37 protein-coding genes and 7 pseudogenes are annotated in these 41,767 nt (G+C 67.1%); 15 read left to right on the forward strand and 29 right to left on the reverse strand.

The window, feature by feature from the left end:
* Positions 1 to 94 precede the first annotated feature (94 nt).
* Positions 95 to 1,009: an IS982 family transposase gene (locus ACZ4S3_RS38615; protein WP_467943266.1), complete on the forward strand. Its 915-nt coding sequence runs from the start codon at positions 95 to 97 to the stop codon at positions 1,007 to 1,009.
* Positions 1,010 to 1,038: 29 nt separating this feature from the next.
* Here the strand turns inward: ACZ4S3_RS38615 and ACZ4S3_RS38620 are convergent.
* Positions 1,039 to 2,040 (reverse strand): annotated as a pseudogene (locus tag ACZ4S3_RS38620) (IS481 family transposase).
* 215 nt (positions 2,041 to 2,255) lie between these two features.
* Positions 2,256 to 3,119, reverse strand: coding sequence for an NAD(P)-dependent oxidoreductase (locus ACZ4S3_RS38625; protein ID WP_467943268.1), 864 nt, complete (start codon positions 3,117 to 3,119; stop codon positions 2,256 to 2,258).
* A gap of 117 nt (positions 3,120 to 3,236) precedes the next feature.
* Here ACZ4S3_RS38625 and ACZ4S3_RS38630 point away from each other — a divergent pair, with 117 nt between their 5' ends.
* Positions 3,237 to 3,791, forward strand: coding sequence for a CGNR zinc finger domain-containing protein (locus ACZ4S3_RS38630; protein WP_467943269.1), 555 nt, complete (start codon positions 3,237 to 3,239; stop codon positions 3,789 to 3,791).
* A 50-nt stretch (positions 3,792 to 3,841) separates the two neighbouring features.
* Here ACZ4S3_RS38630 and ACZ4S3_RS38635 read toward each other — a convergent pair whose 3' ends face one another.
* The 3 genes from ACZ4S3_RS38635 to ACZ4S3_RS38645 all read right to left on the reverse strand — a co-directional run bounded on the left by ACZ4S3_RS38635 (position 3,842) and on the right by ACZ4S3_RS38645 (position 7,177).
* Positions 3,842 to 4,828 (reverse strand): IS481 family transposase, encoded by a 987-nt coding sequence (locus ACZ4S3_RS38635; protein ID WP_467943270.1) that lies wholly within the window; start codon positions 4,826 to 4,828, stop codon positions 3,842 to 3,844.
* Between the two features lie 90 nt (positions 4,829 to 4,918).
* Positions 4,919 to 6,097, reverse strand: coding sequence for an alpha/beta fold hydrolase (locus ACZ4S3_RS38640; protein WP_467943272.1), 1,179 nt, complete (start codon positions 6,095 to 6,097; stop codon positions 4,919 to 4,921).
* Positions 6,098 to 6,355: 258 nt separating this feature from the next.
* Positions 6,356 to 7,177: a class I SAM-dependent methyltransferase gene (locus ACZ4S3_RS38645; protein ID WP_467943273.1), complete on the reverse strand. Its 822-nt coding sequence runs from the start codon at positions 7,175 to 7,177 to the stop codon at positions 6,356 to 6,358.
* Positions 7,178 to 7,249: 72 nt separating this feature from the next.
* Here ACZ4S3_RS38645 and ACZ4S3_RS38650 point away from each other — a divergent pair, with 72 nt between their 5' ends.
* The gene (locus ACZ4S3_RS38650) at positions 7,250 to 7,858 is read left to right on the forward strand and encodes a TetR/AcrR family transcriptional regulator (protein WP_467943274.1); all 609 of its coding nucleotides are present in this window, start codon (positions 7,250 to 7,252) and stop codon (positions 7,856 to 7,858) included.
* Positions 7,859 to 7,894: 36 nt separating this feature from the next.
* Here the strand turns inward: ACZ4S3_RS38650 and ACZ4S3_RS38655 are convergent.
* Positions 7,895 to 7,981, reverse strand: a pseudogene (locus tag ACZ4S3_RS38655) (site-specific integrase); the annotation flags it as partial.
* Positions 7,982 to 8,216: 235 nt separating this feature from the next.
* On the opposite strand from ACZ4S3_RS38655, the gene ACZ4S3_RS38660 reads away from it, so the two are divergent.
* Positions 8,217 to 9,311 carry a hypothetical protein gene (locus tag ACZ4S3_RS38660; protein ID WP_467943276.1) on the forward strand — a complete coding sequence of 365 codons (1,095 nt, stop codon included), beginning with the start codon at positions 8,217 to 8,219 and terminating at the stop codon, positions 9,309 to 9,311.
* Positions 9,312 to 9,330: 19 nt separating this feature from the next.
* Here the strand turns inward: ACZ4S3_RS38660 and ACZ4S3_RS38665 are convergent.
* Positions 9,331 to 10,325, reverse strand: a pseudogene (locus ACZ4S3_RS38665) (IS5 family transposase).
* A 246-nt stretch (positions 10,326 to 10,571) separates the two neighbouring features.
* Between ACZ4S3_RS38665 and ACZ4S3_RS38670 the strand changes: the two are divergent.
* Positions 10,572 to 11,078, forward strand: a complete 507-nt coding sequence (locus ACZ4S3_RS38670; RefSeq protein WP_467943278.1) for a hypothetical protein — start codon at positions 10,572 to 10,574, stop codon at positions 11,076 to 11,078.
* A 516-nt stretch (positions 11,079 to 11,594) separates the two neighbouring features.
* On the opposite strand, the gene ACZ4S3_RS38675 is transcribed toward ACZ4S3_RS38670, so the two are convergent.
* Positions 11,595 to 11,900 (reverse strand): hypothetical protein, encoded by a 306-nt coding sequence (locus tag ACZ4S3_RS38675; RefSeq protein ID WP_467943279.1) that lies wholly within the window; start codon positions 11,898 to 11,900, stop codon positions 11,595 to 11,597.
* Between the two features lie 53 nt (positions 11,901 to 11,953).
* On the opposite strand from ACZ4S3_RS38675, the gene ACZ4S3_RS38680 reads away from it, so the two are divergent.
* Positions 11,954 to 12,130 carry a hypothetical protein gene (locus ACZ4S3_RS38680; RefSeq protein ID WP_467943318.1) on the forward strand — a complete coding sequence of 59 codons (177 nt, stop codon included), beginning with the start codon at positions 11,954 to 11,956 and terminating at the stop codon, positions 12,128 to 12,130.
* Between the two features lie 144 nt (positions 12,131 to 12,274).
* Here the strand turns inward: ACZ4S3_RS38680 and ACZ4S3_RS38685 are convergent, their stop codons facing one another.
* Positions 12,275 to 13,069, reverse strand: a complete 795-nt coding sequence (locus tag ACZ4S3_RS38685; protein ID WP_467943281.1) for an SDR family NAD(P)-dependent oxidoreductase — start codon at positions 13,067 to 13,069, stop codon at positions 12,275 to 12,277.
* Between the two features lie 654 nt (positions 13,070 to 13,723).
* On the opposite strand from ACZ4S3_RS38685, the gene ACZ4S3_RS38690 reads away from it, so the two are divergent.
* Entirely contained in the window at positions 13,724 to 14,365 is a 642-nt protein-coding gene (locus tag ACZ4S3_RS38690) for a hypothetical protein (RefSeq protein WP_467943282.1), read from the forward strand.
* A 400-nt stretch (positions 14,366 to 14,765) separates the two neighbouring features.
* On the opposite strand, the gene ACZ4S3_RS38695 is transcribed toward ACZ4S3_RS38690, so the two are convergent.
* On the reverse strand, positions 14,766 to 16,985 hold the full coding sequence (locus ACZ4S3_RS38695) for a tetratricopeptide repeat protein (RefSeq protein ID WP_467943284.1): 2,220 nt from the start codon (positions 16,983 to 16,985) through the stop codon (positions 14,766 to 14,768).
* 245 nt (positions 16,986 to 17,230) lie between these two features.
* Positions 17,231 to 17,704 carry a hypothetical protein gene (locus ACZ4S3_RS38700; RefSeq protein WP_467943286.1) on the reverse strand — a complete coding sequence of 158 codons (474 nt, stop codon included), beginning with the start codon at positions 17,702 to 17,704 and terminating at the stop codon, positions 17,231 to 17,233.
* Between the two features lie 705 nt (positions 17,705 to 18,409).
* Here ACZ4S3_RS38700 and ACZ4S3_RS38705 point away from each other — a divergent pair.
* Positions 18,410 to 19,003 (forward strand): annotated as a pseudogene (locus ACZ4S3_RS38705) (transposase); the annotation flags it as partial.
* Positions 19,004 to 19,034: 31 nt separating this feature from the next.
* Here the strand turns inward: ACZ4S3_RS38705 and ACZ4S3_RS38710 are convergent.
* Both ACZ4S3_RS38710 and ACZ4S3_RS38715 read right to left on the reverse strand, forming a co-directional pair.
* Positions 19,035 to 20,096 carry a hypothetical protein gene (locus ACZ4S3_RS38710; RefSeq protein WP_467943287.1) on the reverse strand — a complete coding sequence of 354 codons (1,062 nt, stop codon included), beginning with the start codon at positions 20,094 to 20,096 and terminating at the stop codon, positions 19,035 to 19,037.
* A 359-nt stretch (positions 20,097 to 20,455) separates the two neighbouring features.
* Complete coding sequence (locus ACZ4S3_RS38715; RefSeq protein WP_467943288.1) at positions 20,456 to 20,926, reverse strand: ATP-binding protein; 471 nt, start codon at positions 20,924 to 20,926, stop codon at positions 20,456 to 20,458.
* Positions 20,927 to 21,206: 280 nt separating this feature from the next.
* On the opposite strand from ACZ4S3_RS38715, the gene ACZ4S3_RS38720 reads away from it, so the two are divergent.
* Both ACZ4S3_RS38720 and ACZ4S3_RS38725 read left to right on the forward strand, forming a co-directional pair.
* The gene (locus ACZ4S3_RS38720) at positions 21,207 to 21,443 is read left to right on the forward strand and encodes a DUF397 domain-containing protein (protein WP_467943289.1); all 237 of its coding nucleotides are present in this window, start codon (positions 21,207 to 21,209) and stop codon (positions 21,441 to 21,443) included.
* An 88-nt stretch (positions 21,444 to 21,531) separates the two neighbouring features.
* On the forward strand, positions 21,532 to 22,446 hold the full coding sequence (locus ACZ4S3_RS38725; RefSeq protein WP_467943291.1) for a helix-turn-helix domain-containing protein: 915 nt from the start codon (positions 21,532 to 21,534) through the stop codon (positions 22,444 to 22,446).
* A gap of 41 nt (positions 22,447 to 22,487) precedes the next feature.
* Here ACZ4S3_RS38725 and ACZ4S3_RS38730 read toward each other — a convergent pair whose 3' ends face one another.
* Positions 22,488 to 23,300: an SAM-dependent methyltransferase gene (locus ACZ4S3_RS38730; protein WP_467943292.1), complete on the reverse strand. Its 813-nt coding sequence runs from the start codon at positions 23,298 to 23,300 to the stop codon at positions 22,488 to 22,490.
* Positions 23,301 to 23,600: 300 nt separating this feature from the next.
* Positions 23,601 to 24,152 (reverse strand): AAA family ATPase, encoded by a 552-nt coding sequence (locus ACZ4S3_RS38735; protein ID WP_467943293.1) that lies wholly within the window; start codon positions 24,150 to 24,152, stop codon positions 23,601 to 23,603.
* Between the two features lie 22 nt (positions 24,153 to 24,174).
* Between ACZ4S3_RS38735 and ACZ4S3_RS38740 the strand changes: the two genes are divergently transcribed.
* The 3 genes from ACZ4S3_RS38740 to ACZ4S3_RS38750 are packed head-to-tail and all read left to right on the forward strand — an operon-like array spanning position 24,175 to position 25,969.
* Positions 24,175 to 24,540, forward strand: a complete 366-nt coding sequence (locus tag ACZ4S3_RS38740) for a WXG100 family type VII secretion target (protein ID WP_467943295.1) — start codon at positions 24,175 to 24,177, stop codon at positions 24,538 to 24,540.
* Positions 24,537 to 25,706: a WXG100-like domain-containing protein gene (locus ACZ4S3_RS38745; protein ID WP_467943296.1), complete on the forward strand. Its 1,170-nt coding sequence runs from the start codon at positions 24,537 to 24,539 to the stop codon at positions 25,704 to 25,706. The genes ACZ4S3_RS38740 and ACZ4S3_RS38745 overlap by 4 nt, the downstream gene beginning before the upstream one ends.
* A complete protein-coding gene (locus tag ACZ4S3_RS38750) occupies positions 25,706 to 25,969 on the forward strand; it encodes a YrhB domain-containing protein (protein WP_467943298.1) in 264 nt (87 codons plus the stop codon). Before ACZ4S3_RS38745 ends, ACZ4S3_RS38750 begins: the two co-directional genes overlap by 1 nt.
* Positions 25,970 to 26,022: 53 nt before the next feature.
* On the opposite strand, the pseudogene ACZ4S3_RS38755 reads toward ACZ4S3_RS38750, so the two are convergent.
* The 5 genes and pseudogenes from ACZ4S3_RS38755 to ACZ4S3_RS38775 form a co-directional block, all read right to left on the reverse strand.
* Positions 26,023 to 26,193 (reverse strand): annotated as a pseudogene (locus ACZ4S3_RS38755) (Lsr2 family DNA-binding protein); the annotation flags it as partial.
* Positions 26,194 to 26,216: 23 nt separating this feature from the next.
* On the reverse strand, positions 26,217 to 27,044 hold the full coding sequence (locus ACZ4S3_RS38760) for a hypothetical protein (protein ID WP_467943299.1): 828 nt from the start codon (positions 27,042 to 27,044) through the stop codon (positions 26,217 to 26,219).
* Positions 27,016 to 27,930 (reverse strand): aldo/keto reductase, encoded by a 915-nt coding sequence (locus tag ACZ4S3_RS38765; RefSeq protein ID WP_467943301.1) that lies wholly within the window; start codon positions 27,928 to 27,930, stop codon positions 27,016 to 27,018. The genes ACZ4S3_RS38760 and ACZ4S3_RS38765 overlap by 29 nt, the downstream gene beginning before the upstream one ends.
* Positions 27,927 to 28,127, reverse strand: coding sequence for a hypothetical protein (locus ACZ4S3_RS38770; protein WP_467943302.1), 201 nt, complete (start codon positions 28,125 to 28,127; stop codon positions 27,927 to 27,929). Before ACZ4S3_RS38770 ends, ACZ4S3_RS38765 begins: the two co-directional genes overlap by 4 nt.
* 252 nt (positions 28,128 to 28,379) lie before the next feature.
* On the reverse strand, positions 28,380 to 29,063 hold the full coding sequence (locus ACZ4S3_RS38775) for a GNAT family N-acetyltransferase (RefSeq protein WP_467943303.1): 684 nt from the start codon (positions 29,061 to 29,063) through the stop codon (positions 28,380 to 28,382).
* A gap of 179 nt (positions 29,064 to 29,242) precedes the next feature.
* On the opposite strand from ACZ4S3_RS38775, the gene ACZ4S3_RS38780 reads away from it, so the two are divergent.
* Complete coding sequence (locus tag ACZ4S3_RS38780; protein WP_467943305.1) at positions 29,243 to 30,478, forward strand: Ig-like domain-containing protein; 1,236 nt, start codon at positions 29,243 to 29,245, stop codon at positions 30,476 to 30,478.
* 714 nt (positions 30,479 to 31,192) lie between these two features.
* Here ACZ4S3_RS38780 and ACZ4S3_RS38785 read toward each other — a convergent pair.
* From ACZ4S3_RS38785 to ACZ4S3_RS38805, 5 genes and pseudogenes are all read right to left on the reverse strand, one after another.
* A pseudogene (locus tag ACZ4S3_RS38785) lies at positions 31,193 to 31,385 on the reverse strand (site-specific integrase); the annotation flags it as partial.
* 6 nt (positions 31,386 to 31,391) lie between these two features.
* On the reverse strand, positions 31,392 to 35,417 hold the full coding sequence (locus tag ACZ4S3_RS38790) for an nSTAND1 domain-containing NTPase (protein WP_467943306.1): 4,026 nt from the start codon (positions 35,415 to 35,417) through the stop codon (positions 31,392 to 31,394).
* Positions 35,418 to 35,421: 4 nt separating this feature from the next.
* Positions 35,422 to 35,886 (reverse strand): CU044_2847 family protein, encoded by a 465-nt coding sequence (locus ACZ4S3_RS38795; RefSeq protein ID WP_467943308.1) that lies wholly within the window; start codon positions 35,884 to 35,886, stop codon positions 35,422 to 35,424.
* Between the two features lie 945 nt (positions 35,887 to 36,831).
* A pseudogene (locus ACZ4S3_RS38800) lies at positions 36,832 to 37,005 on the reverse strand (IS701 family transposase); the annotation flags it as partial.
* A 78-nt stretch (positions 37,006 to 37,083) separates the two neighbouring features.
* Positions 37,084 to 37,554 carry an Lrp/AsnC family transcriptional regulator gene (locus ACZ4S3_RS38805; protein ID WP_467943309.1) on the reverse strand — a complete coding sequence of 157 codons (471 nt, stop codon included), beginning with the start codon at positions 37,552 to 37,554 and terminating at the stop codon, positions 37,084 to 37,086.
* 42 nt (positions 37,555 to 37,596) lie between these two features.
* Here ACZ4S3_RS38805 and ACZ4S3_RS38810 point away from each other — a divergent pair, with 42 nt between their 5' ends.
* Positions 37,597 to 38,874: a trans-sulfuration enzyme family protein gene (locus tag ACZ4S3_RS38810; protein WP_467943311.1), complete on the forward strand. Its 1,278-nt coding sequence runs from the start codon at positions 37,597 to 37,599 to the stop codon at positions 38,872 to 38,874.
* 131 nt (positions 38,875 to 39,005) lie between these two features.
* Here the strand turns inward: ACZ4S3_RS38810 and ACZ4S3_RS38815 are convergent, their stop codons facing one another.
* From ACZ4S3_RS38815 to ACZ4S3_RS38830, 4 genes are all read right to left on the reverse strand, one after another.
* On the reverse strand, positions 39,006 to 39,497 hold the full coding sequence (locus ACZ4S3_RS38815) for a hypothetical protein (protein WP_467943312.1): 492 nt from the start codon (positions 39,495 to 39,497) through the stop codon (positions 39,006 to 39,008).
* An 860-nt stretch (positions 39,498 to 40,357) separates the two neighbouring features.
* Positions 40,358 to 40,606: an amidohydrolase family protein gene (locus ACZ4S3_RS38820; protein WP_467943317.1), complete on the reverse strand. Its 249-nt coding sequence runs from the start codon at positions 40,604 to 40,606 to the stop codon at positions 40,358 to 40,360.
* A 128-nt stretch (positions 40,607 to 40,734) separates the two neighbouring features.
* The gene (locus tag ACZ4S3_RS38825; protein WP_467943314.1) at positions 40,735 to 40,899 is read right to left on the reverse strand and encodes a hypothetical protein; all 165 of its coding nucleotides are present in this window, start codon (positions 40,897 to 40,899) and stop codon (positions 40,735 to 40,737) included.
* A 463-nt stretch (positions 40,900 to 41,362) separates the two neighbouring features.
* Positions 41,363 to 41,767: helicase associated domain-containing protein (locus tag ACZ4S3_RS38830; protein WP_467943315.1), on the reverse strand; the 405-nt coding region annotated here is incomplete at its 5' end.

The following is a 41,767-nucleotide window of genomic DNA, read 5'->3' on the forward strand; positions in this document are numbered from 1 at the left end:
CCGCATAGTCACCGCAGTGGGCACCACCCCGGATCCCTGAATGAGTCCAAGTGATCGCCTGCGGACAGGAGACGAGGGCGTCCAACGTCGATGTGTGACTAACGACCTGGACACCCTCGCAACGGCACTCTATGCCCGGATTGACGACGAGTTGAAGGCTTCACCGTGGCCGGCGCCGTGGCAGCCTCCCATCGGAATCACGCCCACGCTCAGTGACGCCGAGCTGATCACGCTCGCGGTCATGTCGGCGCTGCTCGGATACACCTCCGAGCGGCGCTGGCTTCGCCGCGTCGGGCGGGACTTCGGCCACCTGTTTCCCTACGTGCCCCAGCAGTCCGGCTACAGAACGCGGCTGCGCGCCGCGTTCTCACTGCTCACCAGCATGATCCGGATCGTGGCCCGCGATACCTCGCTGTGGAGCGACGATGTGTGGCTGGTCGACTCCACACCGGTCGGTTGCGGTTGCTCCCGCGAGACGGCCAAACGCTCGGACCTAGCAGGCTGGGCCCAGTACGGCTACTGCGCATCACACTCGCGATACTTCTGGGGGCTGCGTCTGCACCTGGTGTGCACACTCGGCGGACTGCCGGTCCTGTTCGCTCTCACCGGGGCCAAGGCGGACGAGCGCGAAACGCTGCGCGACACGGTCGATACCGCGCCAGACGTCCTCGCCGATCACCCCGGGCAGACGATCATCGGGGACAAGAACTACTTCGGCCGCGAGTTCGAGCACGGCCTTGCCGAGCGTCACCTGAAGTTGCTGCGGCCGGCCCGCAAGGGGGAAGCCGAGCCGGCCGGGTCACACCTGTTCAAACCGCTGCGGCAGGTCATCGAGTCGATCAATCAGACCTTCAAGGGGCAGCTCAACCTGGAACGACACGGCGGCAAGAGCCCGGAAGGGGTGTCAGCCCGGGTCTTGTGCCGGATCCTCGCACTCACAGCGGCGATCTGGCACAACGACCAAACTGGACAGCCCATCAAGCGATCACTCACTGCCTACGATCACTGACTGCAACGACACCCCCTGGACTCATTCATCTAGGTGTACGAGGCCAGGACGTTGGTGACGCCGCCCCGTAGTCGTGCGGCGGGTGGCCGGTTCCCGATGGCGGTATGAGGACGGTGGTAGTTGTAGTGGATGTTCCAGACGTGGAGCGCGTCGGAACGTTGATCCTCTGACAGCCAGGTCCGGGCATAGAGGAATTCTTCTGCGAGGATCCGGTTGTAGCGCTCGGCCTTCCCGTTGTGGCGGGGCGTATACGGCGTGATTCGCTGGTGCCTGGCCTCGTGCAGGGCACGTGCGAAGGCGTCGGCGCGGTAGCAGGCTCCGTTGTCGGTGACGATCCGCTCGATCCGGGTGATGCCGTGGGCAGTGAACCAAGCGCGGGCACGGTGAAGGAAGGCGATGGCGGTCACCGCTTTCTCATCAGGCAGGGCTTCGGTGTAGGCGAGTCGGCTGAATCCGTCAACGGCTGAGTGGAGGTAGACGTAGCCGCCGCGTTCGGTCTTCTTCTTGCTCCGAGCGATTGCTCGGGCGTGGTCGCTGTCGCGTCCGTGGGCCCGCCAGCCTCCGCCGTCGGGAATGCGGCCGGCCTTTTTCACATCGACGTGGACCATGTGGCCCGGTCGGCGGGCGGCGATCTGTTGGGGTTCCCGGTTCGAGTCTCCGTTGGGGTCGATGAAGCGACGCCGATTCAGCCCGAGCTCGGCAAGATGCCGGCTGACCGTGCGTCGACTGATCGTGGTGCCGGCTTGGGACAGCTCGAACGCGATCCGCGCAGCGGACCACTTGTGTGTGCGCCGGAGTCCCTCTATCTGTGCCACCACATCGTCAGGTGTTGCAGTCGGCTGGTGATGCGGCGTCGAGGAGCGGTCGAGGAGGCCGAGGTCCCCGTGATGGCGATATCGGTTGACCTACTTCGAGGCGCATGCGCGAGAGATATCCATCTCGGCGGCAACGTGCGCGATCGGGCGGGTCTTGCATCGTTCGACGAGGCGACGTCGGCCTTCGACTGTCAGAGGTGCATTGGCATGCGACATGGGGGAGCTCTTCTTGGGGTCCGGGCTCGGTGATGACGGGCAGCAGCGATGTCGGCCCGGGGCCGGACCCGAGTTGATCTGCCAGGCGCCCGTTGACCTGTGACAGGGGACGAGGAGCCCACCTGCGAAAAGCATCAGCGGCACCGAGAGAACGCGAAGAACCGTCTCCTGGTGTGATCGCCAAAGCCGCGGTCACGGCCGTTGGCCGTCGGTGGTCACCGCGGCTGCTGTTCCGCGATGACCGCCCAGTCGTCCGCCCCGCGACCGTCGGCGATGGCCTCATCGAAGACAGCACGCAATAGTTGACCGATCGGGAGCGGAATGCCTTGGTCGGTCGCTGCATCGAGCGCGAGGTGGAGGTCCTTGCGGCCCAGGACTGTGGTGAATCCGGCTGGCTGGTAGCGCCGTTCGGCAATCATCGACCCGTAGCTGGTGTAGACGGCTCCGGGGAAGAGCGTTGAAGTCAGCAGCTCGACCAACTGCCCGGAGCCGACACCGGCGCCTTCCGCGACGCTGACGGCCTCGCCCAGCGACTGGATGGCGCAGGCGATCAGGTAGTTCCCGAGGATCTTCACGATGTTGGCCTGCTCCGGACGGTCGCCGACTTGCCAGGTCCGCGAGCCGATCACGTCGAAGAACGGCTGCACACGGTCGAGCAGCGCATGCTCACCGGCCGCAATGACGTTGAGTGCTCCGGCTTCGGCAACCGGAACACGGCCGAAGACCGGTGCCGCGACATATCCGACACCATGCTCGGCGTGCGCTGCGCTGGCCCGGCGAGCCAGGCCGGTACTCACCGTGGCGAGGTTGACGTGCACAGTCCCGCCCGGGGTCTGAGCGAGGACACCGGAGTCGATGAACGTCTCGGCGACGGCCCGGTCGTCAGACAGGACCGAGAAGACCACTGTCGAGCGCATGGCCTCTGCGACCGAGGCGGCACGACGGGCACCCTCTGCGACCAGTTCGTCCGCGGGCCCGCCGGAGCGGTTCCACACCACGACGTCGTGGCCGGCCTTCAAGAGATTGCGTGCGATGGGCCTCCCCATGGCTCCCAGACCGATGACCGCGATGCTGCTCACGCTGAGCACCCCTTCCCTTGAACCGTCTAAAGAGGTTCAAGGATGCCATGGAGTTACGATCGCAACGAACCGTCTGAAGCGGTTCGACGCGTGTTGTCGCTCACTGCGGAGGATGGAATGACCGAGGACGCACATCGTGTGTTCCGGATGGACAACGAGGTCCTGGCGTTCCGGTTCACCGCCACCGTCAGCGATCGCGCCAGCCTGGCGCCGAGAGAACGGCTGGCCGACCCCGCACGACTGAAGATGTGGCTCGGGGCGACGGGGCTCGGCGTTACAGACGTGTCGCCGACCGATCTGGAGGGCGCCGTCGAACTGCGCGAGGCGATCTACCGAATCGGGTCGGCGATCACCGCAGGTGAACAGCCGGAATCCAAGGATGTCCACACCCTCAACACGACTGCTGCCGCTGGGCACGCGAAGGCTGCGCTGGAACACGAACGCGCAGGATGGCACCTGACGGAGACGACCCCTGTCAGTGACGCCCTCGGGGTCCTGGCCACGGATGCCATCCGCATCCTCGGGGGCCCCGACCGCGGCCGCATTAAGAACTGCGAAGGCCCTGGATGCGGGGGGCTGTTTCTCGACACCAGCCGCGCCGGCAACCGCCGCTGGTGCTCCATGAACACCTGCGGCAACAAGGTCAAGAAGTCACGAATCGCTGCGCGCTGACCTAGCGGATCCGCGATCGGGCCCGTCAACAACGTCATGTCCCGCAACATCTAGGTGTACTGACTGGAGACGTTGATCAATCGTGAGAAGGGCGGCTGGTTGCCGCAGGCGGTATGCGGCCGGTGCTGGTTGTACTGGTGCAGCCACGCGTCGAGGGTGTCGCGGCGCTCAGCCTCAGACTGGTAACAGCGGGCATAGGCCCAGCCATCGGCCATGGTCCGGTGAAAGCGCTCCACCTTGCCGTTGGTTTGCGGACGATAGGGACGCGTGAACTTCGGTCGGATCGACAGCACCTCGCACGTGTTCCGCCACAGGTGCGATCGGTAGGCGCTGCCGTTGTCCGACAGCACCCGCTCGATCGTGATGCCACGCTCAGCGAACCAGTCGACGGCGCGACGCAGCACCCTCGCGGCGGCGGCAGCGGTCTCGTCATCGTGGACTTCCGCATACGCCACGCGGGAGTGGTCGTCGATGACGGTGTGAACGTAGGCGTAGCCAAGCTTCGGGCCGCCGTACCGATTCCGCGGTTTGTCGGGGGTGCCGGCCCTGTTGCGGCCGCCTTGCTTGCGGCCGACGTAGCGCCAGCCCCCGCCGTCGGGGATGTTCCCGAGTTTCTTCACGTCAACATGCACCAACGAGCCGGGGTGCGCGTGCTCATAGCGGCGGACCAACTCCCCCGTCGCCCGGTCGAGGTACGACAGTCGGTTCAGCCGAGCGGTGGTGAGGATGCGGTGTACCGTCGACGGTGCGATGCCCAGTCGGGCGGCGAGTTGAACGGGCCCTTCCCGCAATCGAATCCGCAGGCTCACGCAGTGCCTTGTCACCGGCTTGCTCGTCCTGTGCGGCGACGTTCTCGGGCGGGACGACCGGTCGCGCATTGACTCGCCGGCGAGCCAGCGGTCGACCCATCGCTTCACGGTCGGCCAGGAGACCTTGAACCGGGCGGCGACCTCGCTGATCGACCACCCGTCCTCGACGACGAGAAGGGCCACCTTGAGTCTGTGGCGCGGGGTCAAGGCAGTGTTCGGGTGCGACATAGTAGTAGCCCTCCTGGACCAGGGCGGCCCAGGAGGGCCGAGTGCTCGTTCGAATGCAGGGCGACCGAACGGTCGTGTGGGGACGTGTGCTTAGAGGTCGAGCAGCGGCACGAGAGCGCGAGCGAACTCTGCCGGGGCCGCGCTTGCGCCCACGTGGTTGCCAGGCATATCGATCAAGGGCTGACGCAGCAGAGCGGCCAGGGCGTAGGCCGCCCTACGCGCCATCTGGTGATGGCTCAGCGAGCCGGCGCACACGGTCAGCCGGGCTCGACGTAGGACCTCGATGTCGGGCTCGTAGAAGACGCTGGGGCCGGCCATCTGGCCAAGGAAGTAGCGGTTCTTGTCGAGTTCTTCAGTCGGTAGCTCCGGCAACGCGATATGCGTGGGAGGCACCTGATCCGGGCCTGTGTGGTGGGCGGCGCCGCTCAGGTCGAAGAACTCCTGCACGGCTCGCTGAGGATCAGTTGGCGCGACAGCGAACGCCGACGCAGCGCGGTCGGCGAGGGTGGCATCGTCCAGGAGAGTAATCAGGGGCGGCTCGTGCAGCACGGCCGATCCAACGAGCTCGGGATGCAGCTTGGCCAGTTCGAGAAGGGTCACAGCCCCGCCGCTCGTACCGACGAAGATTGCCGGCGCGCCGGTGAACATGTCGACCAGCGCGGCAAGGTCTTCAGCGAGGACTTCAGGCGTTGGCGCAGCCATTCCGCGGGTCATGCGACTGGCCCCGATGCCGCGAGGATCATGGGTGACGACGGTGAACTGCCCCGCTAGCTCGTCCGAGAGAGCTGCGAACCCAGCTCGCCCTGCCGGCGCGCCCACGAGGAAGAGCAGTGGCCCCCTCCCCTGGACGCTGTAGGCGATTGTCGTGTCGGGTCGCTCAAGAACGTCCATCGAGTCGGTTGCTTGATCGGTGTAGTCCGCGATCTTGCGGGTGATCACCTCGAGGGCACGGTCCAGCGCCTCACGGCGATCCTCGACGCGACGGCGATGCGCGGTGAGCAGCTCCAGCCGCAACCGCGACGGGTCGGTGACCTTGGTGTCGGCGCCGGTGAACTGCGCGATGTCGGCCAGGGGCATTCCTGTTTCGCGCAAGTGAACCAGCATGCGGATCAAGTCGACATCGGCAGCGACGTACTGACGGCGCCCAGTAGCGTCACGCCGAGGGGCAGGCAAGATCCCCTGTCTCTCGAAGTACCGCAGTGTGTCGGGTTCAAGACCGGTATGCGCGGCGACCTCTCCGATGCCGAACTGCTCTTCTTGCTCACTCATGGTGCAAGCCTCGGACCTGGACCTCGGTTCAGGTCAAGCGAGGATCTCCGAACTGCGACCTGAGTGCGAGCTCAACCAACCTCTCCGGTCAGTACAACTAGTCGTACTGACACCGCCAAACCCACACCCACATCAACATGCTCGGCCGGTACTCCTTCCAGCTCCCCGAGCTGCCCGGGGGCCTGCGCCCGCTGCGTGATCCGGGCGTGTCCGAGGACGAGTAACGTGCGCGGGCCCGCGCGACCGTGCGGCAGCGGATCAAGCGGTGCCGGCGCGTACGGCGGTGGTCGCCAGAGTGGTGTAGTGCATCGTGAAGCGGCCACCCAGAGCGTCGATAGCATGGCCGACCGCGCCCAGTATCTCGGCCAGCTGATCGGGACGAAGTCGGGTGAGGCTGCCGGTAGTGGGGAGCAGGTCCAGCCATTGGTCACGCGTGTAGGACTGCTCCCAGTCGAATCGCCACAGTTCCGGTTCGTTGAACTGCTCGGTCTCGCGGATCTTGTCGGCGATCTTCGCGTACCCCGCTTGGTACGTCTCCAGCGAACGTCGCGCTGGCTGATTGCTGAACGGGGAGTCGGGCGCCACCCGACGGTAAGCGGCCGCGAACGACTCGGCCACCTCGGCAGGCGGCTCGAATGCGTGCCCGAAGATCGCCAGGCGCCCGTTCGGACGCAGCACCTGGGCCGCCTTCACGGCGCCGGCGACCGGGTCCACCCAGTGCCACGACTGGGCGGCGATCAATGCGTCGAACACTCGGCCAACCGGCTCCCAGGCTTCGAAGGTCGCCATCTCGACCTGCAGGCCGCGGGCTTGCGCGAGGTCGGCCATCCGTGCATCCGGCTCGATGCCGAGCACGGCGCAACCGGCGGCCTGGAACTGACGGGCCGCGATGCCCGTGCCGCAGCCTACGTCGAGCACGTCAGGCCCCGGGCTCCCGGCGACGATACGCGCCACCAGGCCATCGGGGTAGCCCGGTCGGGCCTGGTCGTAGCGTTGCGCATGCGTGCCGAAAGACTCGGCCGTCTGCCGAGCCTGATGCGACTGTGCCGGTTCGGGTTGCTCTCGCGGTAAAGTGGGCATGCGTTCACTTTAGTGGGCGAGCGCCCATATGCCAACGGATGCCAGGAGCCTGGCGCACGAGAGGATCTGTCAGTGCCGACCGGGGTACACCTTCGTGACGCGCGGCAGCAGCTGTTCGACGCCGCCGAACGCGTGCTGCTGCGGGATGGCCCGAACGGGCTGACCAGCCGAGCCGTCACCGACGAGGCAGCCTGCGCCAAAGGCGTCCTGCACCGGCACTTCACCGACTTCGACGCTTTCCTCACCGAGCTCGTGCTCGACCGGGCCGCACAGCTCGAAACGCAAGCGCATACGCTGCGCGAGACCGTCGGCACCGGCACCGTGGCCGATAACCTCACCGGCGCGCTGACCACCCTGTTCGGACCGGTCCCCCTGGCGATCATCCCGCTCATCACTTTCCGGGACGAGTTGCGCGCGCGGCTGCGGCAAGCCAGGCCCGGAGGCGGCATTGCGATCCTCGCCCAGGTCACGACCGCGGTCTCCGCTTACCTGGCCGACGAGCGCGCAATGGGCCGCATCTCGGCCGACGCCGACATCGACTCACTCACCCTCTCCTTGGTCGGAGGCGGGCATCTCCTGTTCGCAGACCGCGACCCCGACCCGCCGACTACGGCAACCGTCAACAAGCTGGTGACCACGGTGCTCGCCGGCGTCGTGCAACGGCGGCCAAGCTGCCCCTGACTTGCAGCCCGCAACGGTCCGCGCCGAGAAGGGGCCTCAACGTCGGCTGTCGCCGGACGCAAGCAGGCTGGTAAGCCCGGCGATCGCCTCAGGGGAGGGCTTGAAGCAGCGGCGGACGTTCTCCTTGATTCTGGCAGGGACCGCGATGCCCTCCCGGATGGCCATCATGTAGCGGTTCGCAACGTGGTATCCACCGGTGTAGCCGAGGGCGGTCAGAACCCTTCAGTTGGCCAGTTGAGAATGGGTGGTGCGCCCGCACCGTCCGCCCAGCCGGCCTCGCAGTCAGCGCTCTGTGTGATGATGCGGACGCGTCCCAGGGGGAGTGGGCCGCGGTCTACTGATTGCCAGGGGGTTGGGGATGGGTGCGGGTACGGAGCCAGACGGTTCGTCCAGGTCCGACGAGGAGTGGGAGAGGTTTCTGCGCGAGTCGGTGGCGGGTGCCGCCGACTCGCCCAAGGAGCCGTCGGCGCGGGCCCGCGACGTGGCAAAGCGGCTGCGCGCGGAGCCCGGCCGTGGCCTGGAGGGCTGGCGCAGCTACACGCCCGCGCAGCCCAAGCGGCGCACGGGCTGGTACGTGGTCGGGCTGCTGGCCTCGCTGGTGCTGCTGGTGGTGGCGCTCGCGCCGGGGCGGATAGTGGACCTGTTCGCCGGTGCTGACTCCCCGCCGCTGGCGGCCGAGACCGCCCGCCCGGCCCAGGCACCCCCGGCTGAGGCGGCTCAACGCCCCACCATGGACGAGCCGTTCCGCGGTTCGCCGGCGGCGAGCTGGGCGAGCGGAGCGGCGGGGATCACCGTGCCGAATGCCGGGGCGGTCGGCTGGATGAGCGCGGCCGAGGTCGAGCGGGCCCTCGCCCGCAGCCGGGACTTCCTCGTCGCGTCCGGCCTGGACCGCGGGGTGCTGCAGGGCGAGCGCCCCGAGAAGGCGATTGCACTGATCAACCCGCACCAGAAGGACGTCCAAGACCTTCTGAAAACCGCTTTCCAAACCCCGAGCGAGAAGAACGACCCCCTCCTCCTCTTCAGCCGCTTCCAGCCCTCCCGCACCCACCTGGTCGGCGACCTCGTGAAGACCCGGGGCCGGCTCACCTACCGGGAGGGCGAGCGCGGCGCGCTCGAGGTGACCGCCGACGTCACCTTCGTCTACCCGGTCACCCGCGCGGAAGCGGGCGGCGACGACGAAGTCGTGCGCACGATCGTCCGGCGCGAGCTGATCCTGAGCTGGGACGACCCTGACAAGGTGATCACCGAGCCGGGCACGTTCTCGATAGTCTCGTACAAGTACGACATGACCAACGGCGGCTGCGGCGCCCCCACGGGCTACTTCACCCCGCCCTTCGGCACGGACCGCCGGGCAGACGAGGCCGGCACGGAGGTCGACCCGTACGACCGCAGCGCGCCGGTCGGGCGGGGCGAGTCCCCTGGGGACGAGTGCGGGAGGGCGACGCGGTCCTAGGGCGCGTATCGAGTTGTGATCAGTGGGTGGTCCGGGTGAGGTCTTTGATCCAGATCATCGAGGCGCGCAGGTGGAGGCCGGCGAGGTAGCTGTCTGGGGTCTTGTCGTATCGGGTGGCGATGCCTCGCCAGGCCTTGAGCTTGTTGATCAGGCGCTCGACGGTGTTCCTCTCCTTGTAGAGGTCGGCGTCGTGGCTGACGGGCCGACCGCCCCTGGAGCCCTTCTTCTTTCGGTTGGCGGCTTGGTCCTTCTTGTCGGGGATGACTGCCTTGATGTGGCGTTTGCACAGGTGGGCCCGGTTGCCGCGGGACGAGTAGGCCTTGTCCCCGGCGACCGCGTCCGGCCGGGTGCGGGGGCGGCCGACGGGCCCGCGGACCCGTACCTTGTTGAGCACGGGGATGAACTGCGGACTGTCCGCGGCCTGGCCGGCGGTCAGGACGAATGCCGGCGGGCGGCACTTGCGGTCGGCGGCGAGGTGGACCTTGCTGGTCTGCCCGCCCCTGGAGCGTCCCAGGAGGGCGGCCTTCAGCCGGAGTCTGCGTCGGCGCCGGGTGCGTCGTCGCTCCTCCCGCTCGGGATCTGCTTCGGCTTCCTGCCCGTTTCGTTCCTCGGAGCCGCCCCTTTTGACCTGGCCTTCTCCTCCTCGGCCGCGGCCTTCTCCAGGGCGGTGAGGACGTCCTGGTCCAGGTGCATCCCGGCGGCGTCGTGGTGAGCGCGCGCGGTGGTGGAGTCGATGCTGACCAGGGACAGATCCACCTCACCCCGCTTCGCCGCTTCCGCGATCAGGCCCTCCAGCAGGGCCGCGAAGACACCGGCGTCACGCCACTGCCGGAAGCGGTTGTGGACGGTCGGCCAGGCACCGAACTCCTGCGGCATCTCCCGCCACTGTCCGCCGGTCCTGAACCGCCAGATCACACCCTCGAACTGCTGCCGCAGCCGCTCGGGATACGGGCCGTACTCACCGATCGGCAGGTACGGCCCGATGAACTCCCATTCCTCGTCCGTCAGTTGCACTCGCGTTACGCAAGAAGATCTACCGGTTCAGGCCCGTCGCGAGGGCGATTCCCGCAGATCGAGCACGACCCGATACGCACCCTTGCTGCGGACGCCTCGGGCCCCGCGCGCGGCACGCACCTTTCCTTGGCCCCGCCGCGGTGTCCTCCATGATCGGGTCCGTCGATATTCCGGCCCGCGAACGCCGGTGCGATGCCACGATGAAGGCACCGCGCCCGCGGCTGCGACCATCCAGAGGGGGCCGTCATGTTCCACAGCTCCGCCCACCCGGGCCGTCCCGACGATCGCATCTGGCTGGAGACACTCCGGGCGTTCAGCCGCCCGGTGGCCGTCCTCGTACGGCCCCAGCCCGGATGGCGCCGCCTGGTAAGCCAGGGGTCCGTCGACGGCTTCCTCCAGCGGCTCGACCTCGGATATTACGAGGAGCACACCATGCTGGTGCAGGTCACCACCCAGCGGCGCCTGCCTGAGCACGTCCGCGTGTTCTCAACGCTGAAGCCCGATGCGCTCCTGGGTGAGTTCCTCTTCAACTCTTCGCCTGACGGACCGATCTGGCTGCCCAACGTACTCACCACCGGAACAGGCCAGCTCGTCGTCGACGGAACGGAGGTCAATGCGCAGGCAGTCACGTACGGCGACTACACCGCCACCCTCGCCGCGATCGGAGATGAGACCGTTGCGGTCGTCAGCACCGCCGCCCTCCACGATCAGGCTGTCCACCTGACCTTCGACACCTCTGCCGTCCCCGCCTGACGAGGAGCACCGGCCGTGTGGGCATCCCACACGGCCGCGTCACGGAAGAAGATCTACCGGTTCAGGCCCCGCCGCGAGGGCGATTCCCGCAGATTGATCACGACTCGATACGCACCCTAGCGGGCGTTACTCGGTGGCGGCCACCCCAACCCCGAGGGCGATGAACATCCAGCCGCCGATCCGCTCCCAGCGCGGCGCCAGGCCGGTCGCCCGAGTACCGCGCGCAGCCGGGCGGCGACGTGCACGAGCGCCAGCCAGTAGACGACGCCGATCGCGACATCGCGGGACAGATTCCGGGCAGCCAAGTGGTGATCGATCCTGATGACGGTCCTTTTGAGCGGTTGCCTGTCTTGCCGCATCCTGAGACGTCTTGTCAAAGCAGCACGTCTGCGGCTGTCCGCGGTGGAGATCTCGGCGCCCGCCACTAATCCGGCGGCGGGCACTGCACTGCTCTCCCCCGCCCGCACGCTCAACTAGCCAGCTAGGGTGCCCAGTCCGGGCGGGCGGCGGGTGGTGTCAGGCGATGAAGCCGTGGAGGGTCGGCAGCGGAGCGGCCGTCCCAATCGGGCCCATGTAGACGACGGCCTCCTCGAACTGGTAGTAGGAGAGACTTTCATGGCGTGGGCCGATGACGAGCAGGTTGTCCCCGCAACGCCAAGCGGCGTGGCACCAGTCGCCGTCTCCCATGGCCAGGGTGCCGCCTTCGGTCGTGATGTCGCGCTCCGGTGGACCGAGCTGTTGGGTGAACGCGGCGACAGCCACGTCGATGTACGTGTCGAACACCTCACGTCCGGCGTTGGCGTGGCTGGACCAGTCAGGCAACCTTCCCCAGAGATCGCCCCAGTCCTCGCCGTCAACCCAGTAGAAGTGGGCGAATGACAGGGCAAGGGTGTCCCCGAGGTAGCGCCCTGCCCGGCCTCCACACTCTCGTCGCAGGCATCGACCGCGACCGCGACGCCGTCATCGCCGGACTCACCCTTCCCTGGAACTCCGGCGTGGTCGAAGGGCACGTAAACCGGATCAAGATGCTCAAGCGCCAGATGTTCGGCTGAGCTGGCTTCCAACTCCTCCGGAAACGCGTCCTGTTGTCGTTAGGCCTACCGCCGATTGCCCGACCTCTGTCCTGCATCAAGTCCCCGATCGGCGCGGCAGCCTCGCGTCCACGGAGGTCAGCGAACGTGGTCCCAAGGAAGCTGTTACGGCACCAAGGCGATGCCTCCGTCGACGCGCAGGTCGATCCCGTTGATGTAGCCAGCCAGCGGACTGGCCAAAAACGTAACGACTGCCGCAATGTCCTCCGCAGTGCCCAGCCGCCCGGCCGGGTTCGGCGCGTACTCGGCTACGACCAGCGGCTCCAGCTGCGCCCACTGCCCCGACCAGCCCCGCGCAGCCGCCCCATCCTCGAACATCTGCCGCATTCCGTCGGTGACAATCACCCCAGGGCTCACGGTATTCGCCGTGATACCCGATCCGGCCAGATGCCGGGCCAAGCTGGTGGTCATGTTGACCACCGCGGCCTTCGCCGCCGAGTACTCAACCATGTTCGGCAACGGAGTCGTCGCGGCCCGGCTGCCCACATTGACAACCCGACCCCATCCGCGCTCACGCATCTGAGGCACCAGGGCTCGGATCATCCGCACTGCCGATACGACGTTGCCGTTCACTGCCTCCAACCATGCGGCCGGCCCCGCAGTCTCCCAGTCATGCTCCACAAACGGACCGGCGTTGTTGACCAGCACCTCCACACCCCACTCACGAGCCCGCTGGGCCACCTGGCCGGCGGCATCGTCATCAGTGAGGTCACCCAGCACGACGTCCACCACTCCGCCAGCGGCGCTAAGCTCCGCTGCCACCTCGTCGGCACGCACCGGGTCGCGGCCATGCACCAAAACGGCACACCCTTCATCGGCCAGTCGCCGGGCCACCGCCGCACCGATGCCCCCACTGCTCGCCGTGACCAACGCGCGCCGCCCCGCAAGATTAAGATCCATGGTCCGGCAGGCTAGACCACGCCTATGACATTCCCGCCGAACAGACGAGTTCCCGCAAGACGCCGCCAAGATCAACAGTCACAGAGCGTAGACACACCACAGAAGTTGATCCAGAACCGAAACTCGTGAACATCACCAGGCCGTCGATCTGGGCGCCTCCCAAACCCATGAACAACTGACTTAATACTCGTGAACAAAGCCAGCAGGGTCTTCAGGGCCTTCGTCTGTCATGGCAGGACGATATCCGCGCCGTACACGTGTTTTATCACCGGGCCGTCCGCGCCCTGCACTACCTCCCACACCTGCCGGCACTCTGGCGGCAGCGTGGCCTGGCCCATGCCCCGCTCGTGGTGCGGCGGCAGCCTGTTCCCGGAACCGGCGCAGCACCTTCTCGGCCCCGCAAGCTCCTCACGCACGCGCCTCATCAAGTAGTGCGGTCAACTGCTCGACCAGCACGTCCAGTTTGGCCCGCCGAGCCTTGATCTTCTCCAGCACGCCTGCCCCCAATTCGCTCCGCGCCGCTCGTTCGGGACGGATCGTAGGAACTCGGCGACGAGAAGCACACGAGAACACAGAAATCCGGACGGCCTCAGGTGACCTGTGCCACGCTGATGGAACTGTTGGAACTGGTGGGATCGCATGGGGGAGTTAGGCGTGTCTGAGGAACCGACAGAGCCAGTGCAGCGACTGCACACCGAGAACTCCTTGTCCGACTGTTCGCACGTGGACGGTCCGGTTGTCCAAGCGGGCGTCATCCATGGTGGCGTCACCATCCACCATGCCAACGAGTCGCGAGAACTCGAGATCCCCTTCATGGCGACCGGTTCAAGCATCCGGACGGCCAATGACGTCTATTGGTGGGCAGACGAACCAGCCGACCCCGAAACGTGGGCAGGCACGTGGACTCCAGAAGCTGGGGCCAGGGTGCTCGTGGAAGGGCTTGCTGCACAGGCCGTGGTGCTCAGGGGAATGCGTCCTGTAGTGCTCTCCCGTAAAGTTCCGCGCCCTGCGGAACATTGGGGCGTGATCATGAGCATCCTGGAGACGCGGGGGTTCACCACCGACCTGGACGTCGATCACCCGGTTCTCCGGCCCCTGGACGGCCCGGACTTCCCGTTCACTGTCACCAGCAGTGACCCTGAACTATTCGAGGTCTACCCCGCCGCCTCGGCCTTCGAGATCGAGTGGCACCTTGAATTGGAGTGGTCGAGTGCCGGCCGTCACGGGACGCTCACTGTTGACGCCGGCGGCCGCCCGTTCCACTTCGTGCCGCGTCCCCGGGCGCCCGTGCAGTGAGCGTTGTTCAAGCTGAAGTTGCTGGTCAATGAGGCTGGCGTGAGGCGGCTGGTCGGCGCTCGTGCTGACCAACACCGCGATCGCCAGGTGGCAAATGGTCTCCGCCGCAGACACCCGCCAGCCACCAGCACGAGCACCGGACCGTAACCTCACACCAGGCCCGTGACCAGCAACTTCAGCTTGAACAACGCTCATAGAGGGCTCTGAAGCAGTTTGCATTCCCCGCCGGTAGGCGGGCAGGGGGATGAGTAGACCGGGACGGCAACTCGAAAAACGTCGGTAGTGCGCCGCTCAACGTTTGCCGGCACAGGACAGCGCGCAGTAACGGGCAGGGAGTCTGCTGAGCCAGTAAGCGTGCATGTGCTGTTCAGCTGTGAGTACGGACTTCCCCGATGGCCTGTTATTTTCGCTGGTGGGTGAGTTCGTCCCGGGTCGTGAGGGTGTCGGGGTGGTGCGGCCCCAGGATCCGTTCTTGATCTGCCAGCAGTCCGGTGAGTTCCCTGACGGCATCGGCCGCGTTCCCGGTCTCGCCCCAGAAGCGGGCGAGGTAGCTGCGGGTCTTGAGTGTTGTGGGGTGGTCCGGGCCGAGGACCTGCTGCATCTTGTCCAGCAGGTCTGTGAATGCCTCGGTAACTGTGGCGGGATCTTCTGTGCGGGCTTGCCACCGGATGAGGTCGCTGCATGTGAGCAGTGTCCTGGGGTGTTCCGCGCCCAGTACCCGCTTCCGGTCCGCCAGCAGCGCGGTGAGAGTGGTCACAGCTCCAGCCACATCTCCGGCTTCGCCCTGGAAGTTGGCGAGGTTACTTCGGGTGATCTGTGCGTGGTGGTGTACGGGACCAAGTACTCGCTCCATGTCGGGCAGCAGCTGGGCGAGTGCTCTGACGGCGCGGGCGGCGTCTCCGCTCGCCTTGCTCTCCCAGAAGGCAAGGTCGTGGCGGGTCAGCAGCGTGGTGGGATGTTCCGAGCCGAGCCTTTCCTGGAGGCGGGGAAGGAGTTCCGCGAGCGCGTTCGTCCCGGCCGCGAAGTCGCCGTTTCGGGCCTGGCAGTGTGCGAGGTCGTGGCGGGTTATGAGCGTGTCAGGGTGATCCCTTCCCAGCAGCCTTTGCTGGTCTGTCAGGAGAAGCGCGAAGGTCGTGACCGCGCCGGCGGCATCCCCGGCATAACGCTGCCAGTGGCCGAAGTCGCTGCGGGTTCTCAGGGTGTCGGGATGGTCCGGTCCCAGTAGCTGTTGCTGGTGCGGTAGAAGGTTGGTGAGTGTGGCCACTGCATTGGTTGGGTCTCCCGCTTCTCCCTGCCACCAGGCGAGGTTACGACGGGCGTCAAGGGTGTGGGGATTGTCGGGGCCGAGGCGGGTTCGCGAGGTGACAACGAGGCGGCGGATGTAGTCGCGAGCAGCGGTGACCTGTCCGGTTTCGCCGAGGCTCTGTCCGGTACGGAGGAGCAGGGGGTGGGCGCCGGGCCGCCACAGCGCGTCCTCCGCGAGGCTGCGAAGGGTCTCGGAGTTGGCACGGAGCACTTGAGCAAGCGCGGTGTCGCGTTCCACTTTGGGCCATACAGCTATCAGGGCGTCAGCGGCAGCCCGGGCGCAGGACTCGATGTGACCGACCGGGAGGTTGTCGCGGACGGCGCGTTGGATGAGCTGGTGGACGCGGATGGCCCGGTGAGGGCTCTTGGGGGTGTGGTCTATCAGGTTGAGCCGATGAAGGGTGCGCAGCGTGCTGGTGGCTTCCTCGGCTGATGTGGTCTGGAGCGGTTCGCGGACGTGGCCGCACGGCGGTTTGGCGGCACGCTGGTCGGCGAGGTAGGCGAGGGCCGGCGGGCTCGTCAGGACACGGGCGGGGATGCCGTTGGCGTTGAGCATCGCGGCCAGCTGGAGCATGGGGCGGGCCAAGTTCCGTGGTCGTGTCCGGTTGGCCTGGTCCAGGGACAGCGACCAGGCGGCGGACACCGTGACGGCCTGGTCGTCGGGCAGCCCGGACGGGTCGGGCAGCAAGGTGTTGAGGGTGGTGTTCCGGTCGGCCAACCGAGTGCGGTAAGTCGCACAGTCCAGGTCAGCGTCGATGAGGTAGGCGGCGGCCTGGGACAGGGCCAGCGGCAGGCATCCCAAGTCCATGGCAAGAGAGGCGAGTTGCTCGGGGGCCTCGTGGCGGCCGTGGACGGCCAGTGTGTCGCTGAGATAGGCAGCCGCTTCGGCTGGAGTGAACAGGCCGACCTCCACGAGGCTGCGTTCGGGGCCGGTCAAAGCCGCATCCCGACGGCGGGTGGTGACCAGAGTCCGGCCGCTGGGGCTGCTCGGCGGCCACAGACCACGCAGGTGGCCGGGGTCGGAGACGTCGTCCAGGACCACCAGCCACCGACAGCCGGTGCTGCCGTCCGAGGGCGGTCTCGGATGGAGCCAGACCAGGAATGCGGACGCTGCCCGTTCGGGGTCAGACAACGGCCCGCCGAGCGTCTCTTCCACCGCCTGGGCGTAGGCCGCGATGACGGCCTCCCGACTGGAGGCGGTGACCCACACCAGCAGGTCCACCTCCCCGGCCTGCCAAGCAGAACGGGCGTGGTGGGCGGCCAGCTGGGTCTTGCCGACCCCGCCGACACCGGATAGGACCTGGCACCGCCCCACAGTTCCGCCGCCGATCGCGGCGGCCAGGGGCTCAGCGAGGTCGGCGCGGTGCCGGAAACAGTCGGCTTGCCGTGGCAGAACACCCGTCTGGTGTGGCCACGGCACTGATGCGCGCTGTGGGGCGGCACAGACGACCTGCTCGGCGAAGCCGACAGCCACACTGTCACGGCCAGCGGCATGGATCCTCAAACCTTCCGTCAGCAAGGCATGTGCGGCAAGAGGTGGGCTGGAAGCAGCCGATCCGTTCAGCCCTGGGACGGACCGGGTTGCCAAGGGGTGCCGACACGCACCTCCCCATTGATCACTCCAGCTGCGATCGCTCCACCCTCGGCATGGATGTCGACCTTGCCCCCGGCAGCGAAACCGCCCGCCGAGGCCGAGGCCGCGGTCGGAGGTGTCGCATCAGCCAGCAGCGCCCTCAACTCGGTGCCCACCAGCTCACGTTCTTCCGCGGTCGAGCTCTCCAACAACGTCTCGAAGCGGGTCCGCCAGGAGATTTCCTCGATGATCTGCACCCGTTCGTCCGTGTCCTGTCCCACCGCCCGCACGACGACAGCGGTCCGATCCAAGCGCTCCAACTCAGCCTGTTCGCGCTGGGGGTCCCCCCGGCCGAGCAGTCGCGCAACCCGCTGGCGGAAACCCGTCCACAGGTCCGTGCCTGCGGCCTGCACCACTGCGGCGCCGCCCGCCGCAGCCAACGCCATTAACTCCTCCGTCACCGTTTCCTCCGCCCTCTCCGGCCAAGCATTCCGCAGACGTAACGCCCACCCGGACACACTCAGCGTCTTCTCATAAGCACGCTCCGCAATACATATCGGTTCCGTCTTGCGCCAGCAATGGAGCGATCCGCCCAATCAGCCGTGTCGGGAAGCTGTCCCGCCTCCAGGATCGTCGCCGACGGTAGACGAACAGCGGCATGTTGGTGCCGAAGCTGCACTGCGTGTGTGGGGCGCGCAGCCACTGGGCGGTTTCGCGTGGCGAGCCGGCGGTGCGCAGGTCGGCGTAGTAGTCGCCGGGGACGGCGTCCGCGAGCCGCGCTTCGACGGACCGGGCCCCGTGCCCGATCCGAGCCCGGAGCGACAGACCCTGCAGGTCGTCGCGCGGCGGGCGGGGAAGGAGCCATTGTCGAAGAGCAGGGTCAGCCCGTAGTCGCCGTCGCTGTAGCGCTCTCGGAGTCTGCTGCTGAGCGCGGGCACAGTCCGCACGTCCCGTAGGGCGTCGCCCAGTGGTTCGAGGCCCTCGTGTGGGAGCGCCCGGTGTCAGCGTGGCGAGTCGCTGCGTTCGCTGGAATCACGCGGCGGAGCAATGCTCATTACCTGTGGATCAGCTCGGGAGGACGCACGCGAAGGGCGTACCTTCGCGAGTGATCGATTGACTGGTATCGAGTAGGCCCGCGTTGCCGTGCGGGTCGGGAAGGCACGCCCTTCCCGGACAGGGCCTTCGCGTGCGACGAGTTCGGCCCGCTCGGGATCAGGCCCACCGCCGGCTCCGGCTGGGCCGCACGCAAACGCCCCGACCGGCTGCCGGCCACCTACCACCGCACCCACGGCGTGCGGTACTTCCACGGCTGCTACTCGGTCGGCGACGACCGCCTGCGGGGCGTCAACCACCGCAGAAAGGGGGCCGCCAACACGCTGGCCGCGCTGAAGTCGGTCCGCGCCGCCCGGCCCGACCGCGCCCTTGTCTACGTGATCTTGGACAACCTGTCCGCCCACAAGGGCACCGACATCCGCCGCTGGGCCAAGAAGAACAAGGTCGAGTTGTGCTTCAGCCCGACCTACGCCTCGTGGGCGAACCCCATCGAGGCCCACTTCGGACCACTGAGGCAGTTCACCATCGCCAACTCCAACCACCCCAACCACACCGTGCAGACCCGGGCGTTGCACGCCTACCTGAGGTGGCGCAACGGCAACGCCCGCCACCGCGACGTCCTGGCCGCCGAACGCAAGGAACGTGCCCGCATCCGAAGCGAGAAAGGCATCCGCTGGGGCGGACGCCCCCTCAAAACGGCCGCTTGATCCGACACGGCGGATCTATGCGGCAACAGTGCTAGCCCTTGATGTAGATGAGGGCGGTACGTTGTGCCCCGACCAGGAGGAGACAGGAATCTCCCTCGCTGTCCAGGACCGATTCGAGGGGAAAGTTCTTGGCGTAGGCGAGGACAGGTGAGATTCCGGATGCCCCAGTGGTCTCGGTGACGATCGTTTCGAGGAGCTCGCGGGCGAGCCAGGAGACGAGCTCATCGCCGGGGATCTCAGGCGTCGTGGAGTCGAATTCCCAGATCAGGGTCTGAGCCCGGGCCACAGCGACCATGTTCTGCTCGGACTGTGTCAGCGCGGCTTTCAAGGACGCGGCGTCCAGTGCCCAGAGGACGTCGTCGGTTTCGTCGTCGCCCTCCTCCGCGATCAGCCAGTGGCCATCTCCGGCCCAGCCCGCACGGAAGGCGGCGTCAGGGTCGGCGACGTTCAGGTCGATGTCATGGGTTCCGAAGGTCACCTCGAAGGTCACCGCGTCGGTGTTGTTGATCCGGAGGAATTCGCTGAGCAGTGTTGTAACGCAGGTGATTCGGTATTCCGCCCCATCGTTGGAGGCGGAGGCAACGGGCATGGGGGCCAGTGCCAGACGCGTTGTCGTCTCGCCGGAACGCACCAGCAGGTGGAGCTCATCGTCCAGCGCGAGACCGCTCGGCTCGGCGGCCACCATGATCCGCAGCAGGTCCGTGCCGCCTGCCGCCAGGCAGCCCGCTAGATATCCGGCAAGCGCCCGGCCTCGCCGGTCCAGGTCGTCGAGTCCCGACTCCAATGCTTCGACGAGGAACGCGAACGCCTGCTCCGCGCCGTCGTCCGGCAGGCCCCATGAGGCGTGCAGGGCGCTGTCAGATGTCTCGTCCGGGTCTTCGATGTCAAACCGCTCGACAGCCACCGGATAGCGCCGCCCGTCGAGGTCGGCGAACGTCAACGGGAACATCCCGTAGTCCGACACCTTGGCCAGGGAGGGAACGGCGGTCCACTCTTCCTCGTAGGACGCCGGAGCTTCGCCACCGACGACCGCCAGGCGCCACCGCGGCAGCCACAGTGCAAACAGGTGCTCTATGGCTTCGATCGGGTCCATGTGGCGACGCTCCGCCTCCGTCAATGTCCGTCCTTCAAGTCCACGCTTGTGATCGCAGCAGAGCCTACAGGGGGCGGCCGTAGCCGCTAGCGGTTGCCACGAACGCGAGGGCAGCGGCCTCGATGTCACGGACCCGGACGAGTGTGTCACCGAACCCCGTGAACGTATGTGGTCACAGCAATAGCTGGCCATCCGTCCTCGGCGCGGTGCCTTTGGGGTCCGCGCCGGGCGTGTGATCGCTGGAGGTCCGGATGGTCTGCACACCCTCCGGCTCGACCTCGATGACCTCTGGGACTGATGGTGAGGCTCGCAGTCGACCGACGCGGCGGGCTAATTCTGCTTGCGCCGCTGTGCGCGGGTCAGTGGCGGTCCGTGGAGCGCACGTTGGCTTTGGCGATGGGCGGTGTTAGCTGGATGCGGGCCCAGACTGATTTGCCTGCGGTGTCGGCGAGGGTGCAGCCCCAGGCCTGGCTGAGGGCTTCGGCGATGAGCAGTCCCCGGTGGTTTTCGGCTGAGGGTGGGGGAGTGGTCAGGGCGGGGAGTTGACGGCTGGGGTCTGTGACGACACAGAGCAGGGCTTGGGGTCGGCGGGCCAGGGCGAGCCAGACGGGCCCGTCGTTGCGGTGTGCGTGCCGCATGGCGTTGGCGACGAGTTCGGAGACGACTTGGACGGTGTCGTCGAGGATCGCTGCGAGGCGCCATCTGCGTAACAGGTGTGCGGTGAACGCTCGTGCGTCGTGGAGGCAGTTGGTGGTCTCGGGCAGGCGGTGGACGTAGAACTCCGCTGTGGCCAGGCCGAGTTGTGTTGCCAGGTCTGTGCTCGCAGTCACGGGCGTCCCGCGGAACTCCACCGGTGTCAGGTGCTCCGCGCTGCTGTCGTGGTCCGGGGGAGGGGAGGGGCGGCGGGCTGGGAATGACGTCAACTTTCGTCCCTCGTGAACGCGTGACCGGCTGGCGGGAATGCGAACTCGCAGCCGCCACTATTCCTACTCAGCCCTCGTTGCTGCAAGTGCAGATGAAATTTCAGCGCGCACTGACGCCGCCGGATGGGTATCGCAAGCGACTGCCGAGTCCGTCCGGCGCGGTCGGGTGCTTGAGGAAGGGAGCGAGATGCAGCAGCTCGAGTACGGTGTCGGAGCCCAGACGATCACCGACGCCGCCTGGCGCAAGGGGCAGCGGAGCAACCCGAACGGGCACTGCGTAGAGGTGGCGAAATTGGCCGACGGTGGCATGGCGGTACGAAATTCACGGCACCCGGCCGGTCCGGCGCTGATTTACACCCTGGATGAGGCGAAGGCTTTCATCCAGAGCGCCAAAGACGGCGATTTCGATTTCCTGCTGAACTAACCATCCAGTAGGGGCTGCCCTTATCCGACGAGCGGCCGCGGCGCTGCCATACTTATACCTCGACAAAGAAGTTTAAGGAGCTTCAGATATGGCCGCCGTACCGCTCGCACCGTCAATCCGGGATCTGCCCGGGCGCCCGGAGTGGGGCCCGGTGGTCCACCGCCGGGCCCTGGGGGAACACCTGCGTCTTTGCAGGGAGTTCGCGGACGTCTCACGCAGCGCGGCAGCTCATCACATCCGGGTCTCCAACCCGCCCTACGGAAGGATGGAGAAGGGCGAGGCACCGCTGCGCGAGCGCGACGTGCTGGATCTGGCCGGCGGCCTGTTCGGCATTACTCATCCGGATGAGCTCAAGGCCCACTCGGTGTTCGTGGCCGAAGCAGCGAAGACGGACCCCTGGCAGGACCACAAGGACACCATCTCAGCGTGGTTCAGGCCCCTGCTGTCCATGGAGCCGGCTGCCGAACTCATCCACACCTATGAGCCGCACCTGGTCCCCGGATGGCTGCAGACCAAGGAATACGCACGCGTGGTGACCCGGGCCGGGAACCCCACGGCACCCGCCGCCTGGATCGAACAGCGCGCTGAACTGCGCGCGGAGCGGCTGAAGATGTTCTTCCGTGCGCACAGGCCGCCGCACCTCCTGGCCGTGATGGACGAATCGGTCCTCAACCGCGTCGTCGGCAACCCGGGCGTCATGTACCGCCAGATCGCACACCTGGTGGACCTGCTGGAGCAGCTGCCGTATGAACTTAACCTGCAGATCGCTCCCCTGAGCATGGGCGCCATGGGCGCCATCGGCCACCCGGTCGTCCACCTGCGCTTCCGTGAACACCTGCTGCCGGACGCGGTGTACCTGGAGCAGAGCGAGACCGCGGACTACAGCGAATCGCCGAAGAAGATCGAGCAGTACAAGGGCGTCCTGCACAACCTGTCCATGCTGGCCAACAGCGTGGACGACACAAAGGCGCTGCTGGTTGAAGCGCTCAAGCACTACCGCTGACCATCAGCCCGCGCCCGCGCCCGCGCCCGCGCCGCGCGCTGTCAGCGCACCACCTTGCCGAGCCCCCCGTACTCCTCCCACTCGAAGCTGGCCTGCGGATGCTGGTTGAGGCCGGCAGGCCGCCATGTAGAGACCTCGACGAGCCCCGGCTCCTCGATACGCAGGTGGTCGAAGAATCCCCGCACATCGCGCCGCTGCCGGACCCGCCCCCACTTGCCCCGCGTCTGTTCGGTCATGAAGTCGCTGACAGCGTCACGAATGAGCGCATCGTCACTGACGAGCTGACAGATGACCATGAAACTTCCCGTAGGAAGGCGCTCCGCCACACGCCGCACCAGCTCCCGTGGACTGTCCTGATCGGGAATGCAGTGCAGGACCGAGACAAACAAAGCAGCGACAGGTTCATTGAGCTGGACCATCTCGTCAACTGCAGCGCTCGCGAAAATCCGGTCAGTCTCCCGCATGTCGGCGCTCAGCACACTGGTGAAGGCATCGCGCTGTAACAGCGCCCGCCCAAGAGAACCGACGATGGGGTCGTTATCGATGTAGACGACCCGGCTGGCCGGGTCGACCCGCTGGGCGATCTCGTGGACATTGTCACGCGTGGGCAGACCCGACCCGTGGTCGAGAAAGTGCCGGACCCCGTACTGTGCAGCCAGCGTGTGGACGACGCGGCGCAAAAACGCCCGGTTGTTCAGCGCCAGGCTCTTCATGCTCGGCACCTGCAGCAACAGCGCCTCGCACGCCGCACGGTCAGAGGGGAAATTGTCCCTGCCGTCCAACAGGTAGTCATACATCCGGGCGACGCTGGGTGTACTGATGTCCAGTGCGCCAAACTGGGCATGGTCCGACACCGTGGCTCCCCTGAAAGACGCACTCCAGAAGCGTCCATGCTAGAGGTACCCCGACCACCCTGCAGTACCTCGTCAGAATGAGACGACGCCCGCCCGGTTGCCGCGCCACCGGCGCTACCTGCCGGCGTCACGCCGGCCTTGAGGCCTCCGGAAGCGGCAGCTGTTGGGGATCTCTGAAAATCCCAAGAAACGCTCAGGCTCCTCGCTTGCTTCGGTCTTGAACGAGTCGCCGGTCCGTCCGGCGTGAGCTTCGGTCCGTCGGCCTGCCAAGTCGGTTTCGCGAGTTGGTCCGTGTGGCAGTCAGCGCATCAAGGCTCGGTGGCGAGCCTCGCGGATGACCTGATCGGCGGTTTGATCAGGAGTGAGGGACGCGGTGTCGAACCACCAGCCGACATCACCGAGTTCGCGCTTCATGCCGGCGTCGAGACTTTCATAGCCATCGAAGTCGAACCGCTCGTGTGGGTCCCTGATCGTGTTGCGGTACCGGCACACCTCAATGCCCGGCACGAGGACGACGAACAAGACCTGCCGAGCCGGGAGGAGGCTTACGAAGAAGTCCAACTGCCTGCGGTCGGGGATCACCCAGTCGATCACAGGCGTGAAACCTGCGTCGGAGACGTTGTTCGCCAGCATGCACAGGTTGCGGTTGCACAGGTCCACTTGCCGCGCTGCTTCGTCGGCCGGCTCGCCAAGGGCCCCAACGCGACCGCCGACAATCAGCCTGCTGATCTGGTCACTGTCGAGCCGCGCGGAGCGTGGCAGCCGCTCGGCGATCAGCCGGGTCACCGTCGACTTCCCCGCCCCGGGCATCCCCGTCACGATCAGACAGCTCGACCTCTCAGCAGCGATCACGTCCGGAAGCCTGTCAAGGTGAGTGCTGGCCGGCAACCGCATTTCCAGGTGCGGGCGTCGGCAAGTTGGACGGCTCAAGGCGAGGAATCAAGGCGAGCGGGTCTGGGGCACGAGTGAGCAGGTGGTATCCGTCGCCTTGGCGAAAGCGACTGAGAAGTTGAAGCACTCACTCGACGGGTCCGGGGAGCCGTGGGGGGATGACGAACAGGGGCAGAAGTTCAAGCATGCCTACAGCCCGCATCGCCATGAAATCGAGCGTGCTGCCCATGCTTTGGTGAAGGGTCTGGAAAGCATTCACAAGGCCATGAGGGACATGGCTGATAACCATGAGGAAGCGGATCACTCCAACACCTCAGGATTTAAGCGCCATGATGGCGGTGCGCATTGAGTGCAGGAGGCAAGGCCAAGGAGATCGTCCAGGACCTCACCGGCATGTGGTGGCCGGAGGGTGACGAGGGTGAGCTCCGGGAGGCCGCGCGGGCCTGGCGGAGCTTTGCTGAAGACGTAAAGGACATCACCTCGACGACTCATAAGTCGGCGCAGGATATTATCGACAATAATAAGGGTCAGTCGATCGAGGCTTTCGCGTCCTTCTGGCGCAAGTACCACGGCGGCGGTAAGGGGTACTTGGACGACGTTGCCGATGCGGCGCGGGACATGGCCAAGGCGCTGGACAGGTTCGCGGACCAGATCGCCGAGGCGAAGAAGAAGCTCGAGCATGAGCTGGAGATCGCCGGGGCCGTCATAGTGGTGGGAACAGCCCTTGCAGTGTTCTCGGGTGGCATCACTGAAGCCGCCGCTGGCGCGGCAACGGCGGAACTTCTTGCAGCATCTAGTGCGGCCGGCCTTGCTGTCTCCACTACGGTTGCCGAGATCGCAGGAACTGCTCTGGCGACTGCTGCTGTTGGTGGTATGGAATCGATCACCGTTGATGTCGTGGTCGCTCAAGGGGGGCGGAACCTCCTCGGCGAACAGCAGGGCATCAACGTCAAGGAGGCTAGTGACGCCGCGTGGGGCGGGATGCTCTTCGGTGGAGCCCTCGGGGCAGGTACCGGTGCTGCCAGGCGTCTAGCCATGTCAAGGTCGCTTCCCACGGACCGCATTGGCAATATGCGGTGGGGCGAAGGTGGTGAGGGCGTTACCCTCTTGGGCAATAAGTTCAAAACGCCCCGGACGGACGACCTGAAGGAACTGATCAACCCTACCGGCGGTGGGTGCAATTGCCGAGCATGCGTCCTCGCGGTAGATCGCACAATGGACGGCTATCCCGCTTCTGCGCTCGGTCATAACCTTGTTCGGCGCGGCCCTGTCAGCCAGCTGGAGGCTTACTTCCCCGGGCGGAAATTCCGCGCGAGGGGTTTTTCGAATATCATCAAGGACATTAAGGGTGCAGGAGACGGGGCGCGTGGCATCATCTGGGGTATAGATAAAGATGGCGGTCACGTGTTCAATGTAATTAACCGCGGCGGCGACGTTCTGCTTGTGGACGGTCAGTCAGGGCGCGCCGTTGGTGCACATACATACGATTCATACAGGTTCATGAGGACGAAGTGATGCTCGACAGCTCTGCAGCACTCAAGATTGCCCAAGACCTTCTAGCCAAGGAAACCGAGCCCGAAGATCCGGAGCTGGCTATCGACTACTCTCGTGTCAGGGAAAAGGACGGCTTCTTGATCGTCCCATTCAACTCTCCGGAGTACCTAGAGAGTCGCGACCCAGACGACATGCTCCTTGGTTGTTGGCCAATTCTGGTGAACATGGAGACCGGTGAGTCTCGTCTCGGGACAGTAGAAGACCGGCCCTTTTTCAAGGACTAGACCTAAATTCCCCTACGCCGAGGCCCCATCAAGGGGCCCTCGGCGTTTTCTGTCTACTTGCCGGACTTCTCATAACCTTCACGAATTGGAGCAGGTACCCGCCCGCGTTCGTTGACCTCATAGCCGTTCACCTTCGCCCATGCCCTGATCGCAGCAGTGTCCGCACCGCCTGCGGCCGCGTTCCGCGACTTACGGGACCTTCCGGTCTTACGGCCAGCCATTCTGTCGGGCCGATTGCGCTGGGCTACTACCGCGCGATGGACGTTACGAGGGCGCGCAGCGGTCCGATTAGTTCGGGGTGGTCGCCGCGGGATGCGGATTGGAGGAGGTCGGCTGCGACGACGAGGAGTGCGGTGTGGCCGGCGGGGGTGTCCAGGATGGGGAATTCGTTGCGGATGCGGTCGCCGGTCTGTGGCGTGAGCAGGGAGTAGGCATACAGCAAAGCTGGGTCGTAGCCCACCGGTGCCTGCCCGAAGCCTTCGAAATCCAGCAACGTTGGTCCGCTGGTGGTGAGGTTGGCGAAGTGGCAGTCGCCGTGAGCGGTGGCCCATTCGATATCGGCAGGGGCGGGGACGCCCGCGTGCTGGGGGAGTGCGCGGTCGATCCACTGCCGCCGTACCGCAACTCGCTCGGTGGGGGTGGCGGCGATGGTCTCCAGGTCGGTGTGCAGGGACTTCCACCATGTCTCCGGCAGCTCCAGCTCACCAGTCAGTACGGGCTCGGGTGCGCAGGTGGGGGAGTCGGTGAAGGCGGTGAGTTCGGCGCGGTAGGCGATGCCATCGCGCTCTGCTCCGTCGTGGATGCCGTACAGGGCCGGCCTGCGCACCTTGGGGAAGGCGGTTGCGGCGTCCTTGGTGCCCTCCCACAGCTTCCCGTTCGCATGCTCGGCCGGGGCGGAGATCAGCCGAAGCCAGCATGCTCCATGGTCAGGATGGAGTGCTTTCTGTCCGAGGGTGCGTCCCTGGTACCCCCACAGCCGCCGTCCCTCCACCGTGACGCCAAGCTCGGCGCTCGCCTCCTGCTGCGCGGTGAGTGTGCGGTGTTCGTCAGCTGGGGTGGTGGGGGGCGAGTACATCGCACACCTTCCGCAGGGTCCGGGGCGGGATAGCCGCCTGGTCGAGGGCGGCTCGAGCGGCCTCCCAGTGTGCCGGAGACGACGCAGACAGCAGAACCTTCGTCACCCCTGGGCATGAGGCGACCGCCAGCAGGCACGCATGGGCGATGGACAGCCCGGGGCGCAGCAGCGCGGCGAGTTCTTCGGTGGCCGCAGCCACCAGTTCGCCGCCGTGCAGCGGCGCGGAGGCGAAGACCTCCCAGCCCCGTCCGGCCGCCGCGTCAATCGGCCCGCGGCCCTCGAGAGCCTGCTGTAACCCGTCGGCCTGGACGAGACTGACCAAGAGCTGGACGGCCTTCAGGTGGTGCTCGGGGGTGCCGGCGGCCTCAGTGGCCAGGCGGTCCAGGTCCCCGACGGACAGCAGCCCGTCGGTGAAGCCGGACCAGGTGGCGATGCCGTAGGTGTTCAGGTGCCCGGCTGCCGCCGCTTCCTCGAGGGCGATGAAAGCCTCGCGCAGCACGATGGGCAGCGTCGCGCGATCGTTGCTGTGCTCGGGGTTGTGGAGGAAGACGGTGTCAAGACAGTCGCGGCCGAGCGTTGCCCTATTGCGCTCCACCTGCCAGCGCACGTAGCCGGCGGAGAGGCTGTGCCCGCGCTCGGCGGCCTCAGCGGGCAGGGCACCGGCGGCCACTGCGGCAGCCGCGCCTGGAACCGTGAATCCCACCTTCGTCGACACCCGAAGTCCCGGGTGTTCGGCGAGGACGGGAGCGAGCAGCCGCTGGGCGCGGCCGGCCAGATAGTTGGGGGCGGTGTCCACCCAAGCGGTGCCAGGGACGGCTGCCGCCCGGTGAGCGACAGCGGCCACCTCTCGCAGCCGGTAAGTGCCCAGCGCCAGAGCCGCCGTCACGATCGACCTGCTCGTACCGTGGCGGCCTGGGCAGCCACCAGCTCCCCGGCGACCGCGGCAGCGTCGGCGACCGTGAGATCCGCGGCCGCCGCCAGTTCGGCCAGTGAGATCCAGCCCCCGCCCAGCAGTCGTTGCAGCAGAGGTTCGACGGCTGGGTCGAACTCCACCTCCTGGCCCGCCGCGGCGAATCGGACCACCGTGCCTTCACTTCCCGCCGCAGACGTCAGGCGTGCTCGTCCCGTCGTCAGCCGCACACACAGATCCCGCCCGGCCCGTACGACAGCGCGCTTCGCCTTCCTGCGGATGGCCTCTGACAGGGGCAGCCGTGATTGGCGGCCAACCGGAATACAGCCGGAACAGGCAATCGCAGTAAATCCGGGCATCTTCGCTCGGCGGGATCCGCAGGAGTACGCCGAGCGTAATGGTGGATCGGCCGGCGTGAGCCAGTCCTACCGGTTGGAGGGAACCACCGGACCCCGGGCGATCAGGACGTCGGCTTCGTGGTGCCAGCCGAGGGAGGAGTAGAGGCGCTGGCCTTCCTCACTGGCGATGAGAAGACCGGTACGGGCGCCCTGGGCCACGGCGGCCGCCGCCAGAGCGCTCATCATGGCGCGGCCCAGGCCGCGTCGGCGGTGCGCCGGGTCCGTCTCGATGCGATCAGCAATCGCATCGGCGCCGACCACGGCGATGGCGCCGCGCGCCGCCACCTCTCCGGAGGGGCCATGGAGGGAGACGACCGTGACTGGTCCCTCCGTGCGGACCTCGCGTTCGTACGGCGCGGCAGGCGCGTGCTGCGAGTGCTCGGTCAGATCGGTCGTCATGAACCACTCGGACCGGTGGACCAACTCGAGTCCGGCAGCGCTGACGACGGCTTCGACGGCACCTGGGCGCAGCGTAGGCACCGTGAGCCAGGTGATCTGCTGCGCGGCGGCGACGGATGCCGCCAGCCGTGCCAAGGACTCCGGCTCCTCATCCGCACGCAGCGCGAACACCTCGACCTCACGGCCGGGTTGGTCGCACTTGGACCGCAGGCCGTCCCCAGCGGACTCGACCGGCTCTGCCTCGGGCAGGGAGCGAGCTACGGTCCAGCCGTTCAGCCAACGTCGTATCAGCTCTGATTCGATCTTCGTCATCCGGCGATTAGAACATGACCGCAACCGGTGAACGGGCGAACAACCATCCCCCGTCGTCCGCCGCCGCCGAGCGACGCCGCCCTCCATTGCCGGTCAGTCTGAAACTGGCATGGATGGCAGTGGGTAAGAGAAGCGTCCTCTTCTCGGTCATCACTCTGCGTATTCACTAGCCGAGAAATGTGCCCCAACAACAGGCCCGTATCTCCTCCAAAGACCTGGTCGGCCAGGACGGCGGTCAGAGCAACGGACCGCTGGGCTCCGGCCTGGCCGGTGGCGGCGCTGCCCAGACCGCGGCCGGTCACGGCAACCCCAACACCCTGAACGGCGGCCCCGGCACCCCGGGCATCGACCTCGACCCGATCACCAGCGAGCCCAACCCCGGCAGCGGCGGCACCGGCGGCAACGGCGGTGCGGGCGGCCCCGGCGGTGGCGGTGGCGGTGGCGGCTGGCACGGCGGTGGCGGCGGCTCCGGCGGCGGCAACCCGGGCTACTTCCCGGGTGCGGGCGGTGGCGGCGGCAGCAGCTACGCGGAGCCGTCGGCGACCACCGTCTCGCTCCTCCAGGGCGTTCACCGCGGCAACGGCAAGGCGATCGTCACGTTCCGGTACGGGACCTCGGTCGCGCTCAGCGCGGACACCGCCACCCCGCTGTTCGGCCGCGCCGTCAGCGTGACCGCCACCGTGGCCTCGGCCAACCCGGGCGCGGGCACCCCGAGCGGGTCGGTCACCTTCTCGGACGGGAGGACCACGCTGGCGACCGTGCCACTGAACAACGGCCAGGCGACGTTCACCACCGGCAAGTTCCAGCCGGGCGACCACCCCATCACCGCCACCTACAGCGGCGACCCGGTGTTCACGGCGAGCGCCACGGACGCGCCCACCGACGCCACCGTCGGCTTCAGCCAGCCGTGCATCACGGACCACGACGGCCCGCTGACCGTGGCCGCCGACCAGTCGCTGTGCATCGCCCCCGGCGGTACGCAGAACGGCCCGGTGGAGGTGCAGCCCGGCGGAGCGCTGGCGATATCGGGTGCGGAGATCAACGGCCCGGTGACCTCGGACGGCGCCCTCGCCGTCACCATCTGCCACTCGACCCTCGACGCATCGGTAACCCTCACGGACATCAGCGGCTTCGTGCTGCTGGGCGACGGCGAGGGGACGGACTGCGCGGGCAACGCCTTCAAGGCCCCGCTGACCCTGGACCGCAACACCGGCGGCCTTGAGGTGTCGTCCAACACCATGTCGGCGCCGGTGAGGATCGACGACAACAGTGGCAGCGGCCTGCTGCCTGAGGACCGCGACCCGGAGTTCGAGGACAACCAGGTCGCGGCGCCGCTGCGCTGCGCCGGCAACGCACCCACCCTGCAGCAGTCGGGCAACACCATGAACGGGCCGCACACGGGCCAGTGCAAATAAGCTGAGCCTAGGCCCTGTTCGCCGACCACATCACGGTCATCGACGCCGCCCTCGCCCAGATCCCCGACGCCCACCGCCATGGAGCCGCGATCCTCATCCGCACCGACAGCGCGGGCGGCGCGAAGGCCTTCCTGACCCACGTGCGCGGCCTGCGACAGCGCGGCATCCGGAGCACCTTGTCCTCGCCGTGCGCCTGGCCCACCTGGCCCGGAACTCCGTGATCAACGGCCATGAGCTGTCCGCCCGGTGCGGGGCCGGCACCTGGCCAGGACCAGCCGCAGCCTGCGGGCCAAGGCCGTCCCCTCCGACGCCGACATCCGCGCCTGGGCCACCGCTTGCGCGGGGTGGTGAATGCCTCAACGGATCGTATGTCGCCTGCCCTGATGTGGTGTTGACTCGCCGTCCGGGGGGCCGTGAAATGTTCGCAGCAGTGCGCGAAATGGCTGCTCATGGCGACCATGAATGTCCCTCAGGCGAGTCGAGAAACTGCGGTACAGGACATCCTGTTCGTGAGTTCCTTTCACGGGGTGGGTCTTGCTCGCGGCAAGGAGAACCCCACCGAAGAGGCTCTTCGGTGGGGCTTCTGACGTGTCTGACGGCAGTAATTGACGGCCACATCAGCGGACGGGTGCGGTGCAAAGGGGGGCGTCGCCGTCGTCGGGCTCGCCGGTGATCTCGACAGGGTTACGGAGGGCGTTGCCAAGAAGGCCGATGGCGTCGCGCTTCCTCGGCGGTGAGGGGTTCGAAGCGGCGGGGCCGGCATGTGCCGGTGCGGACGTTTGCGGGCGACGTTGCGCGGGATCTCTTCCTCGCGCACGGCGTGCTCCAGAGCGGACTTGAGCACGCAGTGGACGTAGCCCAGGGTCAGCGGCGAGAGCCGTCTTGAGCAGCGCTTTCCGGCAGCGCAGTTGCTTCAGCTGATGGGGCAAACACGGTCGACTGAATGGCCCGGCAGGTACGCCGCCCATTCCTGTGGTGTGAGGTCGCGGTTGACGGTCTGGCAGATTTTCCTTACTGCTGCAGTGGGCTGGAGGAGGGTGGCGTCCCACAGGCGCACGGTCTTGTCGAAGCTGCCGGTGGCGAGGGTGCGTCCGTCGGGGCTGAAGGCCACCGAGACCACCGCATCGGTGTGTCCTTTGAGGGTGGTGCGGGTCGTGCCGGTGGCGACATCCCACAGGCGCACGGTCTTGTCGAAGCTGCCGGTGGCGAGGGTGCGTCCGCTGGGGCTGAACGCCACCGGCCACACCGGTCCGGTGTGGCCGGTCATGGTGGCGCGGGTCTTGCCGGTGGCGACGTTCCACAGGCGCACGGTGCTGTCGACGCTGCCGGTGGCGAGGGTGTGTCCGTCGGGGCTGAACGCCACCGATCGTACCGGTCTGGTGTGGCCGGTCATGGTGGCGCGGCTGTTGCCGGTGGCGACATCCCAGAGGCGCACGGTGTTGTCGAAGCTGGCGGTGGCGAGGGTGTGTCCGTCGGGGCTGAAGGCCACCGAGGCCACCGGTTTGGTGTGGCCTTTGAGGGTGGTGCGGGTCTTGCCGGTGGTGACGTTCCACAGGCGCACGGTCTTGTCGAAGCTGGCGGTGGCGAGGGTGTGTCCGTCGGGGCTGAAGGCCACCGAGGCCACCGGTCCGGTGTGTCCTTTGAGGGTGGTGCGGGTCGTGCCGGTGGCGACATCCCACAGGCGCACGGTCTTGTCGAAGCTGCCGGTGGCGAGGGTGCGTCCGCTGGGGCTGAACGCCACCGACCACACCCATCCGGTGTGGCCGGTCATGGTGGCGCGGGTCTTGCCGGTGGTGACGTTCCACAGGCGCACGGTCTTGTCGTCGCCGGCGGTGGCGAGGGTGTGTCCGTCGGGACTGAACGCCGCCGAGGCCACGGGTCCGGTGTGGCCGGTCATGGTGGCGCGGGTCTTGCCGGTGGCGACGTTCCACAGGCGCACGGTGCTGTCGTCGCTGGCGGTGGCGAGGGTGTGTCCGTCGGGGCTGAACGCCGCCGAGTTCACGGGTCCGGTGTGGCCGGTCATGGTGGCGCGGGTATTGCCGGTGGCGACGTTCCACAGGCGTGCGGTGTTGTCGTCGCTGGCGGTGGCGAGGGTGTGTCCGTCGGGGCTGAAGGCCACCGAGTTCACCGGTTTGGTGTGGCCTTTGAGGGTGGTGCGGGTCTTGCCGGTGGTGACGTTCCACAGGCGTGCGGTGTTGTCGTCGCTGGCGGTGGCGAGGGTGTGTCCGTCGGGGCTGAAGGCCACCGAGGCCACGGGTCCGGTGTGGCCTTTGAGGGTGGTGCGGGTCTTGCCGGTGGTGACGTTCCACAGGCGCACGGTGTTGTCGGCGCCGACGGTGGCGAGGGTGTGTCCGTCGGGGCTGAACGCCGCCGAGAGCACCCCCTCGGTGTGGAGGGTGGTGCGGGTCTTGCCGGTGGTGACGTTCCACAGGCGCACGGTGTTGTCGTCGCTGGCGGTGGCGAGGGTGTGTCCGTCGGGGCTGAACGCCGCCGAGAGCACCCATCCGGTGTGGCCTTTGAGGATGGTGCGGGTCGTGCCGGTGGCGACATCCCACAGGCGCACGGTGCTGTCGACGCTGCCGGTGGCGAGGGTGCGTCCGTCGGGGCTGAAGGCCACCGAGTCCACCCATCCGGTGTGGCCGGTCATGCGCCGCTGTAGCGGGAGGGCGGCGGCGTATTCCAGGCTTTCGATGGACTCGGGAGTGGGACTGGTGCGGTAGGCCTGGACGGCCAGGAGAGAGGCGAGGTCGGGATTTGCGCTGACGAGTGTGCTGGACTGGGTGGCGAGCTGACGGGACAGGGCTGCCTGTCGTTCGCTGACGGCTGTCCGCCATTGCCAGAGGGCTCCTCCCACGGCGACGAGTGCGAGGCCGAGTAAGGCGGCCAGGATCGTATTGAGGCGTCTGCTGCGCCGGATAACGGCCTGTTGGCGTTGCTTGCTGGTGGTCAGGAAGGCGGCAATGTCGCCCGGAAGACGGCGTTGCCGTGACCATTCGAGGCCTTCTGCAAGTGCTGTTCCGCCGAGCAGGTCTCCAGGGTCGGTCCCTTCGGCCCAGCGGGCGCTCTGTTCGCTTGTACGTTCGAGCCATTCGTGGAATCGGTGATCTTGACTGACCCACTCGCGCAGTGTGCCCCAGTCATGGATGAGCGCGTCATGGATCAGTTCGGCTACCGGCGGTGCGGGAGGGGCATCGGGGAGGCCGGAGGTGCGGGGTGTGTGAGTGGTGATGATGCGATGACGAGTGAGGGCGGCGAGGACGTCATCGATGGCCTTGTCGCTGTCAGGAGCGCCGTCGGGGTCGGTGGCCAGGTCGCGCAGTTCTTGCAGGGAGACCTGCTTACGGATGGCGGGAATGTGGTGGCGAGGGTTGGCGGGTCGAACCAGGGAGGTCAGGATGCGCTGTGCGATGGGCCGGTGATCGGGCGGTAGCTGGTTGAGGGCGGTGTCGCACCAAGTGGTCAGACTGCCAGTGACTCCGCCGATGCGCCGGTAGGCGTCGTGGGTGAGGTAACCGTCGTGGCGCCTTCGCCACAGCTGGCTGAGCGTTAGCTCGAGCAGAGGCAGCACGGTGACCGGTGCTCGGCGGGCTGTGGTGCCCTCGGGGGTGGTAGCCAGAACGTCGGTGATGATTTGTTCGGGCAGCCCGGGCTCGAAGTGCGCGCCTGCGTTCAGGGCGGGCAGGGTGATGATGTCGTGCAGGTCGTGCTGGCTCAGGGTGCCCGGGATGTTGAGGAGTCCCGGCATCGCGACTTCCAGCAGTTTGGGGGCCAGGGCTGCCTGCTGGGGATAGAAGTCGTCGCGCATGATCAGGATCACGTAGAGCTCGGCGTGTGACTTGACCGCGGTGGTGATCTCGTTGGTGGCGGCCAGGCGGCGTTCCAGCTCTCGGCCAGTGGAGGGCTGGGTAAGGAGCTCTTCGAACTGGTCGATGATCAGTACCACGCGCTGATGGGTGGGTTCGGCTGCGAGTTTGCGGGTGACGGCTGTGGCGATCCCATCGCTGCCGGCCCCGGGCAGTCCGGCGCGCTCGACTTCGGCCAACAGGTCCTGCCTCGGCCGGGTGAGCACGGGCAACCAGCTATCACTGCCCGGTAGCTCGCCTGCAGCCAGCGCAGGTAGGACACCGGCCTGGATCAAGGATGATTTGCCTGAGCCAGATGGCCCGAGCAGTAGCGTTACCCGCTGCTGCTGGGCCAGGTTCGCCAGCACCTGCCGCACTGCGTCTTCCCGGCCCTCGAACCACTGGGCCTGTTCTGCAGTGAACGGCTCCAGTCCCCGGTATGGGCACACGGCGTGCTCGGTCAGTTCGGGCCAGATCTCCCGCAGTACCTGCGTAGGAGTGACATAGGCGATGCCCTGCCCCCTTTCGTGCTCGTCGGGGGAGGTGATCTCGGTGAGCATGCCGATGACCAACCCGGTCACCTCGTCGATGACCGGGCCGCCGCTGAAGCCGGTGGTCAGGTCGTTGGCGGCGGTCAACTGCAGATGCGTACCCCTGCTTTCGGTGGCCGGCAGGAGATGGCCGGCCACACCGAAGCCGAAGTGTCCGCCTGGTGGGGCCTGGGCGGGGAACCCGAACGAGCGCACCTGGTGGCCTCGGCAGCCTGCCGCGGAGCCCAACGGCAACGCCTTCATACCCGCTGAGGAACCGCTCAGACGCACGATGGCCACGTCTTCGTCCTCGGGGTCACGCCACGACTCGTCCAGGACGAGTCCCTCAACCTGGCGCGTACCGTCCATGTGCGGGAAAACCAGCTGCACCCTCTCGCCTGGTCCGATTCCGGCGGCGCGTACGACATGCGCACAGGTGGCCAGGATGCCCTCGGCGACGAGGAAGCCGGCCCCGGCCACCTGATCATCCGGTCCTAGGATCTGGGCCACGGCGGGGAGGAGTCCCGAGGTGGGGTCACCGTCCGGATCCTGGCCTGTGATGTCCATCGGATCATCCTGAGTACTCGTCTGCGCCGGGATGGCCGGGACTGTTCTTCCGCCACGTCATGGTTACCTTCAAGTGACCGTTGGCACTGCTCTTGGTGATCACGGCACCGGCCTCGACTGCGAGGTCGACTCCGAACTCGACCGTGATCCCGTCAGGGCCTGCCTTGCGCAGTTGGTCGAGTGTGGCGCTTGCGGCCACAGTGACTGAACCCAAAGCCTCTCGCAGACTCCCCGGCAGGTCATGAATGGCATCGCTGACGCGGCCCGCCTTCACCGGCCCTGCCAATGCCGCCGGGGCCTCGACCAGGATGGAGCCTCCGTCTGCCAACGGAATCCGAGCCAGATGCGCCAAGGCTCCTCCTTCGCTTAGCGTGCTCGCCGAGGGTGTTGACCAGGGGGTGTCGCCGGTGCCGTCGATGCTCAGGACATGCAAGGCCAGGGTCTCGGCGTTGAGTGCGCCAAAATGCACCGGCGCCGCCTGTCGCGATCATCATCGACTTCGGTGCATGCCGCATCCGCGGGAGACCGTACGAATGACTCCGTTCGGTCTGCGCTCCGCCGGGGGCGCGACAGCCATCCCTCACTTCGATGAGGTGAGCCGTCCATGCCCGCACCGAGCGGTCTCGCAGGCCTGCGGTGTTCTGGTTGAAACGCCTCGCAGGGCAGGCCTGGCCTACGCGTTGTCGTCAACACTCGCACAGTGGCGAAAGCCCTGGACAGTGTGCGGCCCACAGGGTGCGGCTGGATGCCGACCCTGTGGGCCGCACACACGCACACCGGCCGGTAGTCCTGCGCGCCCGGACGACGCCTGAGCCTGGACAAAAGCCCAGGTCAGACTCCTCTTCTCGCGCCCCTTAGAAGAACGCGAGCTTCTGCGCCGAGTAGCTCACCAGAAGGTTCTTCGTCTGCTGGTGGTACAGCGCTAGCAGCAGCTCGCTGACCTGCGAATATGGCAGCCGTGGGGACCTTGCCGGGACCGCTGGCCCGGGAATGGTCCGGATCTTGACTGATGCAGACCTTGGGGCTGCGGCTCTGTTGGATTGGCCGTAGCCGCCCGCTCCGAGCTGACGGTCCCACCTGGCACAGGTTGTCGGAAGCGTCTTGTGCCGTCCAGGTGGTCTAGATCAGGAGCGTTTTCGCAGGTCAGGTCCTTGTGGTCCAGGTGCGTCGACGCTGTTGGTGATAGGCGTGTGATAGCAGGTGAGAGCTGAGGAACCCCCGTCGGCTGGCTCCGGCGGGGGTTTCTGTGCGTTCGGGGGTGGGTCTGGTGCGTGGTGTTCGACGCGGTCTTGCTGTGCTCCGGCTCGCCGTTCTCGATGGCGCAGGGAGGGCAGCGGTGACGATACGGGCGCCGGTGGCCGAAGTGCACCAGAGGGCGGAGGACGTTACGTGGCAGACGAGGGCCGTGCCCTTTATCCGTTTCTGCTTTCCCTGTGTCGAGTTCGGCGGCGCGGGTGACGGTGAGGAAGGCGTGGGCGGCCATCGTGAGCGTGATGTGGCGGTGCCGGCCCTGGTAGCGGCGGACCTGGTAGTGGTCGAGGCCGCATTCGCCCTTGGCGCTCTGGAAGCCTTCCTCGATGACCCAGCGGGGGCATACACATCAGGCCCCGGGGTTCCCGGGGGCCTGATGGTCGAAGGTGGTCGTGGGGGCGGGAGCGCTGTCGGGTCAGGGCGGCAGCAGCGGGCCGCAGTCCCACTGCTGGAAGATCAACCGGGTCTCGACGCGCGCCACTTCGGGCCGTGAGGTGAACCCGTCGAGGACCAGCCGCTGAAGATCCGACATGTCCGCGACCGCGACATGGACGAGATAGTCGTCGGGCCCGGTCAGATGGAAGACCGTAATGGACTCCGGCAGCGCCCGGATCCGCTCCACGAACGGCCCCACCAACTCCCGCCGATGCGGCCTGACCTGCACGGACAGCAGTGCCTCCAGGCCCCGGCCCAGCTTCGCCGGGTCCAGCCGCAGCTGATGGCCGAGAATCACTCCCGAGCGCCGCAGCCTGGTCACCCGGTCCAGACAGGTCGAAGGCGCGACACCGACCTGCGCGGCGAGATCGCGGTACGTCATCCGTGCGTCGTTCTGCAGCAGCTGTAGCAGATGGAGATCCACCGGATCCAGTACGACAGAATCGGTCATATATCGAACGTAACACGGGGTCCGGCACTCTGACCCCGCTCGATGTTCAGACTCCTGACCATGGACTCCGGCAGCTTTGACGTATATGACGTACCGGCCGACCCGCAGGGAACCGGCCATGCTCCCGACGGCACCGGTCGTCGTGTCCCGGGCGTGCCCGCACCCCGGGCGCTCGCCACCGAGGCGGTGCACGCCGGGCGGGACGACCTCGCACGGCAGGGGGTGCACGTCCCGCCGATCGACCTGTCCACGACCTACCCCTCGTACGACAGCCGGGGCGAGGCCGCCCGGATAGACGCCTTCGCGGCCGACGGCGCCGAACCGAAGGGCCCGCCCGTCTACGGCCGCCTCGGCAACCCGACCGTCGCCCGCTTCGAGACCGCCCTCGCGCGTCTTGAGGGCACCGAGAGCGCGGTCGCGTTCGCCACCGGGATGGCCGCGCTGAGCGCCGTGCTGCTCGTACGCAACGCGATGGGCCTGCGCCATGTCGTCGCCGTACGACCGCTGTACGGATGCAGCGATCACCTGCTCACCGCAGGGCTGCTGGGCTCCGAGGTGACCTGGGTCGACCCGGCGGGCATCGCGGACGCGCTGCGCCCCGACACCGGCCTGGTGATGGTCGAGAGCCCGGCCAACCCGACCCTCGCCGAACTCGATCTGAGAGCCGTCGCGCACGCCTGCGGTTCCGTCCCGCTGCTCGCCGACAACACCTTCGCCACCCCCGTGCTGCAACGCCCCGTCGAGCAGGGAGCCCGTCTCGTCCTGCACAGCGCCACCAAGTACCTGGGCGGCCACGGAGACGTCATGGGCGGCGTGGTGGCCTGCGACGAGGAGTTCGCCGGGCGGCTGCGCCAGGTGCGGTTCGCCACGGGCGGAGTGCTGCATCCGCTCGCGGGCTATCTGCTGCTCCGTGGTCTGTCGACGCTGCCCGTACGGGTCCGAGCCGCGTCCTCGAACGCGGCGGAGCTGGCCGGCCGGCTCGCCGTCGACCCGCGCGTCACCCGCGTCCACTACCCGCGCATCGGAGGCGCCATGGTCGCCTTCGAGGTAGCCGGTGACCCCCACGACGTCATCGCGGGCGTCCGACTGATCACCCCGGCCGTGAGCCTCGGCAGCGTCGACACCCTCATCCAGCACCCCGCGTCTATCAGCCACCGCATCGTGGACGCCGACGACCGCCGCGGCGCGGGAGTCAGCGACCGGCTGCTGCGGCTCTCGGTGGGGTTGGAGGACTTGGAGGACCTGTGGGACGACCTCGACCGGGCGTTGGGGACAGCGCCGGAGCCGGTCCTCCGGGAAGCGGCGGTCGCGAACACGTAGAACCGCAGACGACGACCGGGCCCGTCGTCGTCCTGTGCGGTCGGGACACCTGTGACAGCCCGTCACCGGGCCGCAAGAAGTGGATCAGAGCCGAACGAACTGACCGTTGACAGCCGTCATTCGTGCCGGCCTCAGCCTCCGACGTCCTTCCCCTCAACCGTCTGCTTGATCCGATCAATCTGAAGCCTCGCGAAATCGTCGTAGGGCTCACCTTCGGGAAGGCCCTTACTCGCCACGCGGACCAGGGTCCCGCCGAGGCGCATAAAGATCTCGGTGTTCCGCCCGGCGAACGCGTCGGTCTCGTCCGTGTCCGCCGAGACCTTCAGCGGTTTCGCCCCGGCGCCAGCACTACGGTGCTCCTTTGCCGCCAGGCCCTTCATGGCGGCCTTCGCGTCGTTCGGCGTCTGGAAGGCATAGATGGTGAAGACGACCTGCCCTTCACCCCCCTGCGTGATGTGCGACGAGCCCAGGGCTACGAAGCCACCGCACTTCGTCCCCGTGTCGGCCTGACAGGTCTTGAGGGACATGGCTGGCTTGTCGATGTCGACGCCGAATCCCTCCCAGCCTTGAGGGGCGCTGCCCGTGTCCACCAGGGCACTGCGCACCTGGTCCCACGTGAGCACGACGGGTGGCTTCGACTGTTCGCCGCCAGCCCCAGCCCCAGCCCCAGCCCCGCTACCGGTGCTCCCACTGCTGGCGCCGCCGTTGCCTCCGCACGCCGTGAGCGCCGCCGCCAGCGCGGCTCCCACCGCAATCCCCCGTGCCACTCTGAACACCGTCAACTCCTTCGCTGACCAGATCATTTGGCATGCACCCAACCGCATGGACGTGTCGACTGCCAAATCTCCCGACGGGGAAAGCGAGCGTGACCGGGGTCTCGGGGGTGGCTCTCTTCCAGGTTGTCGGTCACCGGGACACGCCATGCGATGTCATGGCCGACGGCCAGGCTTAGAGGACGCCTGGTTCATGTGGTTCGTGGGTGTTTGCGGTTTATACGTCCCGCCAGTCTGGGTGGGCGCCGGTTGCGTGTTTGGTGAGGGTGGAGATCGCTGCGAGGCGGATCATCCTCCACCACGACCTCCTCGACCACCACAGATGCCAGATGGCTGAAGACCGTCGAGAACACGCTGCACTCACACGAACGACCATCCTTCCACGCGCCTGTGACAACTCGTCACCGGGCCACAAGAAGTAGATCAGAGCCATACGGAATGCCCGTGTACGGTCATGTGGGTGTGGGTGCCGGCCAAGTGGGACGTGTGCTTTCGCCGCTGGCGAGAAGTACCGTCGCACCCGCTTCCTCCAGCCGTAGATCGTGATCTTCATGTCTGATTCGCGGCTTGTCGACGTTAATGGCTGGCCTGAGCGCAGGCGTGGTGGCGGCGTCGCCAGGTGGATCAATCGAGCCGGTGGGCCACGTCATGCACGGGCTGGGCCATGAGCATGGTGAACAGGCTCTGGATCTCGTAGCAGGTGAGCGGGATCAGCCCTGGAATACCTTTCCGGCTCGGATCACGGCCTGGATGTCGAGCAGAGCCTCCAGGTGCTGCATCGGATTGCCGGCTACCGCGATGAGGTCGGCGTCGTAGCCGATGGCGACCCTTCCTTTGCGATCGGCCAGCCCGCATGCCTGTGCGGCAAGGGAGGTGGCCGAAGCCAAGGCTTCGGTGCTGGTGAGGCCGAGAGCAAGTGGTTGGCGGCTTCTCCACGGTTGCCGGCGCAGCCACCGCAGTGGTGACGCTGATCAGCCGCGGAATGCTGCGGGAGCTCGGCAGTAGCAGTTGAGGCCGCCGTGAGCTGGCTGATGCCAGCACACGGCGGCCTCAAGAGCGATGCCATAGGCGAAGGGGACGGGTGCGGTCAGTTGGCCATGGCGACGACGGCGATGAAGAAAACCATGGGGACCAGCACGACCGCACCCGCGATGGCCGCCACGATGAGGACGGTCTTCATCACCGTCTCCGCAGTCCGGTGGTCGCGGGCGGGTTGCACAGCAGCTGGGGGACCGTCTTCGAATTCACTCACGGAGTCATCCTGCTGGTCTCGGTGTTGGCCGGCCATCCGTAGAAGTACTCACCCCGGTCATGACTGGCGAAGGCTGCGGCGCACTCCCAGCCCGGAGGCGCGCCGCAGCCTCTTTGGGAGCTGGAGAAGCCTGTCGCCCGGCTGCTCGTTGTACCAGGTATGACAACGTACGACACGGCTCCGCGACCTGCCCCAAAGGCAGATGCGCCATCCCGTTCACAGTTCGCTTCGACCCGAGCGAGTCCCTGGGGATCGACCGGTGGATCCTGGAGCTGCGGACCCAGACCGGGATCCGTTGGGACAAGGCCGAAGTGGTGCGGGAACTGCTGCGCATGGCCCGCACGCCCGACAGCGTCCTGCGCGACGCGTTGACTAGCCGCGCCCAAAGAGCCAGCGCCTGAGAGTGTGGTACGCAGAGGGCCGATTGTGTCGAGCACGGACCCTCACATGGCCTCCGGCGCGGCTACGCCGCCGCCCATTCCAGTCCGAGTGCGGCGAGCTGACGGAGTTTGTCGGCGGTCAGCTTTGCCCTGCGACCCTTGAGATTCATCACCCACACCCCCAGCTTGATCGCGTGTTCTTCCCCATCCACCACGATTCGTTCGACGTGCGAGCGGCTGATGGGCCCCACGAAGCCCTCGCGGTCCTTGTACTGGGCCAGAGCCGCGACGCCCCGCTCGAAGGCGCTCGAACTCTTCGTGGCCTTCGCCGGAGCCTGGACCGCACCGGCGGGTAGCGGTTCGATGCCGAGTTCGGTTAGGCGTTCGCGCTGTCCGTCGCTCAGATGCTCCCACCCCTGCCGCTGCGTGTGCAGCCAGGTGCCGATGTCCTGGCCGGCGATGGTGACGCCGGGCAGGATCTCCGCGAG

The organism is Streptomyces sp. NPDC028368 (assembly GCF_055565615.1).

Coding starts and splice junctions, on each gene's coding strand:
- ACZ4S3_RS38725 (WP_467943291.1), top strand. CDS start 21,532: ATGGCCGCCGTACCGCTCGCACCGTCAATCCGGGATCTGCCCGGGCGC.
- ACZ4S3_RS38685 (WP_467943281.1), bottom strand. CDS start 13,069: ATGGATCTTAATCTTGCGGGGCGGCGCGCGTTGGTCACGGCGAGCAGT.
- ACZ4S3_RS38630 (WP_467943269.1), top strand. CDS start 3,237: ATGACCGAGGACGCACATCGTGTGTTCCGGATGGACAACGAGGTCCTG.
- ACZ4S3_RS38805 (WP_467943309.1), bottom strand. CDS start 37,554: ATGACCGATTCTGTCGTACTGGATCCGGTGGATCTCCATCTGCTACAG.
- ACZ4S3_RS38810 (WP_467943311.1), top strand. CDS start 37,597: ATGTTCAGACTCCTGACCATGGACTCCGGCAGCTTTGACGTATATGAC.
- ACZ4S3_RS38790 (WP_467943306.1), bottom strand. CDS start 35,417: ATGGACATCACAGGCCAGGATCCGGACGGTGACCCCACCTCGGGACTC.
- ACZ4S3_RS38645 (WP_467943273.1), bottom strand. CDS start 7,177: ATGCCCACTTTACCGCGAGAGCAACCCGAACCGGCACAGTCGCATCAG.
- ACZ4S3_RS38680 (WP_467943318.1), top strand. CDS start 11,954: ATGACAGGGCAAGGGTGTCCCCGAGGTAGCGCCCTGCCCGGCCTCCAC.
- ACZ4S3_RS38760 (WP_467943299.1), bottom strand. CDS start 27,044: ATGTACTCGCCCCCCACCACCCCAGCTGACGAACACCGCACACTCACC.
- ACZ4S3_RS38775 (WP_467943303.1), bottom strand. CDS start 29,063: ATGACGAAGATCGAATCAGAGCTGATACGACGTTGGCTGAACGGCTGG.
- ACZ4S3_RS38750 (WP_467943298.1), top strand. CDS start 25,706: ATGCTCGACAGCTCTGCAGCACTCAAGATTGCCCAAGACCTTCTAGCC.
- ACZ4S3_RS38640 (WP_467943272.1), bottom strand. CDS start 6,097: ATGAGTGAGCAAGAAGAGCAGTTCGGCATCGGAGAGGTCGCCGCGCAT.
- ACZ4S3_RS38660 (WP_467943276.1), top strand. CDS start 8,217: ATGGGTGCGGGTACGGAGCCAGACGGTTCGTCCAGGTCCGACGAGGAG.
- ACZ4S3_RS38670 (WP_467943278.1), top strand. CDS start 10,572: ATGTTCCACAGCTCCGCCCACCCGGGCCGTCCCGACGATCGCATCTGG.
- ACZ4S3_RS38720 (WP_467943289.1), top strand. CDS start 21,207: ATGCAGCAGCTCGAGTACGGTGTCGGAGCCCAGACGATCACCGACGCC.
- ACZ4S3_RS38710 (WP_467943287.1), bottom strand. CDS start 20,096: ATGGACCCGATCGAAGCCATAGAGCACCTGTTTGCACTGTGGCTGCCG.
- ACZ4S3_RS38635 (WP_467943270.1), bottom strand. CDS start 4,828: ATGTCGCACCCGAACACTGCCTTGACCCCGCGCCACAGACTCAAGGTG.